Genomic DNA, 50,621 nt, shown 5'->3' on the forward strand with positions numbered 1-50,621 from the left:
CGATCGGCTGGTTGCTGGGCAGCTCCACCCGAACTCCGACCACGCTCAGCTCGCGCACCGCCGCCTCCGTGTCGTCGTCAACCTACGCACCGCGCCCTTCCCTGCACGGTACACGGACCGCAACACGGCCGTCCCATGCGCTACAGCACCACGCCCGCGCCAGAAAGGGGTTACCCCGGCAAGCCTACGGCACGCTTCGGAGAAGAGATCTTTCCGCTCCGCCGCCACCTGCCGGGCACCTCACCGACCCAACGTCGACCGCAAACCCACCCGCACCAACGCCGCGTGCAACTGCTCCGACAACGCCACCAACTCCCGCGCCGTCTCCGCCGCCCGCGCCCGCGCCGCCGGATCACTCTGCCGCGCCAACGGCGCCACCAACTGCGCGAACAACCCGACCTCACGATCGGCCGCCGTCCGATAACCCCGCAGATGCCGCGGCTCCAACCCGTACGCCGCCAGACCCGCCACCGCCGACGCGATGATCAACGCATCCGCGTCATACCACCCCGGCGGATCCGACACCAGCACACCGAGCCGCTCCAACTCCCCGAGCGTCGACTCGTCGATCCCACTCCGGGCCACCAACTCAGCCCGGCCGAGCCGCACCTGCGACGACTCGGCCGGCTCCGACTCCCGACCCGGCACCGCACCATCAGGCCCCACCGCCACCAACGCCGGCCGCGACCGCTCCGGCTGCTCACCGGACGAATCCCACTCGGCCAACTGCTCACGGATCACCCGCAACGGCAGGTACCTGTCCCGCTGCGCGGTCAACACGAACCGCAACCGCGCCACATCGTCCCAGCTGTACTTCCGGTAACCCGCCGCCGTCCGCTGCGGCTCGACCAGCCCCTCGGCCTCGAGGAACCGCAACTTCGAAATGGTGGTGTCCGGGAAATCCACCCGCAACTGACCCAGCACCTCACCGATGCTCATCAGCGGCTGGGACCGGGCCGCCCCGGGTGGCGTGGAGGCCGCAGGCTCGTTCACCCCCGGCCGGCCTCCTCCTCCGGGCGCGGACCGGCGATGAACACCACCCGGAACTTACCGATCTGAACCTCGTCACCATTGCTCAACGTGGCCGCCTCGACCCGCTCACGATTCACGTACGTGCCATTCAAGCTACCCACGTCCCGCACCGTGAACGTCCCACCATCACGGTGGAACTCCGCGTGCCGACGCGACACCGTCACGTCATCGAGGAAGATGTCACTGTCCGGATGCCGGCCACTGGTCGTCACATCATGGTCCAACAGGAACCGGGCGCCCGCATTCGGGCCGCGACGAACCACCAGCAGCGCCATACCCGGCGGCAACGAACCGGACATCCGGCTCGGCACCACATCGGTGTCCGGCCCCTCCAGCACTTCGTCGAGCGAGCCGAGATTGAGCGTCGAAGTGACGTCGAGCGGGGGGAACTCGTCGTCTGGCCGCGTCATGGGACCACCTCACGGATCTGTTCGGTCGGCGTCGGGTAATGGCGGGTCTGGCCGCCGGGCACTCCAACACCCGGCGGCTGGCTCCCCGTGCCCGGGAAGGCAATTCCGCAACGCACAACTAATGGGTTCTTCTCGGTCGACTGGGCGAGCCTAGCCAGCGCCGAAATGCAGGGCAACCGGACGCGCGCAGACATCCCGCGCGCCGGATCAAGCACACTCAGCCTTCGGTGATCTTCTGATACGCGCCCGCCGTGAGCAACCCGTCCGTCGCCGTCGGATCGGTCGGCGTGATCTCCACCAACCAACCCTCACCGTACGGATCCGTGTTGATCAGCTCAGGAGTGTCACCCAGCGCCTCATTCCGCGCCGACACCGTACCCGCGACCGGGGCGTAGATCTCCGACACGCTCTTGGTCGACTCGATCTCACCCAACGAGTCACCGGCCGCCACGACCGCACCCGCCTCCGGCAACTGCACGTACACGATGTCACCCAGCGCGTCCTGCGCGAAGTGCGTGATGCCGACCCGGACCGAACCGGTACCGTCACCCGCCACCCACTCATGCTCGGCGGTGTATCGCAGATCCTCGGGAATCACCAGACGCGTCCTCATCCATCGTGCCCCGGACCACCCGGGCCCGGCGCGGCCGCGCCGGTCAGGAGACCGGACGGGCGTGTTTCCTACTTGGTCGGCGCGTGCAGCGCCGAAACCTCGGCAACCTCACGCTCCCCAAACGTCACGTTACCGCCGTCACCCCGGACCGACGCCACCACCCCACCAGGAATGTTCAACGCCGTACGCATCGTCGCCGGATCACCGATCACCGTGATCGTGTACGGGCCCGTCAACCGCCGCCCCTCCACCACCAACGACCCGTTCTCCCCGTCCAGGAAGTACGTCGACGCGATCACCCGCACCGTCGCCCGGTCACCACCGGAGATCTGCATCGCCTCCGCGCCCGCGCCCCGCAACTCCTGCACCGCGTCCAACACCCGGTTCGCCGTGATCGGCTTCACCCCACTGGAGAACTGCACCGTCAACCCCGGACCCACCGCCGGCAACGTACCCGCCAGAATCCCCAGCTCGTCCGCCCGACGCGTCGCCTCGTCCAACGCCGCCTGCCGACCCTGCTCACCCGAGGCCAACTGCCGCTGACTGTCCTCCAACGCCCGGATGTCCTGCTGCAGCCGACTCTCCCGGGCATCCAGATCCGACAGGATCCGCACCAGGTCCTCCTGCCGCGTCGCCCCCAACGTCGGATCCGCTGACGTCGTCTTCAACTGCACAACCAGCGTGAAGCCCAACAACGCCAACAACACCGCGATCATCCCGCCCGCCGCGCTCCACCGCGACCGACCCGCCACGGGCGCGACCGGCGACACCTCGGGCTCATCCGCCGGCTCGGAAGACGCCGCCGGCTCCACCGCCCGCGACACCGCACGCAGATCCACCGTCGCCCCGTCATCGGACGGCGACACCTCGGGCTCCGCGTCGAGCGGCTCCGGCTCCCGTACCGGCTCGTGCGGCGCCAACGGACTCAACTCGTCCGGATCCGGCGCGTCCGGCCGCGGGTCCGGCTCACCCGCCGGCCCACCAGACCGCCCCGGCACCGCCGGCTGCGGCCAGCCCGTCCCCGTCTCCGCCTGCTCGTCGCTCATCGCTGTCAAACCTACGCCCGGAACAGGTGCCGACGGATCGCCGCCACATTTCCGAAGATCCGCACACCCAGCACGACCACCACACCGGTGGACAACTGCCCGCCCACACCCAACTGGTCACCCAGGTACACGATCAGCCCAGCCACCAGCACGTTCGAGATGAACGACACCACGAACTGCTTGTCGTCGAAGATGCGGTCCAACTTCGCCCGCACCCCACCGAACACCGCGTCCAACGCGGCCACCACCGCGATCGGCAGGTACGGCTGCAACGCCGCCGGCACCGTGGGATCAAGCCACACCCCGAGCACCACACCGGCGAGCAACGCCAGCACCGCGATCATCCGCCACCTCCGGAAGGACTAGCGGTCCCCGGCGAACCCGACGACCCAGGACTACCAGACCGGCCAACCGCACCCGAAGGGCTCGGACTGACCGACGGCCTGGCGTAGCGTAGCTGCGGCTCCGGAGCCGCCGGCAGGGTGAGGTCCTCCGCCTCCCGCACACCGAACGACAACCCGGTCTTCTGCGCGACCTCCCGCATCAGCGCCGCGTTCCGACTGTCCTCGAACTTGCGCCGCATCGACCCCGGACCCGTCGCCGACACCTCGTACGGCCCCGTCACCGGCCGGAAATCCACCAGGATCGCCTCACCCGCCGAACGGATCGTCGACGTCGAGGTCAACCGCTGCCCGTTGATCGCGATCGCCTCCGCACCGGCGCTCCACAACGCGTTCGCCACACCCTGCAGATCGCTGTAGAGCACCCGCGGCGGCCCCGCGCCCGCACCGGTCACCGCGTCCGCGTTCCCCGGAGCGTCCGCCAGACGCACCACCACACCGTCGCCCCGCACCCGACCCAGCCCGGTACTCGCCTCCAGGTCCCGCAGCCGCGCCGCGGCCGAACCGCTCAACGCCGCGTCCCGCTGCCGGCTGACCTCCTCGCGCAGCTGGTCCGCCCGCGCCGACAAACGGTCGGTCTGGCTCTCCCGCTCCTTGATCTGCGCCACCAGCCCCGAGCGCGCCTGGGCACGCCCCGGCTCGTCCGCCATCGTCTGGCGATACGCCACCGCGAACAGGAAACCCAGCACCACCACCACGACCAGGCCGACGGACCGCGCCGCCCAGCTCCGGTTCGCGTCCGCAGACGTCCCCCGCCGGCGCGCGGCAGCCGCGTCCGCGTACCCCGGGTCCAGCGGGTTGCGGAACAACTCGGTGAGGAAGTCCGGCGCGTACACCCGATCCGAGCGGGGCCGCGGCGGCGGCGACGCGCTCACGCGGCCGCTCCCCGGCCCCGGGCCGCGCGCACCAGCCGCGACGCCTGCACCACGTACATCGCACCGGCCACCCAGTAGAGCACCAGCCCCCACCAGGCCAACCCCCAGCCGATCGCGGCCGTCGCCGTGGCCGCCGCATCCCACTCGGTGGCCAGCAGCAGCACCGGGAACGCCGCGAGCAGCAGGAACGTGGCGGTCTTGCCCACGTAGTGCACCGGCGGCGGCCCGTACCCGAAGCGGCGCAGCACCGTCAGCGAGCCGAGCAGCAGCAGTTCCCGGGCCAGCAGCGCCGCCGTGAACTGCCACGGCACCACCTCGCGGGCGGTGAAGGCGAGCAGGGTGGCGAGGATGTAGAGCCGGTCGGCGAGGGGGTCGAGCAGCTCACCGAGCCGGCTCACCTGCCGCAGTCGGCGGGCGATCCAGCCGTCCACCCAGTCGGTGGTGCCGCCGATGGCCAGCACCACCACCGCCGCGACGTCCGCCCGGGCCACCAGGAAGAGATAGAGGAACAGGGGTACGCCGAGCAGCCGTCCGAAGCTGATCAGGTTGGGCAGGGTGAGCACCTGGTCGCCGGGCGCCTGGTCGCCGGTGTCCCGCGGGTGCTCTGCCTGAGCCGGCCGACGCGACACCGAACCTCCTTCACGGCACGCACCGACGCCAGGCCGAGATCGGGCGCGGCGGAGGTCGTACGCGCTGTCGGGCCGGTAAGCACCGGCTCCCCTGCGGCCCCGGGTCGGGACCTCTGCCCTGATACGGCCCGCGATCTCGGTGATCGCGGGCCGGCTGAGTGCGCTGCCACTATATCGGGCTCCCGGGCGGGCCTCGGGCGCCGCGCGCTCTCGGTGCGGTGGTGCCGCACTGTGGTGTGGATCACCACCGCTAAAGCGTCCTAGGAAACTAGTGGAAGACGTCAGGCCGTCTGGACGGCCGCCTGGTCGGTCTGCTGCTCCGGCACCGTCTGCGTCGCCGCCCGGCCGAACGCCAACAGCGACGCCAGCAGGTCGTGCTGCGCCCGGGGCGCCATCCGGTCCAACACGGCCTGCACCGCGCGCTGCCGCCGCTCCGCCAGCTCCCGCAGCAGCGTCAACGCCGCGGCGGTGGGCACCAGCCGCACCTCCCGCCGGTCGCGCGGGTCGGCCACCCGCCGCAACAGGCCGGTCGCCTCCAACCGGTCGCACAGCCGACTGGCCGACGAGGGCACCACGTCCAGCAGCTCCGCCAGCCCGTTGACGTTGGTCTCCGGCCGGCCACTGATCAGCATCAGCACCCGCAACTGCGTCGGCGGCACCTGATGCCGGGACGCCGCCGAGTCGAGCACGGCGATCAGGGTCTCTGCGGCCACGTTGATCGCCGCGGCGAGATCCGTCGGTCGCTCCACCCGATGTCCCCTGCCGTCGTCGCGCTGCTGCCCGCCCGGGACGGTGGCGGCGACTCTCATCCGCCATCCCGTCCACGCGGACCATGCCAGTCGAGGCAGACGACGACAGCGTCGTCGCGCAAATCGGAATCCGCGTGGTAGGCGTGTAGTTCGCGCATCACCGTACCAACCGCCTCGGTCGCCGGCTGCAACCGAGTGGCGCGCAACGAGCGGGCCATCATCCGCTGCCCGTACGGCTCCCGCCCCGCCGGCTCGGCCGCCCACACCCCGTCGCTGACCACGAAGACCCGGTCACCCGGCGCGAGCTGGAACTCCTGCACCTCGTAGCGGGTCTCGGCGAACATGCCCAGCGGCAACTGCTGATCCAGCGTCATCGGCTCGACGGTCGCGCCGCGCATCCGCAGCAGGTGCGGCGAACCGGCGTCGACCGCCCGCACCCGCCCGGTGACGATGTCCAGTTCGAGCAGCAGCGTGGCCACATGGCGGCGGCCCCGGTGCTGGTAGTAGACCGTGTCCGAGGCCAGCTCCGCCTGTTCCACGAGGCCGCCGTCCGAGCGCCGGGCGTTGCGCATGGCGTTCACCGTGACCGCCGTCAGCAGCGACGCGGCCAGTCCGTTGCCCTCCCCGTTGAGCACCGTCAACGTGAGCCGTTCACCGTCCAGTGACCAGTCGAAGTGGTCTCCCCCGACGGTGTACGCCGGTTCCAGTTGCCCGGCCAGGTGGAAGTAGCGGTGCGCCACGCTGCGCCCGGGCAGCAGGTCCCACTGCATCTCGGCGGCCATGCTGAGCCGCTCCCGGCGACGGGCCCGCCGGTACCGGTCGGTCTCCCGGTCCGCGGCCCGCATCGCCACCGCCAGGTCGCCGGCGATGTCGGCGGCACGGCCGGTGACCGCCGGGCCGGGCACCGTCGGCAACTCGATGAGCAGCACACCCAACCGCTCCCCCCACACCGTCAGGGGCAGGTAGAGCCGGCACGCGCCGTCCTCGAGACCGTCGCGCACCGGCTGCTGGCTGGAGAAGCAGCGCTGCGCCACGGTGTGCCGGGCCAGGGCCCCGGCCGCCGGCAGGTCCGGATCCAGCACGGGCCAGAGCCCGCTGATCCGGTAGTCGGCGACGAACACGTCGGTGCGCACCGCGCCCAACGCCGCCCGGATCGCCCGGTCCGCCGCCTCCGCCAACTGGTCGGGCGCGGCTTCGCGCAGCGCGCGCGACACCCCGTCCGGCGCGTCCACCATGCTTGGTCGTCCCTCCAGAAACTTGCTACAGGGCAAGCATCATACGGACGCGCCCGGGCAACCCGTCGTCGCGGGTCAGTCCGCGCCCCGTGTCGCCAGGACGCCGTGGAAGGCGTCCGGCACGTCGACCGGCACCCCGGGGGGCCGCCACCGGTGCACCGGGACGATCCCGTCCGCCGTCGGTGTCCACCGGCCCAGCAGCGGCGCGAACGCCGCCGGCGGCCGCATCCGGAACGCCGGCCCCATCATCGCCAGCGCCTGCGGGTGGGCAGCCAACTCCTCGGTGTCGAAGTCCACGGCCAACAGGCTGCCCGGCGCCGCCGCCGCGTACAGCTCGTCGAGGGTACGCGTCAGCGTGCCGTCGTCGAGGAACGCGGCCAGCCCGAGGAAGACCACCCCCACCGGTCGCCGCCCCCACCCCGGTACGAAGCGGTGCAGCTGGGCCGGGTCGACGGTGCCGATGTCGGTGGCGTCGCCGTAGCCGTAGCCCGCCCGGTCGCTGCCGGCGAGGATCCGCTGACCCAACCGGATGGTCACCGGGTCGACGTCGGTGTAGAGCACCGTGGCGTCCGGGGCGACCTCGTGCACGTTGCCCATCGTGGGCACCCCCGCTCCGAAGACCAGGAACCCGTCCACGCCCTGCGCGACGATCGCCCGGACCGCCCGGCCGAGGAACGCCCGCAGCTCCCGAAAGGCCGGCGCACACGGCCCGTACGCCTGCTCGAAGGCGGTCGCCGCGGCCACGTCCACGGCGAAGTGGTGCTCCCCACCGAGCCAAAAGTCGATCATGCGAGCGGTGCTCGGCTCGTCCGGTTCACCCATCGACGACGCTCCTCCCCTGGAGTCGTCGCCAGCGTACCGACCGGGGCCCGAGCGGCGGTATCGCTCCGCCGCGCCGCCACGCCCGCGATACTGGGCCCGGCGGGAGGTGCGGCGGTGAACTCGGCGGACAGCGCGGCGGTGGTGGTCGGCGTGGACGGCTCGCAAGCGTCCCTGCGCGCCGTGCGCCTGGCCGCCGCCGAGGCGGTCCGCCGGCACCGACCGCTGCGGGTGGTGCACGGATTCATCTGGCCGCTGCTGCGGGTGCCGGACTCCCCGGCCCCCGGCGCGCCGCCCGGCGCGGGCCTGCGCCAACGGGCACAGGAACTGGTCGCCGCCGCGGTGGCCGAGGCCGAGGCGACCACGCCCGGGCTGAGGGTCTCCGGCGAGATCATCGACGGTGAGGCCGCCGCGGTGCTGGTGGGCGAGTCCCCCACCGCAGCCCTCATCGTGCTCGGCGACCGGGGACTGGGCGGCTTCTCCGCGCTCGTCGTCGGCTCGGTGGCGGTGCAGGTCAGCGCGTACGCCGACTGTCCGGTGCTGGTCGCCCGCGGCGAGCAACGCCCCGACGGGCCGGTGGTGGTCGGCATGGACGGCTCGGCGGCGTCGCTGCTCGCCGCCGACGCCGCCGCCGAGGCCGCGGTGGCGCGCGGCGTGCCGCTGCGCGCGGTGCACGCCTACCGGCATCCGGGCAGCAGCGGCCCCGGCGACATGCAACCCCTGGTGTACGACGAGGCGCGGTTGCACGGCGAGCAGGAGCGGCTGCTCGACGGCTGGCTGGACGGGCTGGCCGCACGTCATCCGGGGTTGCGCCTGACCTGCCGGGCGACGCGCGGGCGGGCCGGCGCGGTGCTCGCCGAGACCTCCGCCGACGCCCAACTGCTGGTCGTCGGCGGGCAGGGGCGCGGCGAGGTGACCGGGTTGCTGCTGGGGTCGGTGAGCCAGTCGGTGCTGCACCACGCGCGCTGCCCCGTCATGGTGGTGCGCGGCCCCCGCTGACGCCCCGGGGTTGGTCCGCCGCCCAACGGGTAGACGGCCGCGGTACGCCAACGGCGACGAAGGAGGCAGCAGATGCCAGGACCACGGCCGGGCAGCAACGCGTACGACAAGCAGCGGGCGCGCCTGCGTAACGCGATCGACGACTCCGGACGTCGGGTACCCGACGGCAAGGCCAACCAGGTCGCCAACCGGATCCTGCAGGAGGATCGCGGCCAACGGGGCGTCGTGCGTGGTGAGCGCACCTACGGGCCCAAGAGCGAACGCGAACCGGGCGACCCGAAGTGAGGGGCGTCGACCTGGCCGACGGCGCGATCGCGGGCGCGGTCGGCAGCACCGCGCTGAACGTGGTGGGCTTCCTCGACATCGCGCTACGGGCGCGGCCGGCGAGCAGCACACCGGAGCAGACCGTCGACAAGCTGGCCCACCTCGCGCACGTGGACCTGGGACCGGAGCCCCGGGCGGCCACCCGCCGCTCGGGGCTCGGGCCCCTGATCGGTTACGGGCTGGGCATCGCCGCCGGCGTGGCGTTCGCGCTCTACGCCGGAGGTCGACGGCAGCCACTGCCGATGGCCACCGGTGTGCTCGGCGCCGGCGTCATGGCGATGACCGACGGTTCCATCACGGCGCTGGGCATCAGCGATCCCCGTACCTGGCGGCGCTCGGACTGGATCTCCGACATCATCCCGCACCTGGCGTACGGGTTGACGGCCGCCGCCACCTGGAACAGGTTGCGACGGCCGTCCGGGCGCGCGGGTTAGGCGCGGGGGTCGCTGTCGTCCTCGGCGACCGGCTCACCCGCCGGGCCGTACGGCGACACCTGCCCCTTGGGCACCGGCCGACCGGCGTCCCCGCGCGACGAGCCACGGTTGAGCGGGTGCCCGGTCGGTCCGGGGCCCTTGCTGTCCTGGCTTGTCGCTCCCTTGGCGTTACGCCGGAACTCCTCCTGCTGCGGGTTGACCACGAGCGTCTCCTCCCGGTACGGCAGGCGGCATCGACCGCCTCCACCGCCCGCATACCCGCCGGGCCGGGCCGCATTCTCCACGCGCCGGCCGTCCACAGGGCTAGCCGGGCGCCGGGCGGGTACCCCGGTGGGGTGGGTGACGATCGAGCTGTGGTGCGGGTCCTGCTGGACCGGCGGGGCGACACGTACGCCGAGGAGGCCGGCATCCGGCTCGCCGACCGTCCCGGTCCCCTGTACCAACTGCTGGTGCTGGCCACCCTGCTGAGCACCCGGATCCGGGCGTGCGTCGCGGTCGACGCCGCCCGGGAGTTGTTCGCGGCCGGCTACCGCACGCCGCAGGCGATGGAGGCGGCGAGCTGGCAGCAGCGGGTCGACGCGCTGGGCCGGGGTCACTACCGCCGCTACGACGAGCGCACCGCCACCATGCTGGGCACCGGCGCGCGGTTGTGTCTGGACCGGTGGCACGGCGACCTGCGGCGGCTGCACCGCGACGCCCAGGGCGACCCGGCCGGGCTGCGGCGGCGGCTCACCGAGTTCCCCGGCATCGGGCCCACCGGCGCGGACATCTACCTGCGCGAGGCGCAGACGGTCTGGTCCGACGTGCGCCCGTACGCCGACCGGCGGGCTCTCGCCGGCGCGAAACGGCTGGGCCTGCCGGGCTCACCGGACCGGCTGGCCGCCCTGGTCGACGAGCCGGACTTCGGCCGCCTCGCCTCGGCGCTGGTCCGGGTGGCGCTCGGTGAGGAGTCCGCCGGCGAGGTCAGCCGCGTCGCCGCCGGCTGAGCCGCTCACTTGACGGTCTTGTCCCCCGGTCGGGTCAGATGCCACACCAGCAGCGCGGCGAGCAGCGCCAGGACGATGACCCCGCCGGAGATGCCACGGCCCTCCTCGGGGCTGCGGCCGGTGCTGCCGAAGTAGATCACCGCGAGGCCGGCGAGGACGGTGACGAACGTACGCAACCCTCGGTCCTTCACGTACCGCACCGTAGGCGGGCCACCGTCGTACGGTGGCGTTTCAGGCGGGTTGTCCCTCTTTCGGGGGTCTGTTCACCGTTCGGCGACGAAGCCGCGCAGCCGTACCCGCCGTACCGCCCGGTCGGCGACCTCCACCACCTCGATGGTCAACCCGGGCAACCGCACCGTCTCCCCGGGAGACGCCGGCAGGTGCCGCAACCGGGACAGCACCAGCCCGGCCACCGTGGTGTACTCCCGGGACAGCGGGAAGCTCAGCCGCACGCCCACGTCGGGCAGGTCGTGCAGGGGGAAGTCACCGGGCACCAGCAGTGACCCGTCCGGCTCCCGGACCACCCCGTGCACGTCCCGGTCGGTCTCGTCGTACAGCTCGCCGACGACCTCGGCCAGCAGGTCCTCCAGCGTGACGATGCCGTCGATGCCGCCGTGCTCGTCCACCACCAGGGCCAGCTGCTGGTGTTCCTGGCGCAGTTGGCGCAGCGCGTCGGCGACCGGCAGGGTGACCGGCAGCAGCAGCGGCGGCCGGACCTGCTCCCCCACCGTGCCGACCTCGGCGCGGACCAGGTCGCGGATGTGCACCACGCCGATCACCTCGTCCAGGCCGCCCGGGCGGGTCACCGGCGCGCGGGAGCGGCCGGCGGCGCCGAGCAGCCGTACGCCCTCGGCGGCGGGCAGGTCGGCCGGCAGCGTGGTCACCTCCCGGCGGGCCACCAGGATCTCCCGCAGCGTCCGACCGGCGATGTCGAACGCGCCGGTCAGGATCTCCCGCTGCTGCGCCGACAGGCCCCGCTGACTGGCCAGCATCTCCCGCAGCTCCTCCTCGGTCGTCTCCTCGCGGCTGGCCCGTGGATTTCCGCCGGCCAGTCGGACCACCACGTCGGTCGCCAGGCTGAGCAGCCACACCGCCGGGCGGGACACCCGGGCGAGCAGGTCCAGCGGCCCGGCGCTGAGCAGCGCCCACCGCTCGGCGCGCTGCATGGCGAGGCGCTTCGGCGCCAACTCGCCCACCACCAACGTGACGAAGGTCAGGGCCACCGTCACCAGCAGCACCGCGGCCGGCCGGGCCGCCGCGCCGAGGAAACCCAGCGGGCCGACCAGCGGCTGCGCGAGGGACACCGCGGCGGCCGCCGAGGCGAGGAACCCGGCCAGGGTGATGCCGAGCTGGATGGTGGCCAGGTAGCGGTTCGGGTCCCGGGAGAGCCGTACCAGCCGCTCGCCGGCCCGGCTGCGCCGGCCCAACCGCCGCAACTGCCCCTCGCGCAGCGTCACCAGGGCCATCTCGCTGCCCGACAGCGCGGCGTTGATCAGTACGAGGACGGCCACCAGCGCCAACTGCCCGAGCTGACCGCCCACCGCGCACCTCCGTCCGGACTCCGCCCGCCGTTCAGTAACAGGCCCTAGTCGACCTCCAGGTCGTCCAGCGAGATGCTGTGCGTCATCAACCACCGGGCCAACGCCGTCATGCCGAACAGCCACAGCGGCACCGACTCGGTGGGGCCGTTCGTCGCGTAGATGGCGAACCGCAGGTCCGGGGCGCGGTACGCCTCGATCCGCCACTGGTGCTGCCGGTCCCGCCAGACCGCCGAAGGGTCCATGGCGTCACCGTAGGTGACCGGAGTGGTCCCGGGGGCCGGGTTGGCGTTCAGCTGACGACGACCCGCGCGTCGTCGGGCAGCCGGCGGGTGACGCCGCGCCGGTCCAGCAGCTCCAGCAGCGGCACCGCCACCCGCCGGGTGGTGTCCAGCGCCTGCCGGGCCGCTGACAGGGTGAACGGCTGGGGCAGCCCGGCCAGCACGGTGACCGCCGCGTCGAGCGCGTCGGGCAGCAGCACGACGGCGTCGGCCAGCCGCAGCAACGCGCCGGCGCGTACCGCCGCGCCGATCTCCCGGGGCCCGAGGCCCAGCTCGACGAGGCGGTCCGCCTCCGGGGCGCGGAACGGATGGTCGGCGTACTCGGCGCGGACCCGCCGCACAGCCTGGGCCACCGGGTCGGGCAGGGTGTCGACGGCGGTCGTGCCGACCCGACCGGCGTGCACCCGCAGCGGCGGGCGCACCAGGGCCTCGACCAGCGCCCGGTCGGGCAGGGCCAGGCGCTGCCGCAGCGCGTCGACGGGCATGCCCGGCTCGAGCGGGTGCTCCCGCGCGTAGCGGGTGACCTCCTCGGTCACCTGGTCGCCGAGCAGCCGCCAGTGTCCGGGGTCGGCGAGCCAGTCACCGGCGACCGGGGTGGCCTGTACCGGCACGCCCATCCGACGGAGCGCGCCGACCCGGACCAGGCGTCGGCGGCGCAGCTCACCGGCGAGGTCGGGGCGGCCGTCCAGCTCGGCGAGGACGGCCGCGCGGGCGGCCGCCGCGCCCCGGCGGGTCAGTGGCGGCGGCGCGACGTCGAGGACCCGTACGCCGCCGCAGACGTGGTGACTGCCGGGATCGCGCAGCAGCGCCCGGTCGCCGACGAGCAGCGGCAGCGGGCGGGCCAGCCGGAGCCGGACCGTGTCGACGCCGAGCGGCCGGACCCGCACCGGCACGGCCGCCGAACCGACGTGCAGGGTGAGGGTGGCCGGCAGGTCGGCGGCGGGGTCGCCGGAGAGCCGGACGTCGACGAGGTCGGTGCGGTGGAACCGGCCCGGCGTGAGCAGCGCGTCGCCACGACCGAGTCGGTCCCGGTGCGTACCCCGGAGGTTGACCGCGACCCGGGCGACGGCCGACACCTCCGGGCGGGCCTCGCCCAGGCGGTGCAGGCCGCGGACCCGGACCGGCTCGTCGGCGCCGGCCAGTTCCAGGGTGTCGCCGACGCGGAGCCGGCCGGCGCCCAGCGTTCCGGTGACGACGGTGCCGCTGCCCCGCACGGTGAAGCTGCGGTCCACCCAGAGGCGCACCGGGGCGTCCACCACGGGCTCGGGCAGTCGCGCGACGAGCCGGTCCAGCGCGGCCCGCAACTGCGGCAACCCGGCGCCGGTCAACCCACTGACCGCGACGGTCTCCACCGCTCCGAGGCTGCTCGCCGCGATCTCGGACCGGGCGCGTTCCGCCGCCGGATGAGGGTCGGCGAGGTCCGCGCGGGTCACCACCAGCAGGCCGTGCCCGACGCCGAGCGCGTCGAGCGCGGCCAGGTGCTCGGCGGACTGCGGCATCCACCCCTCGTCGGCGGCGACCACGATCAGCGCGGCCGGCACCGGACCGACGCCCGCGAGCATGTTCGGTACGAACCGCTCGTGCCCGGGTACGTCGACGAACGCGATCGTGCCGCCGGACGGCAGCGTCGTCCAGGCGAATCCCAGGTCGATGGTCATGCCCCGGCGGCGTTCCTCGGCCCACCGGTCGGGTTCCATACCGGTCAACGCCCGGACCAGTGTCGACTTGCCGTGGTCGACGTGCCCGGCGGTGGCGACGACGAACATGCTCAGTCGTCCCCGGATACGCGCAGCACGGCCGCCAGGACCGCGTCGTCGGCGTCGACGGGCACGCAGCGCAGGTCCAGCAGGAGCCGGCCGCGCACCACCCGGCCGAGCACCGGTTGCTCTCCGGTGCGCAGCGGCGCGGCGTACCGCTCGGGCAGGCTCAGCGCCCACGAGCCCAGTTCGACGCCGGGAGCGCCACCGCCGCCGACCACGGCGACCGCCGGGACGACCTCCGCCTTGCGTCCCTCCGCGCCCAGCCGGTCGCGCAGCAGCTCCACCCGGCGGCGCAGAGCGGCCGGGTCGGTGTGCAGCGCGCTCCGGGTCGGGGTGTCCGGACGGTGCAGGGTGGCGGCCAGCGCCGCCAGGGTCAGCTTGTCCACGCGCAGCGCCCGAGCGAGGGGGTGGCGGCGTAACCGTTCGACAAGCGTGGCGTCGCCGAGCAGCAGGCCGGCCTGGGGGCCGCCGAGCAGCTTGTCGCCGCTCGCGGTGACCAGGGCCGCGCCGGCGCGCAGGGTGCTGGCCGCGTCGGGCTCGTCGGGCAGCAGCGGGTCCGCCGCGAGGAGTCCGGAGCCGATGTCGGCGACCACCGGCACGTCGAGGGTGGCGAGGCGGCGTACCGGCACGGCCGAGGTGAAGCCGGTGACCTGGAAGTTCGACGGGTGCACCTTCAGCACGAACCCGGTGCGGTCACCGACTGCGGCGGCGTAGTCGTCGAGGGTGGTGCGGTTGGTGGTGCCCACCTCGCGCAGCCGCGCGCCGGTGCTCTCCAGCAGGTCGGGCAGGCGGAAACCGTCGCCGATCTCGACCAGCTCACCGCGGCTGACCACGATCTCGCGGCCGGCGGCCAACGCCGTGGCCGCCAGCACCAGCGCGGCGGCGCCGTTGTTGACCACGTGTACGGCGGCGGCGTCCGGCACGGCGGCGGCGAGCGCGTCGAGGGCGTCGCGGCCCCGGCGGGCGCGGCGTCCGGTGGTCAGGTCCAGTTCGACGTCGGTGTGCCCGGCGGCGGCGACGACCGCCGCGACGGCGGTCGGCGACAGCGCCGCCCGACCGAGGTTGGTGTGCAGCACGACGCCGGTAGCGTTGAGCACCGACCGGGGGCCGGGCGCGGGCAGCGCGGCGACGGATGCGTCCCGTACCTCGTCGGGGGTGATCTCACCGCGTCGGGCCCGCGTCTGCGCCTGCACGACGGCGGCCTTGACCCGGTCCCGGCCGAGGGTGGCGATGGCCGCCGCCAGCTGCGGATCGGCCAGGAGGGTGTCGGTGCGGGGCACCCGACGCCGCGGGTCCTCGCTGCCGTCACGCATCACGTCACTCCTGCCGCCGTTGGCGGAGACGGACGGGAATCGAACCCGCCTGGCCCGGGTCCCGGACCACACCGGTTTTGAAGACCGGGAGGGGCACCAGCCGCCTGAACGCCTCCGTCGCACATTCGATCACAACGGCGGTGCGAGCGCTCAGTCAGTCGCCGGATCCGCCTCGGTCCGCCGGGCGTTCACCCGCTCGCGTTGCGGCACGACCGTGTAGCGGGGGTCGCGGGCGGACGCGACACCGCCGTAGAAGATGCCGAACCGGGTGGCGACCGACGCGCTCAGCAGGGCGGCTCCGGACAACGCCCCGGCGGCGCGACTGCGCCGGCCCAGCAGCGCCCCGGCCACCCCGGCGGCGGTCAGCAGCCGGCCGGCGCGCAGCAGCCGACCTGGCCGGCCCGTCCGGTAGGGCTCGCTGAGCAGCCCGAGGCGGGTCTCCACCCGGTGCGCGCCGTACAGCTCCAGGGCCGCGCCGGCCACCGCCATCCGGCGGGCCGGCCCGGCCTGCGCCGGCGGCGCGGCGAGCAGACCGACGCCCGCGCCGCTGGCCAGCGCGCTGCCCGCGAAGATGACCGGCAGTTCGGGGTACGCCTCGTGCCACGACGGCACCGCCGTGTCGGCGAGCAGGACCCCGGTGTACGTCGCCAGGGCCGGTGCGGTGGCGGCGGCGACCAGCCCGGCGGCGTGCCCGGCCGGTGGCAGGGCCCGGGCGACCAGCCCGAGCGGCCCGGTTCGGGGCAGCCAGCGGGCGGTCTCGGCGATCGCCGCCACTCCGGCGGCCGGCCCGAACGCGCTGAGGATCCAGGTGCCGACCGACATGGGCGAGGTCAGCTTGGCGACCCGGAGCATGTGGTGGAACCGCTCCGGCCGGCCCAGGTCCCTGATGAGGAAGACGGCGCTGGCGCTGACGGCGCCGAGCGCGGTGACCCGGCCGGCGCGGCGTAGCGCCGGTCGCCGGGTGAGTTGACCGCCCGCGGCCAGCAGCGACGAGCCGGCGGCCAACCCGCCGGTGAACAGGTACGCGGCGATGTCCCACTTCCAGACCGGGGCCTTGAGGACGGGCCGGCCGTAGTAGGAGGTGAACTCGGCCTCGGGGACCCGCAGTTCCTCCGCGCCGCCGCGTCGACCGCGCCGGGAGCGCCGCGCGGCGTTCTCCTCGGGTTGCGGCGTCCGATCCTCGTGGGCCGTTGCCGGCACGGCCACGTCGGTGCCGTCCTGCGCCTGCCGTTGGGTCGGCAGGTCGGGGCTCGTGGCGACGAGGCGGTCGCGGAACCGGCGGAAGCGGTCGCCCACGGGAAGGCGCTCCGGACTCACGAGGATCTCCCCACGAACGCGGCGACGGTGGCCGCCGCCATGGCGAGGGCGGCGATGCCGGCGCGTTTCCACATCGCCGGTAGGTCCCGGGTGGTCACCACCGGGTCCGGTGGCAGCCCGTACACCTCGGGCTCGTCCAACAGCAGGAAGAACGCCCCGTCACCACCCACACCATCGTTCGGGTCGTGCCCGTACAACCGCGCCTCGGGCACACCCCGCTCGTGCAGTGTCGCCACCCGCGCCGCCGCGCGGTCGCGCAACTCCTCCAGGGGCCCGTACTGGATCGACTCGGTCGGACACGCCTGCGCACACGCCGGCGTCATCCCCGCACCCAGACGGTCATAACACAGCGTGCACTTCCACGCCCGACCATCACCCCGACGCTGATCGATCACCCCGTACGGACACGCCGAAATGCAGTACCCACACCCGTTGCAGATGTCCTCCTGCACCACCACCGTCCCGAACTCGGTGCGGAACAACGACCCCGTCGGACACACATCCAAACAAGCCGCATGCGTGCAGTGCTTACACACATCCGACATCATCAACCAACGAAAATCACTGCGACCCTCCACACCGGTACCCCGCCCCGGCGGCTGCGCCCCCGGCATACCCAGGAACTGCGGCCCCGCGCCGCCGTTGGTCGGGGCGCTGTCGGTCGGGGCGCTGTCGGCCATCCGCGCGGCGGCCGACGGTGACCCGGGTGGCAGGCCCGGTTCGGTGCCGGTCGACCCGGTCGTGCCGGCGGCGACCGCCGCCGACGTCGCGCTGACCGTGGTACCGGTGAGCGTGCCCGCGAACGCCGCACCGCCGTGCCCCGCCGGGCGCGGCTGTTCGACGAACGCGACGTGCCGCCACGAGTTCGCCGTCAACGCCCCGGTGTTGTCGTACGACATCCCCAACAGATCGAAGCCGCTCTCCGGAACCCCGTTCCACTCCTTGCACGCCACCTCACACGCCTTGCACCCGATACACACACTCGTGTCGGTGAAGAACCCCATCCGCTCCGGCGCGTCCACATAACCCGCGTCCGGCGCCGGATCGAGCGGCCCGTAGAGGCTGTTCGGGTCAGGAATCACCGCTGCCCTTCCCGTCCTGGTCGGTGGTGACGGCCGGCGCGTGTCCACCCGGGGTGATCCCGGCCCGCCGCTGGTAGTCGGCGACCAGGTCGAGCAGGGCAGGCCCGGTGGGCCGCCGGCCGGGCCGCACGTCGCAGGTACCGATCTTGCTCTCCTGGATGAGGACGTTCGGGTCCAGGGTGATGCCGAACAGGTCGTTGGCCGAGTCGCCGGTGACCAGACCCTCGAAACCGAAGTGGTACGGCAGCCACACCTGGTGGATGACCCGACCGTCCACCCGCAACGGGGTGAGCCGGTCGGTGACCAGCACCTTCGCCTCGATCACCGCCCGACCGCTGACCAGGTGCGCCCAGCCGAGGTGCGCCAACCCGGTCTCGGCGGCCAACTCCGGCGACACCTCGACGAACATCTCCGGCTGCAACTCGGCCAGGGGCCGTACGGTCCGGCTCATCCCACCGGCGGTGTGGTGCTCGGTGAGCCGGCTGACCGTGAAGACGTACGGGAAGACCTGACTGTGCTCCTGCGGCGGGCTCGGGTTGACCGAGTTCACCGGGTGCGCGTACGACTTGCGGGTCGGGTTGGCCTGCTGGCGGTAGAGCGGGTTACGCACCGGCGACTCGACCGGCTCGTAATGGGTCGGCAGCGGCCCGTCAAGGACGCCGCTGGGCGCGTACAGCCAACCCTTGCCGTCACCCTGCATGACGAACGGGTCGTCACCGGCGATCCCCTCCGGACCGGACGCCCCGGCCGGCGGCCGGTACGACGGCGGTTTGGTCTTCTCGAAGTCCGGCACGTCGTGACCGGTCCACTCGCCCTTGTCCGGGTCCCACCAGACGTAGCGTTTGCGCTCGCTCCACGGGTTGCCGTCCGGGTCGGCCGAGGCGCGGTTGTAGAGGATCCGCCGGTTCGCCGGCCACGCCCAACCCCACTCGGCGGCCACCCAGTCCTGCTCGTGTCGGGACTTGCGGCGGGCGGCCTGGTTGACGCCGTCGGCGTACACGCCCGTGTAGATCCAGCAGCCGACGGCGGTGGAGCCGTCGTCGCGGGCCTCGGCGAAACTGGACAGCGGTCGGCCGGTCGGCACGTCGTACCCGTTGATCTCGCGCAGGACCGCCTCGGCGCTCGGCTCCGCGTGCGGACCGTGCGTGGGGTAGTCCCAGGTGAGGTCGAGCAGCGCCCGGTCGCGCGGCAGTGCCGAGCCGGCCAGCTTCTCCCGCAGCCGGCGGCCGAGGTGGTAGAAGAACCACAGCTCGGAGCGGGCGTCGCCCGGCGGTTCGACGGCCTTCTCCCGCCACTGCAACAACCGCTGCGTCTGGGTGAACGTGCCCTCCTTCTCCACGTGGGAGGCTGCGGGCAGGAAGAAGACCTCGGTGCGGCACTCCTCGGGCACGATCTCGCCGGTGGCCACCTCGGGGCCGTTCTGCCAGAAGGTCGCGCTCTCGATCATGAACAGGTCGCGGACCACCAGCCAGTCGAGGTTGGCCATGCCGAGGCGCTGCGCGCGGCCGTGCGCGGACCCGACGGCCGGGTTCTGGCCGAGCAGGAAGTACCCCTTGGTCTTCCCGTCGATCATGTTGAGGACCTGCTGGTAGGTGCCGTGGTCGCCGGTCATCCGGGGCAGGTAGCCGTAGCAGAAGTCGTTCTCCGGCGTCGCGGCGTCTCCCCAGTACGCCTTGAGCAGGCTGGCGGCGAACGACCGGGCGTTGCCCCAGAAGCCCTTCTGCCCGGGGTGCCGGATGCTGTCCACCCACTCGTCGAAGCTGGGGTGGTCGGCGTGGTGCGGCATGGGCAGGTAGCCGGGCAGCAGGTTGAACAGGGTCGGGATGTCGGTGGAGCCCTGGATGCTGGCGTGCCCGCGCAGCGCCATCACCCCACCGCCGGGCCGGCCCATGTTGCCCAGCAGCAACTGGATGATCGCCCCGGCCCGGATGTACTGCACGCCGACGCTGTGCTGCGTCCAGCCCACCGAGTAGATGAGCATGCCGGTGCGTTCCCGACCGGAGTTCGCCGTCCACTCCCGCGCGAGTTCGAGGAACTTCTCCTGCGGAATCCCGCAGACCCGCTCGACCATCTCCGGGGTGTAGCGGGCGTAGTGCCGCTTGAGGATCTGGTAGACGCACCGTGGGTGCTGCAACGTCTCGTCCCGCTGGGTCTGCCCGCCGACCTCCGCGCCGTGCGACTCGTGCTCCAGTCCGGCCGCCGTGTCCCGCTCCTTGGCGGTGTGCCCACTGCCCGAGGAGTCCTCGTGCCCCTCGTACTGCCAGCTGTCCTGCACGTAGCTGCCGGTCTCCGGATCGAAGCCGGAGAAGAAGCCGTCGCCGTCCTCGGTGTCGCTGAACTGGTCACTGACGATCGTCGCCGCGTTGGTGTAGGCGAGGACGTACTCGCGGAAGTCCAACTCGTTGTCGAGGATGTAGCGGATCACCCCACCGAGCAGCGCGATGTCCGTCCCCGCCCGGATCGGCAGGTACGCGTCGGCCACCGCGCTCGTCCGCGTGAAGCGGGGGTCCACATGGAACACCTTCGCCCCGCGGCGCTTGGCCTCCATCACCCACTGGAAACCCACCGGATGGGCTTCCGCCATGTTGGAGCCCTGGATGACGATGACGTCAGCGTTGGCGATGTCCTGCTGGAAGTCCGTCGCACCGCCACGACCGAAGCTGGCCCCCAGACCGGGGACGGTGGCAGAGTGTCAAATACGCGCCTGGTTCTCGATCTGCAACGCCCCCATCGCCGTGAACAACTTCTTGATGAGGTAGTTCTCCTCGTTGTCCAGCGTGGCGCCACCGAGGCTGGAGATGCCCAACGTCCGGTTCAAGGGTCGGCCCTGCTCGTCGCGGTCCTCCCAGGTCTCCTCGCGGGCGGCGAGGATCCGATCGGCGATCATGTCGAGGGCCGTGTCGAGGTCCAGGTCCTCCCACTGCGTCGCGTACGGCCGGCGGTAGCGGACGGTGGTCTGGCGCAGCGGACTCGTCACCAGGCTCTTGCTGGCCGACCCCTTGGGACACAGGCGGCCCCGCGAGATCGGACTGTCCGGATCACCCTCGATCTGCGTGACCCGGCCGTCGCTGACGAACACCCGCTGACCACACCCCACCGCGCAGTACGGACACACCGACCGCGCGACACTGTCGGCCTCCTCGGTACGCGCCGTCAGCGCGGCGGAGCGCGCCGACTTGGCCGCGGCGCCCCGACCGAGTGGGTCGGTGCCGGCGAGCTGGCGGTACACCGGCCAACCCTCGATGAACGTCCGAAGACCCATCCCGACACCTCCCTCGCGTGCGAGCGACCCCCCGAACATAGGTCAGATGAGGAGTCTTCGCTAATCGAGGGAACGGCCCCATCGGTGCAGGCCCCACATCAACGCCGGGATCATCACCGCCGCGGCGACCAGGTGCAGGACCACGAGAGCCGCGACCGTGGCGGCAGCGGCCCCACAGAGGAACGGCGGGACCAGCGAGATCGCGGTCAGCGCGACGGTCGTCCACCGGAACCGCTCGGCGGGACGCGCGCTGAACCGACCGAGAACGACGGCGAGAACGACGCCGACGAGCGAGAAGGCACCCGTCACCACGGCGAACCCGGCCAGCGGAATCGTCTCGCCGCCCTCGGGGATCTCGAAGTCGACACCGGCGGCCCCGGCGAGCGCGGCCGCGACAGTGGTCGTGGTCATCGCCGCCACGGTGGCGACCAGACCGACGGCGGCAAGGCCGAGGAGTCGGCGCGGAGGATGGGTCGGGGCCACGACGCTCACTTCGCACCACCCGCCGGCAGGCGCTCCGGCAGCCCCAGCCGCGGAAACCGGTCGGCGTGGAAGATGACGATCTCGGTGATCGCGCCGCCGGTGACGCGCAGGACGTCGATGGTCAACGGCAGGTACGCGCCGTCGGACTCCCGCCAGTGGTAGAACGCGACGGCGGGCTGCCGGTTCACCGAGGTCGCGACGCCGCGCAGGCCCGTCATCCGGTCGAACCCGTCCGCGATCCAGTCGCTCACCACCGCGTCCCGGCCCACGTGCAGACCCGGGGTGGGCGGCATCGAACAGCGCACATCCTCGCGCAACATCGTGGTGAGCCGGCCGATGTCCGTGGCGACGCTCGCCTCGGTGAAGTGCCGCACCAGCTCGCGCGTACCGGCGTCCTGCTCGCCGCCCGTCCAGTCCTGCCGCTCGGCGGGCAGGTGCTCCCGCATGCCGGCCCGAGCCCGCTGCAACGCGCTGTTCACCGAGTTGACCGAGTCCCCGAGCAGGTCGGCGACGTCCTTCGCGGGCCACCCGAGCACGTCCCGCAGGATCAGCACGGCCCGGGGACGCGGCGCGAGGTGCTGGACCGCCACCACGTACGCCAGCTCGATCGTCTCCCGCGCCACCGCGACCGCCTCCGGCTCGTCCGCGTCGCCCGCCGGCACCTCGTCGAGCAGCCGGTCCGGATACGGCTGCAACCACCGCACCTCGCCGCCCCGGGCCGGCTCCGGACGGCACCGGGCCAAAAAGTCCAGGCAGACGTTGGTGGCGATCCGGTACAGCCAGGCCCGCACCGTCGACCGGCCCGCGAACGTCTCCCGCCGCCGCCAGGCCCGCAGGAACGTCTCCTGCACAGTGTCCTCGGCGTCCTCGAACGACCCGAGCATCCGGTAGCAGTGCACGTGCAACTCCCGCCGGTGCCGCTGCGCCAACCCCGCGAAGGCCGTCTCGTCGACCTCCGCCAGCGCGCCCGCGCTCCCACTCCGCGTGTCCGTACCCGTCACGTCATGCTCCCGTCTCGTCGTGTCCCGTCACACCTATGACGGGCGCGGGCCCGAGAACTCATCACCCGCGCCGGACGCTCCTCGGCGACACCCGCACCGACGGGCGTTACCCTGACACCATGCAGGCCGTCTCGCCCACCGCGACCGGCGTGGCCTTCCTGGCCCGCCCGGGTCGCCCGGCCGTCGTGGCGCGAACGCTCACCGAGCTGACCGGCCCCACCCGCGGCGTGGTCGAACTGCCGGTCCGGTTGATGTGGAACGCCGAGCGCACCTTCGACCTCGGCGACCTCGACCAACTGCTCTGGATGTACGAGAACGTGCTGCGCGAGACGGCCAGCGCCGACGACCTGCGCACCCTCATCAACGGACGCACCCTGCGGCGGGTGTGGCGGCTGCTCAACCTCCCCCGGGGCGTCCGCCTGGCCTGGGAGAGCCGGCACCGCGGCCTGCGCGCGGCGTGATCGCACCCCACCTGCACGACTTCTACCGGGAGGTCGCCCGGGTGGCGTTGACCGCCGCCGGGCCCTACCGGTTCGTGCTCGGCGGCGGGGTGGCCTGGGCCGCGCACGGACTGGTGGCCCGGCCCACCGAGGACGTGGACCTCTTCGCCGACGTGGAGGGCGCCGCCGCCGCGGCCACCGCCGGAGTACGCGCCGCGCTCGAACGCGCCGGGTTCACCGTCACCGACGCCGACCCGGACAGCGACCTCGCCGACCTGTTCGACGGGTACGGCCGGGACATGAAGGACTTCGTGGTGAGCCGCGACGGGCGACAGATCCGGCTCAGCCTGGCCCGACTCGACCGGCAGCAGAGCCCGGTGGTGATGGACCTCGGCCCGGTGATGGACGTCCGCGACCTGGTCGCCAACAAGATCGCGGCGCTGGTCAACCGGCGGGAGGTCCGCGACTTCATCGACGTCGCGGCGGCGCTCGAGCACTACGACGTGACGCAACTGCTGGTGCTGGCCCGGCAGGTCGACCCCGCGCTCGACCCGGACGACGTCCGTGCCGCCGGCCGCTACCTCGACCGGCTGAACGACACCCGGTTCGGCAGGTACGGCCTGAGCCCCGACGACGTCACCCGGGTGCGCCGGCGCTTCACCGACTGGCCGCGCTGAGACCGAGCGGTCGGCGCCTCATTTGGTCGGCCGGCCGCCGGTGACCCCCAGAATCTCGCCCGTGACGTAGCTGGACTCCTGGGAGGCGAAGAAGACGTACGCCGGCGCCAGCTCCGCCGGCTGTCCGGGCCGACCCTCCGGGGTGTCCGTGCCGAACTGCTCGACCTTCTCCTTCGGCATGGTGGCCGGGATCAGCGGCGTCCAGACCGGGCCGGGCGCCACCGCGTTGACCCGGATGCCCCGCTCCGCCAGGTCGGCCGCGAGCGCCTTGGTGAAGTTGGCGATCCCCGCCTTGGTGGTGGCGTAGTCCAGCAACTGCGGCGACGGGTCGAACGCCTGGATCGACGCCGTGTTGATGATGGCCGACCCCTCGGCCAGGTGCGGGACGGCGAACTTGCAGAGCCAGAACATCGCGTACAGGTTGGTCTTGAGCACCCGGTCGAACTGCTCGGTGCTGATGCCGAGGATGCCCTCGTCCTGCGACATCTGGTACGCCGCGTTGTTCACCAGGATGTCGATGCCGCCCAGGTCACGCACCGTCCGGTCGACCAGCTCCCGGCAGTGCGCCTCGTCCCGGACGTCGCCGCGTACCGCGACGCCCCGCCGACCGGCCTCCTCGACGAGCCGGACCGTCTCGCGGGCGTCGGCGTCCTCCTCCTCGCCCAGGTACGCAATGAGCACGTCGGCGCCCTCCCGAGCGAACGCGAGAGCCACCGCCCGGCCGATCCCCGAGTCACCGCCCGTGATCAACGCCCGCTTGCCGTCGAGCTTGCCGCTGCCCCGGTACGACTCCTCGCCGTGATCCGGCCGCGGCGTCATACCCGCCGTCGAGCCCGGCGGCGACTGCTGCTGGCCGGGCTGACCGGACTGCTGACCGTACTGGCTGGTCGGGTCCTGCGGGGTGTGCTGGTCCTGGCTCACCTAGTCTCCTCGCCTCTGGTTCCTCCGGTTACCGCCCTACCCGCCGTCGTCCTGCGGAAACCGGGGCTGACGTGGCAGGAGTGACAGGGGCTCGTTATGGTGCGCGAGGCGCTCACGAGGCGCGTCAACCCCCATGGAAGGGCACGTCATGACCTCTGGATCCGGTCCGTCGCGTCGCCAGGTGCTCGCGGTCGCCGCCGCCGCGGCCACCGCGCCGCTGATCGCCGCCTCCCCCGCCCAGGCGGCCGGCCCCGCCCGGCCGCGTACCTGGGACCTCACGCTGCTCGGCACGTCGGACACCCACGGCAACGTCTACAACTGGGACTACTACCGCGACGCCGAGTACGACGACAGCAAGCACAACGATGTCGGCGTCGCCAAGCTGGCCACCCTGATCAACCAGATCCGCCGCGAGCGGCGCGGCAAGGCGACCCTGGTGCTCGACGCCGGCGACACCATCCAGGGCACCCCCCTGGCGACGTACTACGCCAAGCAGGAGCCCATCACCGCCACCGGCGAGAAGCACCCGATGGCCCGGGCCATGAACGTCATCGACTACGACGCCGTGACGCTGGGCAACCACGAGTTCAACTACGGCCTGCCGCTGCTGGACCTGTGGATCCGCCAGCTCGGCTTCCCGGCCCTCGCCGCCAACGCGGTCAACGCCAAGACCGGCAAGCCGGCCTTCCTGCCGTACGTCATCAAGAAGGTCTCCCTCGGCTTCGCCGCGCCGACCCTGCGGGTCGGCATCCTCGGCCTGACCAACCCCGGCGTGGCCATCTGGGACCGGGGCAACGTCGAGGGCAAGCTGCGTTTCGACGACATGATCGCGACCGCCGCGAAGTGGGTGCCGATCATGCGGGCCCGCGGCGCCGACCTCGTGCTGATCTCCGCCCACGGCGGCGACAGCGGCACCTCCAGCTACGGCCCGGAGCTGCCCAACGAGAACCCGGTGGCGCTGATCGCCCAGCAGGTGCCGGGGATCGATGCGATCCTCTTCGGGCACGCCCACAACGAGGTGGTCGAGCGGTTCGTCACCAACGAGCAGACCGGAACCCAGGTGCTGCTCTCCGAGCCCTCGAAATGGGGTCAGCGGCTCACCCGGATGGACTTCACCCTCACCCGTGAGCGCGGCCGGTGGACGATCACCAAGAAGGCCGCCACCATGCTGAACACCAACACGGTCGTCGAGGACCCGAAGGTCCTCGCCGCCGTACGGGCCCAGCACGCGAAGACTGTGGCGTACGTCAACCAGGTGGTCGCCACCTCCACCGTGGAGTTGTCGGCGGCGGAGTCCCGCTACAAGGACACCCCGATCCTCGACTTCATCAACCACGTGCAGACCGAGGTGGTCGGCGCGGCGCTGGCCGGCACCGCGTACGCCGACCTTCCGGTGCTGTCGATCGCCGCGCCGTTCAGCCGTACCGCCGTCTTCCCCGCCGGGGACGTCAAGATCCGCGACGTGGCCGGCCTGTACGTGTACGACAACACCCTCGAAGCCGTCGTACTCAGCGGCGCGGAGGTACGCGCGTACCTGGAGTACTCGGCGAAGTACTTCCGCACCGTCGCCCCGGGCACGACCGTCGACCCGGAGCAGATCAGCGACCCGGCGGTGCCGGACTACAACTACGACGTGATCTCCGGTCTGGACTACGACATCGACATCTCCCGGCCGGTCGGTCAGCGCATCACCCGCCTGGTGCTGCCCGGCACCGACACCCCGGTCGCGGACGACGCGCAGTTCGTGGTGGCGGTGAACAACTACCGGCGCAGCGGCGGCGGCAACTTCCCCGGCAGCGTGAAGACCCAGGTCTACAACGCGCAGCAGGAGATCCGCCAGCTGCTCATCGACTGGGCCCAGGCCAAGGGGACCATCAACCCGGACGACTTCTTCCAGCCCAACTGGCGTCTCGTCCGCGAGGGCGTGCCGGTCTTCTGACCGTGGTGTAACGGCTTTTCTGACGGCGGGCCGTGGGTGGTCACACCCACGGCCCGTCCGCGTCTGCTCAGCCCTGCACGTTCCAGCGGACCGGGTCCTCGGCCTTCTCCGGCCGGTCCCGTCCGGGGTCGGTCTCGGTCAGCGCGACCTGATCCTCCGGGCGGACGGCGGGTGGCAGCTCGCCGAACCGAATGTGGCGCAGGAACGCGTACTCGTCGTCGGTGAACGGCTGCTCGGCCATGCGGCACCCCCTACTCCCCCCGTCATTGTCCAACGGTGAACGCCCGGCGCACCGGTCCGCTGTCCGACATACCCCCTAAACCGTCCTAGGATCCTGGGGTAGGGGTGGGCAGCTCTCGCCGATCTTGCACTATCGGTTGGTGAAGTGTTCAGATTCGTGTGGATTGTCGCCGCAGAAACTGCAAGATCGGCGCGCGGTTGGGGCGGGGCGGGGTTGGGCGGCGCGGGCTAGGGGCGGCGTGGGGTTGGTAGGTGGTTCAGCACTGCTAGGGCTGCTTGGATCGGTTTGCGGCGCAGCATGTCGGCGAAGCTTGCCCGGCCCTGACAGAAGCGCACGAACATCCGCCAGCCGGGCGGGGTCGCCAACAGCCCGTGGAACACCTCCGGGCGACGGGTGAACAGGTCGAGCAACCGGAACCCGGCCCGCATCTCCGGCGTCAGGCGCTCGGCGACCGCCCGCTCGTACCCGGCGAGGTCGTCGGCGGCGACCGCCGCCCCGGCCAGCTCCCCGGAGCGCAGGGCGAAGCTGATGCCCTCCCGGCTCCACGGCTCCAACAGCCCGGCCGCGTCCCCCACCACCAGCACCCGACCGTTGCGTAGCGGCGAGTCCTCCTCACGGCACCGGGTCAGGTGCCCCGAATCGTGCGCCGCCGGCAGTCCGGTCAGACCCAACCGGTCGACGAACTGCCGCAGGTAGGCACGCGTCCCCTCCCCCGCACCCCGGCCCGCGATCACACCGACCGTCAACCGGTCACCCTTGGGGAACACCCAGGCGTACGAGCCCGGCATCGCCCCCCAGTCCAGCAACAGCCGCCCGCGCCACCGCTCCTGCTCGGCGGGCGGCACCGGGATCTCCAGCTCCAGCCCCAGATCCACCTGGCGGTAGCGCACCCCCACATGCCGGGCGGTCACCCCCGAGGAGCCGTCCGCGCCGATCACCGTGCGGGCCGTCAGCGTCGTACCGTCGGCCAGTCGCAGGCGTACCCCCTCGGGGTCCTGCTCGATCGCGCGGACCGCGACCTGCTCGCGCAGCTGCGCCCCGGCGGCGACCGCCGCCGCGCGCAGGCGGTCGTCGAACTCCTCCCGGCGCACCATCGTCACCACCGGACTGCCGTTGCGGCGGGTGAACTCCCGCCGGCCGTCGCGGGTGAACGTCACCCGGTCGACCCGGTCGTGCGCCGGCACCTCGATCCGGTCCCGCACCGCGGCCAGGGACGTGCCGATGAGGCCGCCGCCGCAGGTCTTGTAACGCGGGTGCGTGGCCCGCTCGACAACGAGGGTACGAACACCCGCGCGGGCCGCGGCGTGTGCCGCGGAGAGCCCGGCGGGGCCCGCGCCGACGACGACCAGATCCCAGACGATCACTCTTGCAGCGTAGGGCGTGTTCGCCCGCCACCGCCCGAACGGGTGGGCATCTTCGGGCAGGCAGGGGGTAACCGACGCGGCGCAACCGTCCGCGTCCGGCGGGTGGGCGAAGGAGGAGATCATGCAGCGGATGGAGCTGTCGGAGGTCGAGCGGAAGGTGTACGAGGCGGTCACCGCCCTCGAAGCACGCGGCCAGGTGCCCTATCCGGACCTGATCGCCGAAGGGTCCGGGCTCACCGAGGAGCAGGTACACGCGCCGCTGCATCAGCTCACCGAGAAGGGTCTGCTGCACCGCGAGGACTCGCCGATGGCCGGCCTCGACTTCGGCCCCCGGTTCTGCGCGCGTCAGATGGCGTGACCCTGGACGGTTGGCCCCCGGTGGTCGGGGTAGCGGTCAGGAATGCATGATCGACCGTCAACGGGGGGCACGATGAACGCGGCGCGCGAGCCGCAGCCGGTCGACGCGGCCGAGAACCGCCGACGCTGGCAGGCGGTCGGCGTCGGGCTGGTCGCCGCGTTCATGACGCTGCTCGACGTCAGCATCGTCAACGTCGCGGTGCCGTCCATCGACCGGGCGCTGCACGCCTCACCGAGCGAGCTGCAGTGGGTCCTCTCCGGGTACGCGCTCACCTTCGGCCTGGTGCTCGTACCGGCCGGACGCTTCGGAGACTTCCGGGGCCGGCGCAACGCGTTCGTCTTCGGGATCGCGTTGTTCACCCTGACCAGCGCACTCGCCGGCCTGGCGACCTCACCCACCTGGCTGGTCGTCGCCCGGCTGCTCCAGGGCGCCGCCGCCGGCATCGTCAACCCGCAGGTGATCGGGCTGATCCAACAGCTGTTCCGGGGGCCGGAGCGGGCCCGGCCGTTCGGCTTGCTCGGCGCGACCATCGGCATCTCCACCGCCGTCGGGCCGCTGCTCGGCGGACTGCTCATCGCCCTCGGCGGTGAGGAGCACGGCTGGCGGTGGGTCTTCTTCGTGAACGTGCCGGTCGGCATCGTCGCGGTGATCCTGGGCTGGCGGCTGCTGCCCGGTCGGCCCGACGGGCAACCCGGACGCCGTCGACTCGACCCGGTCGGTGTGCTGCTGCTCGGCGTCGGCGTGGTGCTCATCCTGCTGCCGCTGGTGCAGGAGCAGCAGTGGCGTACGCCGTGGAAGTGGGCGCTCATCCCGGCCGGCCTGGCGGTGCTGGTCGCCTTCGGCCTATGGGAACGGTGGTACGCGCGGCACCGGGAACCGCTGTTCGACCTGCGCCTGTTCACCTTCCAGTCGTACACGCTCGGGTCGCTCATCGCGCTCGTCTACTTCGGTGGCTTCACCGCGATCTTCTTCATCTTCACCCTGTTCCTGCAGAACGGGCTCGGCTACAGCGCGCTCGTCGCCGGCCTCGCCATCACCCCGTTCGCGCTCGGCTCCGCTGCGGCGTCCGCGCTGGGCGGGCGCATCGTCAACCGGTTCGGCCGGCCCCTGGTCGCCATCGGTCTGCTCGGCGTGGTGATCGGGTTGGTGGCCACGGTGCTCGCCCTGCACCTCGCGCCGGACAGCCCGGCACCCTGGGTCACCGCCGGTCCGCTGCTCGTCGCCGGCATCGGCAGCGGCCTGGTCATCGCCCCCAACCAGACACTCACTCTCGCCCAGGTGCCGGTCCCCCAGGCGGGCAGCGGGGCCGGCATGCTCCAGACCGGCCAACGGATCGGCGCAGCCGCCGGCATCGCCGCCGTCGGCTCGATGTTCTTCTCCTCGCTAGCCGACAGTCACGGCGACTGGACGGCGGCGTTCGAGAAGTCGCTGCTGCTCGCCACGGGCATCATCGCGCTCGCGCTGGTGGCGGCGCTGGTCGACATCTTCCGCAATCACCACCGCTGAGGACGCCGCTGCGCAGACGGCGATGGCCGGCACCCGTTGTGGGGTGCCGGCCATCGGTGTTGGTGTCAGGTCTTAGCTGTTCCAGTGCTGGGCCACGAGGTCGGTGGCCTGCTGCTCCCACTGGGCGTACGCGTCGGGGTAGGCGGAGACCTGGACGGTCTGCGCGGCGTCGGTCAGGGGCATGTCCTGCCAGCCGTCAACCTGGCGCAGGCCCTTGAGGAACGCGGTGGTGGAGTACTCGGGGTTGGTGATCTGCTCCGGCGTACCCCAACCGCTGGACGGGCGCTGCTGGAACAGGCCGAGCGAGTCGTGGTCGTTGGCGTCGCCGAGGTGGCCGAGGTTCTCCAGCTTGGACTCCTGCAGGCTCGTCGCGATGGAGATGACCGCGGCGCGCTCCGGGAGGCCGGCCTTCTTGGTGGCGGCGATGATGGCCTTGGCGTTGGCGGTCTGTTCATCGTTGAGGGTGATGTGCGACTGGTCGCCCTGCGGCTTCGGGGCGGTCGTCTGCACGGCGGCGGCGACGGGCTTGGCGTCGGTGGTCGGGGTGGCGGCGTGGGCGGCGATGGGGCCGGCGAAGACGCCACCGGCGAACGCGAGACCAGCAACAGACAGCATGCTCTTGCGGAAGATCGTGTTCATGGGGGTTGCTCCTTCGGGGGTAGGAAACACCCACGCGTTTCAGGGGGATGCGGGGGTGTTCAGCACCTCGTCCGGGCGCTTGCAAAGTCTGGGGGCGGCGGCCGGCGAGCCGGGGGGCTCGGGCGCCACGGACCGGGTTCAACGACCCGACGGACGGGGTCATTCCCGGGGGGTCCTGCGGTCGTTCGAGGTGGTCACAACGACCGGGCCGGGCCGGTCATTCCCCGCCCGCTCATCGAGCCGGGCGGCTGGGCCGTGGTCCTGCGATCGTCGGGATGTGTAACGACCCCCGGCCCGCCACGATTCCGGCCCACGGGTGTGTCCGGTCACCGCACACCCCACGAGCGGACATACTGCCCGCTCCGGCTGGGTGATCGACTCGGGATCGGCGAAGTCGGGGTATCCGAGGCCGGTTGATACCCCCAGATCGGCGAAATCGAGTCGATCACGACCACTTCGGCAGGCTGACGAGCGGTCGGGCTGGACCCGACGCCCGGCCCGCCGAGGCATCACGCTCGTTGCGGGCGAGAACGGACACACCGCCCCGCCGACTCACCGGCACCAGCAGCGGGGCCCTCCTACGGGTCGGGCGACCGGGTGCACGAACCACCCGACCGCGCCGGGCCACTCGATCGACTCCAGATCGCCGACCAGGCGTACGACCACCCCGTCCTCGCCAGGCCGCTCGATCGACTCCAGATCGCCGAAGTCGCGGCATCCGCGACCCGTCGATGCCCCCACATCGGCGAACTCGTGTCGATCACGACACCTCGCGGCGTGGGTGACACCAAACGTGACGGCTGGCGCCCGTCGGGAGATCCGACGGGCGCCAGCCGGGGGTACGTCCGGGGCATTGCCCGGTTGGTGAGTCGCCGGTCAGTGGGCGGCTCCGCTGAAGCGCTGGCGGCGACGCCAGGCCAGGGTCAGCAGCAGCATGATCGCACCGGCGCCGACGAGGCCGCCGCCGAGCTTCATGGGCGTACCGATGCTGTCACCGGTGACGGGCAGCGGCTGCTTGCGGTGCAGCACCCGCAGCTCGGTGGACGCGGTCCGGCCGGACTCGCGACCGGTGGCCGTGAAGGTCAGCAGGCCCGTCACCGAGGGCTTGTAGCTCTTGGTGAAGCGCCCCTGGGCGTTCGTGTACGCCGTGAAGTTGAGCGGCGCGCTGGCCTGGTACGCCACCGGTGCCATGGCCACGGTGGTGCCGTCGCTGCGGCGGGCCGGCGCGTTGCCGGCGGCCGGGGCAGCGAGGGGGGTGACCGTCACGGAGATGTCGACGGTCTCGTTGGGGCCGAAGCCGGTGCCGGTGAGCACGACCGTCTCGCCCAGGAAGATCGTCGGCCGGTTGACGGTCAGGGCCGGCGGCTGCGGCGCGTACGGCGGCGGCTGGCTCGGGCCGGTGGTCGCGCTGGGCGACGGCTGAGCCGGCTGCGCCCCCGCTGCCGTCGGCACGGCCACCACGGCCAGACCGACCGTGAGCGCCATGATGATGCGGGATAGCCGCATGATTGGTTCCCTCCTACTGGTCACAGCTTGGTGCGGAATGAACTTGGGTGGTCCAGGGGCTGGCGGTGGGGGTCAGCCACAGCTCGGCCTGCCCGACGCCGGTCTTGGCCGTCAGGACGGTGACCTCCAGCGCCCGCTCGACGCCGGGGCCGACGTCGACGTTGGCCGTCGCCACCTGGCGGCGGCGTTCGGTGCCGCTGCCCAGTGCCGTCTCGGCCCCGTCCAGCCGGGCGTCGAGCACGGAGCCGCCAGCCGGGCTGTAGATCGACACCAGCGTCCGGACGGTGTACGGATCGCCAGCCAGACCGAGGCCAAGGATCGACTCGCTGAGCCCTGACTTCGGCGCCGTCGAGCGCAGGGTGACCCGCAGCCGGAGCTCGCGGCGGCCGTCGGGCCGGCATGCGCCGACCGTGAGGCTCGCCGTCGGCCGCAGGTAGTAGCCGAGCTTCGCGCCGCTGCCGTCGTTGAGGAACACGCCGACCGTCGGCACGGTGTCCTGTTCCGGGAGCGTCCCGGCCATCCGGCTGTCGCCGAACGTCCGCTGTTCCTCCGGGTGGGCACTCCAGAACAATATCCGGCGTTCTGTGATAGCACGGTCGAATGCGGACAACAACACCCTTGGGTTGACATTCTTCTTGAAAAAGGCGTCAAACACCGCGGCCGCCGAGGATGCGAAGTAAGCGTCCTGCTGCGCCACGTCCAGCCGTTGGTAGGACTCGTTGAGCAGGGTCTGCACGACCTTCTCGCTGGCCAGGGGCACCCCGCCGGGCACCAGCACCGGGCCGGTCGCCTTGAGCAGGTAGGACAGCACCACCGGGTCGACGGCGAGCACACCGTCGACGGCGGTCCCGGTCTTGCGCCGGTACATCTCCCGGTAGAGGGCGGCGGCGGTCGGGAAATGCGGGGTCAGGTTCACGTCGGCCGGATAGATCCCCGGCAGGTCGGTCCAGACCGCCCGGGTCTCGGCGGGCAGCTTCAACGCCGGGGTGAACCGACCGAGGGACGCGCTGCTGCCCTGCCGGCCCATCCGGACCCGCCCGTTCTCGGCCTCTATCGTCGCGTACGCGCCGAACATGCCGCCGGTGGCGCGCAGCTCGGCCAGGTTCTGCGAGACGAGCAGGTAACGCCGGGGGCCACTGGCGCCGAGCAGCGGCGGCAGCAGCCGGGCGCCCTGGTCGGCCGCGGCGGTGAGGCTGGCCAGCCGGTCGATCTCACCACGGAGGTCGGTGAGCGCCTGGCGGACCTGGCTGACCAACTTGTCGGCCGGCACGGTGGCCAGGTCCCGGCGGGTGCCCTGCACCGAGTCGTTGACCCGGGTCAGCTCCGCGGAGACCGAGGTGAGCCGGGCCAGGTCCAGCCGACCACCGGCTGGCACCAGGCTGGTCAGGTCCGTGCGCAGCAGGCTGGGAAACGCCTGTCGGGCGAGGTCGTCGATGGCGATGGCGATCAGTCGGACCGCGTCGAGGTCGTCACCGGCCACCGGGGTGTGCCGACCGAACCTCCAGCTCGGGTCGGACGTGGCGGCCCGCGCCGCTCCGGACTGCTCCTGCAGGGCGGAGAGAGTCCGCAGGGCACGGTCGGTGTCGCCGCCGACGACCTGGGCGCTCAACTCCCGGGCCAGGCCGGCGGCATTGAGGAGGTGGGCGCGCGCCTGCCAACCGCGAAAGCCGATCCAACCGCCCGCGGCGAGCACCAGCGATCCGACCACCAGGGCCCCGAGCAGGGCTCGTCGCAGTCGTGCGCGCCGGCGACGCCGGGACCGGCTTCGCCGTCGACGTGGCTGTTCGCTCTCCGTCACACCACACTCCCGTTTGCCGGAATCGGACGGTCTGTCGGATTCCCTGACGTTCTTAGCACGTTACGAGGACTCTCGTACCGTTATGGCATTTCGCGGCCCTTATGCGAATTTCGCTCGCGGCACCGTCGCCCGCTGCGGGACGCGGCCCGCGGCCTCGTGCAGCAGCCGTTCGATCCGGTCCACGCCACCTGGCAGCGACATCTCCCGCAGGTACGTCTGCCGTCCCCGGCGACCCATCTCGGTGCGTGCGGGCGGTGGGATGGTCGCCGCCAGCCAGAACCGGTCGGCCAACGCGGCCCAGTCCTCGGGCGGGCAGGACAATCCCGCTCGGGCGCGTTCGACCAGCTCGACGGTGTCCCCGCCGGCCGACGCGACCACCGGCGCGGCGCACGAGAGCGCGGCCTGGAGCTTGCCCGGCACCATGCCACGGAGCTCGGGCAGGTCGCGCAACATGATCAACTGGTAGTCGGCGGCGGCGTACAGCTCGGGCATGTCGACAGGTGACCGCCGTTCCAGGAAGCGGACGTTCTCCGCCTTGAGGTCGGCGGCGAGGCCCCGGACCCGCCGCTCGTCCGCCCCCGAGCCGACCAGGACCAGGTCCATCGTCCGGTCCAAGGCTGCCGCGGCCCGTACCGCCGTCTCCAGGCCCTGGCGGGGTCCGATGGTTCCGGCGTGCATGACCACGCACCGGCGATCCCGGCGGACCAGTTGCCGGGCCGCCGCGCCGGGCGTCGCCGGGTAGAAGATGCGCTCGTCGGTCCAGTTCAGGACCAGACTGACCCGGCCGGGGTCGGCGCCGGCCGCGACCACCAGGTCGCGCATCGAGGGCGCGGCCACGGCGACCCGCGCGGCCGACCGGTAGATGCGGGTCATCGCCGCGTCCATTCGGGCCAACCAGCGGCCGCCGGCGGCCGCCTCGACGCCGTCGCGGGCCCAGACGTCCTGTACGTGCAGCACGGCCGGCACCTTCGCGAGGAGCCGCAGGACGGCGGCGGTGGCGAACGTGGTGGCCGGCAACTGGAAGACGTAGAGCGCGTCCACGTCACCCAGGAACCGGCGTGCCGCCAGCGAGGCGCTCCCGGCGAACGACAGATAGCTGGCCATCCGCGCCGCGGTGGAGGTGGCCCCGCCGGAGACGCGCGGCACCCGCCGGACCGACAGCCGGTCGCTGTGCGTCTCGTGGTGCCACCGCTGCCGCCACCCGGGATAGACGTGGCCGCCCGGGTAGTCGGGGAATCCGGTGAGCACACGGACCTCGTGCCCCCGCGCGGCCAACTCCTCGGCGAGGCTGCCGGGGATGAACGCCGGCTCGGGCGGGAAGTGGTACGACAGGATGCCGATCTTCACCGCGGCACCGCCGGTGGGCGCGGACCGGGCCCAGCCGGCGCGGCACCGCGTCCGGCGGGTCGGCCCGCGTACGATGCTGGCAACCCCGCCCGGCGCGCCGAGCGGCGTCGACGCAGCACCCGCACGGTGTGGCGACCCGTGTCCGCATCCACGAGAGGGCTCCCGATGACCGACCGCGTGCTGTTCGTCTGCCACGCCAACCTGTGCCGCTCGCCGATGGCCGAGTACCTGGCCCGCCGACTGCTGGCCGACCGGGCGGTGCTGGTGTCCAGCGCCGGCACTGACGCGATGGACGGGTTGGCCATGCACCCGTACGCGGCGCAGGTCGTAGCCGAGGAGGGCGGCGACCCGGCGGCGTTCGCGAGCCGCACGCTGCGTGCGGAGCAGCTGGCCGACGCGACGCTGGTGCTGACCGCGACGCGGCGGCAGCGGTCGGTGTGCACCTCCCTCGCGCCCAGCGCGCTGCACCGGACGTTCACCCTGCGCCAGTTCGGCCGGCTGGCGGCGGCGGCCGAACCGCCGGTCGGCACCGCCGACGATCCGCTGGGGGCGGCCATCGCCGCCGCCGCCAGCGCCCGGGGGCGGCTGCAACCCGCCGCCCCGGACGCGGACGACCTGCGGGACCCGATCGGCGGTACGGTCGCCGACTTCCGCCGCTGCGCTGAGGAGATCGAACGCTCGCTACGACCCCTCGCCGCGCTCATCGGGGCAGCCGGGTGAGTTCCTGGGTACGGTCGCCGACGCCGTTGACCCCGGCGCCCTCGCTGTGTCGGGCGGTGGTGGCCCGGTCGGTCGGGACCGACGGCGTGGCGGTCGAGGCGACCACCCGGTAGGCCTCGTACTGGTACGCCTCGGCCTTGGCGACCTTCGCCATGTTGAGCACGCAGCCGAGCAGCCGCACCGAGACCGAGTGCAGCGAACGGGCCGCCGCGGCCACCTGGGTCCGCGACGTACGGCCCTGCTGGCTCACCAGCAGCGCGCCGTCGGCCTGGACCGCCACCACGACACCGTCGGTCACCGCGAGCAACGGCGCGGTGTCGATGATCACGATGTCCGCGGACTCCCGCAGCGCGAGCAGCAGGTCCGCCATCGCCTTGGAGCCGAGCAGCTCGCTCGGGTTGGGCGGCGCGGAACCGCTGGGCAGCACCAGCAGGGACTTGTCGCCCCAGCGCTGCACCACGTCACCGACCTGGACGTCGCCGACCAGCACGTCGGTGAGGCCGACCCCGGCGTCCAGACCCAGGTAATCGTCGACCTTCGGCCGGCGCAGGTCGGCGTCGACCAGCAGCACCCGCCAGCCCGCCTCGGCCAGCGCGATGGCCAGGTTGCACGACATCGTCGTCTTGCCCTCGCCCTGCAGGGCGCTGGTCACGGCGATGACCCGGGCCGGCTCGTGCACGTCCACGAAGCGCAGGTTGGTGCGCAACTTGCGGACCGCCTCCGCGCGGGCCGACGTCGCGGCGTCCCCGACGATCAGCGGGGACGTGCGGGCGGCGCCCTCGAACGGGATCTCGCCGAGCAGTGGGCTGCCGGTGGCGCGTTGCAGGCCGGCGGCGTCGCGCAGCCGGACATCGGCGACACCGCGCAGGATCGCCAGCCCGACACCGAGCGCGAGCCCGAGCAGACCGCCGAGCACGAGGTTACGCAGCGGCTTCGGTGAGACCGGGCTCGCGCTGACCCGTGGACCGCTGACCACCTCGATCTTGATGGGTGCCTTGCCCTCGGGGGGTGTCTCGACCTTCTGCACGAGGTCGACGAACTTCGCGGCGAGGGTCTCGCTCACCCGCAGCGCCCGGGCCTGGTCCGTGTCGGTGACCGAGGCGCGCAGCAGCACGGTGCCCGCCTCGGTGGAGGTGGTCACCCGGCGCTGCACCTCGTCCGCGGTGAGTCCGACCGGCGTCTCGGCCGCGACGCTCTGCGCCAGACGGTCGCTGCTGAGCAGGTCGGCGTACGACTTGACGCGCTGCTGAAGGAACAGCCCGCCCTGGTAGGCATCGGTGACGCCCTGGTTGGGGGTGGTGACGAAGAAGGTCACCGAGGCGACGTACCGGGGCTGGGCGCGTACGGTCAGGAACGCCGAGACGCCCAGGGCCACCATGATCGTGACCAGCACGACCCACCAGTGCCGACGCACGTGACGCAATTGGCGGAGCAGGTCCATCAGGCTTGCCTCCGGACGGGTCCGGTTACGCCAAGAAACTTCACGAAAACCCCCAAGGTCGTCTGTCAACTCGTGAAACCATTAAAGCCGCTCATAGGGCTTATGTCCGGAGTTATGTATTTTCGGCGTCCGCGTAGCGCGCCCCCGGCATGACCAACCCGACAAAGGGCCATTCGGCAGCGGCGGTACCCGGAAAAGTCGGCAACCGATTTGCCTACCGATCTCGATCGCCGGATGGCGCCGGCACGATCACCGCGTGCGGCCCACCGGATAGGGTCGACAGTGGTGTGCCGGGAAGTCTGGTCGGCGATTGGATCCCTGCCGTCCCGACACCCGAGGTGAACGCCTTCATGACCGGCCGCACCCCCCACCGCGACCGACTCTTCTCGCGGTCGTCCTGGCCCGAGGCCCGACACCTGGCCGACGTGCTGCGCACCGAAACGGTCGGTGGCGCCCTGCTGCTGCTCGGCGCCGTCGTCGCGTTGATCTGGGCGAACTCGCCGTGGAGTGAGGCGTACGTCCGGCTTGGCGGCTGGGTGCCCTGGCCCGGCGGCGAGCGCTGGCACCTCGATCTGAGCCTCGCCACCTGGGCCGCCGACGGCCTGCTCGCCATCTTCTTCTTCGTGGTGGGCCTGGAACTCAAGCGTGAGTTCGTCGCCGGTGACCTGCGTGACCCGCGACGCGCGGCGCTGCCGGTGGTGGCCGCCCTCGGTGGAATGGCCATGCCGGCGTTGATCTACGTGGCCGTGCTCCTCGGCACGGGCGGAGAGGGACTACGGGGCTGGGCCATCCCGACCGCCACCGACATCGCCTTCGCGCTGGCCGTCCTCGCGGTGGTCAGCTCACACCTGCCGCAGGGCCTGCGCGCCTTCCTGCTCACCCTGGCCGTGGTCGACGACCTGTTCGCGATCACCATCATCGCGGTCTTCTACACCGCCGACTTCCACCCGCTGCCGCTGCTGGCCGCGCTCGCCCCGATCGGGCTCTTCGCCTGGCTCGTACGTCGGGGCCGGACCTGGTGGTGGGCCCTCGTCCCGCTCGCGGTCGCCACCTGGGCGCTGGTGCACGCCTCCGGAGTGCACGCCACGGTCGCCGGCGTGCTGCTCGGCTTCACGGTGCCGGTGCTGGCCCGCGCTCGTGGCGGCACCGACCGGACGGATTCGGGCGGCGCGGACGCGGGTGGGCTCGCCGCCCACCTGGAACACCGGTGGCGACCCGTGTCGGCCGGCTTCGCCGTACCGGTCTTCGCCCTCTTCGCGGCCGGTGTGACACTCCGTGGCACCGATCTCGGGGCCCTGTTGACCGACCCGCTGGTGATCGCCGTGGTGGCCGGTCTGGTGCTCGGTAAGAGTATCGGGATCTTCGGCTCGACCTACCTGCTGGCCCGGTTCACCCGCGCCGAACTCGACGAGGACATCACCTGGTCCGACCTGTTCGGCATCGCCCTGCTGGCCGGGGTCGGGTTCACCGTCTCCCTGCTCATCGGCGACCTGGCGTTCGGCGCGGGCAGTACGGCCGACGAGCGGGTCAAGGCGGCCGTCCTCACCGGGTCGGTGATCTCCGCGGCGCTCGCCGCCGCCGTGCTCGCCCGCCGCAACGCCGCGTACCGGCGGGTGGCCGAGAAGGAACGCCTCGACGCCGACGGCGACGGCGTGCCCGACGTCTACCAGCGGCCCGGACGCAACTGACCGGGCCGCTGGGCGCCGTGGTCAGCGGCTGCGGTCGTGCGGCGCCCGCTCCTCGGTCTCGTCCGCGAGGGCGTCGGCGGTGGGCGCGGTCAGGTCGTCGGCGGGCACCGCCACCTCCTCCGCGAGGTCCTGCTCGTCGGGCTTGCCGCCGGGCTGCGGCTCGGGAGCGGTGGCGCCGCCGGCGTACCCGTACTCGTTCGGTTCGTCATGCCGGCTCATGTGGTTATCCTCCCGCTTTTCCCTGTTTCGCTGGTACCGCCCACGGTAAGCGGTGATCGTCGTCCCCGCAGCGCGGCCCGGATTGTCGCCGCGACCACGGCGGCGGGAGAGTCAGCGCCGCCGCGAGCAGTTGCCGCAGCGCGACGATCGCGGCGGTGGAGGCCAGGCCACCCCACGCCGGATCCCCGGCCAGGCGAAGCAGGCCGGCCGCCGTGAGCAGGTCCAACAGCACGCGTACGGCGACCCGCACGTCGCCCGTACACACCGCCGTGACGACCCCGACGACCAGGGCCAGCGCGGTCACCACCTCGACCAGTCCGGTGATCACGTCTGCTGCCGCCCCTCGGCGACCTGCCGTTGCTCCTGCCGGATCTCCCGACCCAGGAAGTAGTTCAGCGCCGTCCGGATCGTGGCGATCGCCGCCAGCTGGCCGATCTGGGTGAACGACGGTGACACCGCGGTCCGCAACACGTCGGCCGCGAGCTGGAACTCCAGACCGAGCGTCAGGAACCGGCCCAGCGACAGACGGATCGGGGTGAAGACGGCGGCGGTGCGGTGCCGCAGCCCGTCGACCACGAACCGCACCGCCGCCCAGAGCGCACCCACGACGATCACCAGAGCGCCGGCCACCTCCACCACGGCGACCAGCACCTCGTCACCGTGCCGCAGCAGCTCCGCCGGCTCCACCCGCAGGCGTTACCCGGCACCGGGGTGGTTAGGCCGCGCTCAGGTCAGCTCGTTGACGGCCTCCAGGATCAGCCAGAGGCCACTGATGGCGAAGAGCACCGCGGCGCCGTACCTGATGGTCTTCTCCGGCAGCCGGCGGCCGAGCATCCGGCCGACCAGGATGGCCAGCGCGTCCGCCGCCACCATGCCCACCGTGGAGCCGAGCCAGGTGCCGAACCAGCCGTACTTGGTGGCCAGGGTGATCGTCGCGAGCATCGTCTTGTCGCCCAGCTCGGCCAGGAAGAACGCCACCGAGACCGCCACGATCGCGGTCTTGCTGGTCTTCTCGGCCTTGCGCTTCTCCTCCTCGGTGAGCTTGTCACCGCGCAGGGTCCACGCGCCGAAGCCGAGGAACGCCACGCCGGCCACCAGCGAGATCCAGTCGGTGGGCAGCACAGCGCCGAGGCCCGAGCCGATGGCGACCGACGCCAGGTGCACCACCGCCGTGGCGACGGTGATGCCGATCAGCACCGGAATCGGCTTGAACCGCGTGGCGAACGTCAACGCCATCAACTGGGACTTGTCCCCCAGCTCGGCGACGAAGATGACACCGAAGCTGATGACCAGCGCGGCGAGGAATCCCTCCATGACAACCTTCCCGTTTCACGCCGGGAGGAGGTACGGGGGCGCCCTCGACCCGGCTGCGACAGCCTGAGTCGAAGGTCTCGCCCGCCCCGAAAGGACCGGGGCCGCGTGGCCGGATGCGGAACACACCAGTATGTCGACCACGACATTGGGGGCTACTCCCCTTCGCGCGCCCAGCCTAACCGATCAGCGAGCGGGCCGGACGGCGCGGGTGAACAGGCTCACCGCGCCCGCGCCAGCGTCACCCCGAAAAGCCCACGCGGATCGGTCCAGAAGTGCGCCGCCGCGAAACCCGCCGCGCCCAGCTCGGCGGCCACCCCCTGCGGGCGGAACTTCGCCGACACCTCCGTCCGCAGCTCCTCCCCCGCGTCGAACGACACCGAAAGGTCCAGCACGCGGACCCGCATCGGCCGCGTCGCCCGCAACCGCATCTCGATCCACTCCCGCTCCGGGTCCCACCGGGCGACGTGCGCGAACGCCTCCGGGTCGAAGTCGGCCCCCAACTCCCGGTTGATCACGTGCAGCACGTTGCGGTTGAACTCGGCCGTGACCCCCGCCGCGTCGTCGTACGCGGGCACGATCACCGACGGATCCTTCACCAGATCGGTGCCGAGCAGGAGCCAGTCACCGACCTCCAGCGCGGCCCGCATCGCGGTCAGGAACTCGGCCCGCTCGGCCGGCAGCAGGTTGCCGATCGTGCCGCCGAGGAACACCACCAACCGTCGCCCACCCGTCGGCAGCCGGTCGAGTTGGCGGGTGAAGTCACCCACGATCCCCCGGACCCGCAGCCCCGGATAGTCGGCGGCGATCTGCGCGGTGGACCCGAGCAGGGCGCTGACCGAGACGTCGAGCGGGACGAACGTGCCCAGCCCGCCCCGGCGGGTGAACGCGTCCAACAGCAACCGGGTCTTCTCCGACGAGCCCGAGCCCAACTCGATCAGGGTCTTCGCGCCGGTCAGCGCCGCCACGTCGTCGGCGTGCGCGGCGAGCACCGCCCGCTCGGCCCGGGTCGGGTAGTACTCGGGCAGCCGGGTGATCTCCTCGAACAGCTCGCTGCCCCGCGAGTCGTAGAACCACTTCGGCGGCAGCCACTTCGCCTCGGCGGTCAACCCCGCCCGGACGTCCGCCCGCAGACCACGCTCCAGGTCCTGCGGCTCCAGGTAGATCTCCAACGGTTCCGCGCTCATCTCCCCCGCCTCTTTCCTGGTCGTCAGACACGTCGCCCTGCCCGGCCGGCGACGCTCACCCGGCCGGCAGTCCCTGCACCCGCACCTCGCCCGCCGTGGCGGTAACCAGGCGCTGCTGCGGCACCGGCCGCCACCCGGCGTCGTCGTCATGCGGTTCGGACGCCAGCACCACCGATTCCGCGCTCGCGCGTACCGACAGGGCGTGACCGACCGCGGTGGCCACCGCCCACCGCCCGTCGGTGAGCAGCAGATTCAGCCGCGAACCCGGGGCGGCGGCGGCCACCTCGACCACCGTCCGGCCGATCGCCTCGGCCGGGTCGTCGCCCGCGCGCAGCCGATGCCGGACCAGCGCCCACAGCAACGCCGAGTCGGTGGCCGCGTCCAGGGTCAGCAGGTCACGCACCGGCAGGCCGGCGGCGAGCGGCACCATCGAATCGGGCCAGCCCCGGATCACCCCGTTGTGGCTGAACAACCACCGGCCCTCCGCGAACGGCGCGGCCGCGCCGTCGAGCACCGCCATCCCCACCGTCGCCGAACGGACCGCGGCCAACACCGCGCCGGTACGGGTCACCGCCGCCAGCTCGGCGATGGTCGGGTCACTCCAGATCGGCTGGGCACGCCGGTACCGCACCGGAGGGCCGTCGTCCGGATACCAGCCGACGCCGAACCCGTCGGCGTTGATCGTGCCGCCGCCGCGCATGTCCCGTGGCGCCCACGACTGGCGGACCAGCGCGTACGCCGGCTCGAACAACAACTCGGCCAACGTGACCGGCGGGCCGAGGTAGACCAGGTGACGGCACATCAGCGCACCTTTCCCGGCGCCGAACACCTCACCGCGGCGACTCGTCCGGGCCGGCGTCGCGGGCACAGCGGAAGCCACTGAAGATCTGCCGCCGGATCGGATAGTCCCAGTTGCGGAACGTCCCCCGGCACGCCGACCGGTCGGTGCCGAACGAGCCGCCGCGCAGCACCCGGTAGTCGTCGCCGAAGAACACCTCGGAGTACTCGCGGTACGGGAACGCGGTGAAGCCGGGATGACCGGTGAACGTCGTCGACGTCCACTCCCAGACGTCCCCGATGAGCTGGTGCACGCCCAGCGGCGAGGCGCCGGCCGGGTAGGCGCCCACCGGCGCCGGCCGCAGGTGACGTTGGTCGAGGTTGGCGTGCGCCTCGGTCGGGTCGTCGTCGCCCCACGGGTAACGGCGGGACCGCCCGGTCGCCGGATCCCACCGCGCGGCCTTCTCCCACTCCGCCTCGGTCGGCAGACGCTTGCCGGCCCACGTCGCGTACGCCTGCGCCTCGTGGAAACACACGTGCACCACCGGCTCGTCGGGGCGTACCGGGTCCCATCGGCCGAAACGCCGGTACGCCCAGCCGTCGCCGTCACGACGCCAGTGCAGCGGCGCGACGAGCTGCTCGCGCACCCGGTGCTCCCAGCCCTGCGCGCTCCACCAGCGCCGGTCGGAGTAGCCGCCGTCGGCGATGAACGCCTCGTACGCGCCGTTGGTGACCGGTGCGGCGTCGATGACGTACGCGGGCAGGTGCACCTGGTGCGCGGGTCGTTCGTTGTCCAGGGCCCAGGGATCGGTGTCGGTGCCCATGGTGAACTCCCCGGCCGGCACCAGCACCTCCCCGCCGACCCGGACGCTCGGCTCGGGTGGTGGCGGGGCGTGCAGGACCGCGTCGCCCGCCCGCAGCTGGTGGGTCGCGAGCATCGTCTCGTCGTGCTGCTGCTCGTGCTGCACGATCATGCCGAAGGCGAACCCGTCGGCGACCAGCGGCCGGTCGGTGAAGCGCACCGCGTCGAGCAGGTCGTACACCTTGTCGCGGACCGTGCCCACGTAGGCGCGGGCCTCCGCCGGCGGCAACAGGGGCAACCGGGGACGGTCCCGGCGGGGCTGCTTGAACGCGTCGTACAGGTCGTCGATGTCACAGCGGACCGGCTCACGGCCGCCGACGTCGCGCACCAGCCACAGCTCCTCCTGGTTGCCGACGTGCGCCAGATCCCACACCAACGGCGACATCAGCGGAGAGTGCTGCCGCATCAGGTCGGCGTCGTCGACCGCCTCGGTCAGCAGGGCCGTACGGGAGCGGGCGCGCGCCAGCTCCGCCGCGATCCGCCCTCGCAACAGCTCACCCTCGGCATGGTCCGTCGTACTCGCGCTCACCGTTACACCTCTCGTTCGCGACTGCGGGGCTCGCAAACCCGGCTCACTCCTCGCACTCACCGTTGCACCCTTTCGTTTCGAGGCTCGCTCTCGCCGCTCACCGGTCGGCCGTGCGGACGGCGGCCAGTCGCCGCCGTACCCCCTCGTGGATGTCGTCGTCGACGCCGGCCGGCAGCCCCAGGCGGGGCAGGGCGGCCAGGGCCAGGTCGAGCAGCGCGGCCGCCGCGGCGGCCAGCGCCGGGTCGGCGAGGCCGCGCCGCGCGGCGACCGACCAGCGGTGCGCCACCGGGGCGGCGATCGCGTACGCCGCACGTACGGTGCCCGGGTCGCTGAACAGCGCGCTCAGCACCGCCAGCGGCAACCGCCAGTCCCGGTCCGGCTGAGCGTCCAGATACCGCAGTTCGAGATAGCCGCGCGGACGCACCGGCGGGAAGAGGGTGCTGACGTGGTAGTCGAGGTCATCGGTGGTGGGCGGGCGGGGCAGCGCGCCGTCCAGCCAGTCGGCGAAGGTGACACCCGGTGGCGGGGACCAGTCCTCGCCGGAGCGGCGCACGCAGAGCAGCGGCGCGGCGAGCACGTAGCGCACCCAGGCCGCCGTCGGGTCGTCGTCGGGGTCGTCGGGCACCCACACCGGGCGGGTACGCGCCGGGTCGATGGCCAGCCAGGCGGCCATCCGGGCGGATGCCCAACCGGTGCGCCGCCCGGCGTGCCGGCCGGCCGAGGCGAACGCCGCGAGCAGCGGTGGGCCGACGGCGTGCGCCGCCGCCCAGCGCGGCGCGACCTGCTCGGGCTCGCCGACGTCGAGGCACACCTGGAGGCCGGCGGTGCTGTACATCATCGTCCGGCCGGCCGGGCCGCGCCGGTCGAACATTCGGCGCATGGCGCGGTAGCGGGGAGTGTCCAACATCGGGCGGGGCCGCCGGTACGGGTCGATGCCGCTGCGCCCGAGGGTCAGCCCGGCGGTGGCCAGCAAACCGGTGACCTGGGCGATGTCGGCCTCGGTGGCCTGGATCAACGCGCCGGTCGAGGTACGCGGCGGGGTGGAGATCTCCAGCTGGCCGCCCGGTTCGAGGGTCACCGTGCCGCCGTGTCGCAGCGGCTCGGCGGGGCTCGCCGGATCCAGCGTGACGGGGCTGTGCCGCCCCAGCGCCGCCCGTAGCCGCGCCGGGTCGACTCCTCGGGCGGGGTCGGCGGCGTCGTGCACGGTCCATTCCAGTTCGACGCCGGTGTACGTCGGAGGGCCGGTCTTGAAACAGATGCGCGCGAGGTGTCGGTGCGCGGCGGCGGACTCGCGCAGGATCTCGCTCTGGTCCAGCTCCGGCGACGTCACCATCGGTGCAGCCTCCCTCGTCGTGCGACGACCGCGTGCCCCGTGCCCCAACTCCGGAACACGGATGCCACCGTAGACCCGACCACCGACACTCCCCTTTCGGAGCGTCGACGGGACCGCCAACCCCTGTCTAACAGAAGCGTTTCCCGGTGCAGGGCAGAACGAACCGCGCCGGTCGTACGCTCAGTCGCCGGCCGGTCCGGCCGGGTGCGAGGGCTTGACCTTCGCCTGACCGGGTGGTGTCGCCGGTGGGGACGGGTCTGTCGGTCGCGCCGGAGCGGAGGACGCCGTCGACGGGGGCGGCGGGGTGGCCGTCTTCGTCTCGGGAACCAGTCGCTGGCAGTACTCCTCGACGCCGGCGACCGCACCGGCGGCCGTCACCAACCGTCCGAAGGCCGGCGTCCGCAGCGCCTTCTCCCGCTGCTCGGGTTTCTTGGCCCGCCACGCGCGGCACAAACCGTGCAGCTGACCGTTGGACGCCGCTGTGCTCGACGGCGAGACGGACACCGAGGGACGGCCGGGTGGAGTCGGGACGCTCGGCGCGGTCGAGGCGGTCGCCGCCGGGCCCGTGGTGTGCGCTGGCGCGACGCTGGGCGCGGGCGGCGGCTCGGGTGCCTGTTCCAGACCGGCCGCGGCGAACGCCACCCCCGCGGTGGCCGTGGCGGCCAGCGCGCCGATCCACGCCAGCGCTCCGGTGGTGAGCCGGTGCCGACGCGGCCGGCGAGCCACGGCGGTCGCCGGAGCGGCCCGGGCGGCCCGGAAGGCGGCCAGCGCGGCCTCCTCGCCCGCCAACTCCCCCGGCCGGGTGGGGCCGGCGGCAGCGGAGAGCAGCCGGGCCAGCGGGTCGGTCCCGGACACCTCTGGCACTGCGGGCGCGACCGGATCGGCGCTGGTCGCGTCCGGGGTGGCCGCGTCGTCGACGCGGGCGGCGTCGAGCAGCCTTTCGGTCTCGGCGCGGCCGGCATGCCGGTCCGGCCGGTACGGGTTCATCCGGAATCCCTTCACGTCAGCCGTCCGCCTGCTCGGCAGGTGAGGTCCGCCGGGAACGCCTGATCCGCCGACGCGGTGTCGGGACCACCTCGCCGCCGGCCGGCGGGCGCTGCGCGTCCAGCCCGGACAGCGTGTGGCGCAGGCCGGCCGTGTCCGCGTCGGCGTCGACCGACGACGTCGGTACGGCCGGCCGGTCCAGCAGGGTGGCGAGTCGCCGCAGACCGCGGTGGGCGGCGGTCCGGACGGCGCCGGCCCGGCGGCCGAGCACCCGGCCCGCGGACTCCGCGTCCAACCCGATCACCGCCCGCAACAACACGGCCTCGGCCTCGCGGGGCGGCAGCGTGGCGATCAGCGCCAGCGCCGCCTCGGTGCTGATCGTCTCGTCGGCCCGCTCGGCGGTGTCGCCGTCGCCGGCCAACTCGGTGAGCGCCTGCACCGGTACCGGCAGCGACGGTCGTCGCCGCAACCGGCGCAGGTGATCCATCGCCCGGTTACGGGCGATGGTGACCGTCCAGGCCCGGAACTCGCCGCCGGTGAAGGTGGGCAGGTCGCGGGAGATCTGCAACCAGGCCTCCGAGGCGACGTCCTCGGCGTCCGCGCCGACCAGGGCGGTCAGGTAGCGCAGCAGGCCCGGCTGGAGGCTGCGGTACAGGAACCGGAAGGCGTCCTCGTCCCCGGCCTGCGCGGCGACGACCGCTTCGGACAGTTCGCCCGTCATCGGCGGCCCAGGGGCCACCCGGAGCGGTCCGGGACGACACCCGCTGTCGTCGGGCGCGCGCCGCGAACTGTCGGCCCCGTCAGCTCCTGCACCCGCACCGTCCCCCGCCGATCCGATTCGTGCCCGCCTCCGGGCGCCGGCCAGGGTATCCACACCCGGCGATGGCTCGTGACGCGCTGCCGGCAGGGCGGCCCGAGCCGGGCTAACGGTAGGAGGGCACCCCGGATGCGACAAGTTGGGATCGCATTACGGAAGAGTGACAATTATCAAGCCGTCCGACCGGCGTGCCGCGGTAACGGACGACGCCCCTGGGACGCTCCCCGGCTCAGGTGACCATCCTCGGTGACGGTCCGCCAGGCGTACGTCGGGATGTGTCAGTTTTTGTGACGTGGTGTCATCGCGGCGTCACACACCGACCCGCCACCCGGAACTCGTCCCGGCGGACCGACCGGTACCGCCGTGCGGCGGGTCCACCGCGGCGAGCCGTTGGTCGCCACTCTGGGTACGGTATTGCTGTGTTGTCATCGGAGGTCGTGCTCAGCGGTCGGTACCGCCTGGACGAACGTGTCGCCACGGGCGGCATGGGCGACGTCTGGCGCGCCTCCGACCTGGTCCTCGGCCGACAGGTCGCGGTCAAGGTCCTGCTGCCGGCACTGGTCTCCGACCCCGACTTCATCGCCCGCTTCCGGGCCGAGGCGCGGATCATGGCGGCCCTGCGGCACCCCGGCATCGTGCAGGTGTACGACTGCGGCGAGGACGACCTGCCCGACGGCGGCCGCGCCGACTATCTGGTCATGGAGTTCGTCGAGGGCGAACCGCTGTCCAAGCGGATCGAGGCCGCCGGTCGCCTCGACGTGGCCGAGACCATGTCGATCGTGGCCCAGGCGGGGCACGCGCTGGGCGCGGCGCACCGGGGCGGCATCGTGCACCGTGACGTCAAGCCCAGCAACCTGCTGGTGCAGGAGGACGGCACGGTCGTCCTGGTCGACTTCGGCGTCGCCCGCTCCACCAACGTGACCAGCATCACCAGCACCAACGCGGTGCCCGGCACCGCCCTCTACATGGCGCCCGAGCAGGCCGCCGGTCGGCCGGTCAGCGGCGCCACCGACATCTACGCGCTGGGCGCGGTCGCGTACTGCTGCCTCACCGGCGGTCCGCCGTTCACCGGTGACAATCCGCTCCAGGTCGCCGTACGGCACCTCGACGACGAGCCCCCGGAGCTGCCGCACGACATCCCGGAGGCGGTCCGCGCCCTGGTGTCGCGGGCCCTGGCGAAGGATCCGGCGGATCGCTTCACGAGCGGCTCGGCGATGGCCGAGGCGGCCCGCACCGCGGTGACCGGCGGCGAGCCGCCGACGGCGCTGGCCTCGGCGGTGCCGCTGCGCGACGCCGGTCCGGGCACCCGCACCGACGTCCCGGTCGGCGCGGCGGTGGCCGGCGCAGCCGACCCGGGACGTCCGCGACGCCGTGGGCCGCTGGTCGGCGCGGCGGTGGCCATGCTGGTCGCCCTGGTCGGCCTGGGCGCGGCCCTGGGCGCGGCGCGCAACACCGGCACCGATCCGGCCGTCAAGCTGCCGACGACCGCGCCGACGCAGGGGCCGACCCAGCAGGAGGAGTTGCCGGCGGCGAACGAGCAGATCACCGACGACCCGGGCCGGCCGAACCGGCCGACCGTCCCGGACACCACGACGTCCGCGTCGGTCAGCGCCACGCCGAGCGTGCAGCCCAGCCAGTCGTCGTCCGTCCCGCCGCCGCCGACGCCGAGCGCGACCACCGCGCCGCCGCCCAGCGACCCACCGAAGACGCCGTCGTCGCCGAGCAACCCGCCGCCGAGCGACACGCCCCCGACCACCGGGGCGCCGACCGACCCGGACAACCCGGTGGTCAACTGACCAGGCGTACCACCAGCACCGATATCCCCAAAACGGACTTACGTCGCCGAAAACCGCTCTAGGCTCTCCGCAGGTCATTTCCACCGTCTGCCGCGGGAGCCCGGGTGAGTGCTGAGAAGCTGGTCGTGATCGGCCAGGGGTACGTCGGACTGCCGCTGGCCATGCGCGCCGTCGAGGCGGGCCTGGACGTCGTCGGCCTGGACGTCGACGCCGACCGGGTGAAGCGGCTCGCCTCGGGTGAGTCGTTCGTCGAGGACATCCCCACCGACCGGCTGGGCCGTGCCCTGGCCAGCGGCCGGTACCGCCCCAGCACCGAGTACACCGACGCCGCGGGTTTCGACGTCTGCGTCATCACCGTGCCCACCCCGCTGCGCGACGGCACCCCAGACCTGAGCTTCGTCGAGCAGGCCGGCATCGGTATCGGCCCGTACGTGCGGCCGGGCTGCACGGTCATCCTGGAGTCGACCACCTACCCCGGCACCACCGAGGAACTGCTCCGGCCGCTGTTGGAGTCGGCCAGCGGGCTGACCAGCCCCGGCGACTTCCACCTCGGCTACAGCCCGGAGCGGATCGACCCGGGCAACCCGACGTGGCGGCTGGAGAACACCCCGAAGGTGGTCTCCGGGATCGACGCGGCGTCGCTGGACCGGGTGCAGGGCTTCTATCAACGGCTCGTGGAGCGCACCGTCGCCGTCGACTCCACCCGGGTCGCCGAGCTGACCAAGCTGATCGAGAACACGTTCCGCCAGGTCAACATCGCGCTGATCAACGAGCTGACGATGCTCTCGCACCACCTCGACATCGACGTCTGGCAGGCGATCGACGCCGCCGAGACCAAGCCCTTCGGGTTCCTGCCGTTCCGGCCCGGCCCGGGCGTCGGCGGACACTGCCTGCCGATCGACCCGTGCTACCTGTCCTGGCAGGTAAAGCGACGCCTCGGCCGGCAGTTCCGGTTCATCGAACTGGCCAACGACATCAACCACGAGATGCCCGAGCACGTCGCGCAAAGGATCATGGCAGGGCTCAACCGCTCCGGCCGGGCGGTGAGCGGCGCCCGGCTACTGCTGCTCGGGCTCGCGTACAAGCGGAACACCGGCGACATGCGGGACTCCCCCGCCGTCGACGTGGCCCGCCGTCTGCAGGCGCTCGGCGCCGAGGTGCACGCGGTCGAGCCGTACGCGGAGGCCCACCAGATCCCCGCCGGGGTCGCCGTCGTCGACCTCACCGAGTGGGAGGTGCGGACCGCGGACGCGGTCGTGGTGGTCACCGACCACGACTGTTTCGACTACGACCTGGTGGCCCGACACGCCCGGTACGTCTTCGACACCCGCAACCGGTGCGTCGGCGAGATGGTCGAGCGCCTGTAGCGCGTACCCCGGACCCGGCACCGCTGGCCGGTCCCGCCGCCGGGGAAGACGGCGGGGCCGGCCGGCGGATGTCGCCGCCCGCTAGGCCGTGTCTTCAGGGGTTCACGACCACTGGAGTGGCGCGGCGATGGTGACGGTGGCCTGGAACGAGGCCGCGATCAGCGCGGTCGGGCCGCGGCGCTGAGCGGCGGCGGTAATGCTGATGAGTGTGATGCCTGTGAGTCATCTAGATGACTCACAGGCATCACACTCATCAGGGTGTTGT

General features: G+C 72.6%; 52 protein-coding genes, 1 tRNA gene and 1 pseudogene (1 of these 54 only partly in view). 13 read left to right on the plus strand and 41 right to left on the minus strand.

Annotated elements, in window-relative coordinates; genetic code table 11:
• From AC3EN4_RS23365 to AC3EN4_RS23415, 11 genes and pseudogenes are all read right to left on the minus strand, one after another.
• Positions 1-58, minus strand: the 5' end (the start) of a protein-coding gene (locus AC3EN4_RS23365) for a bifunctional nuclease family protein (protein WP_007460347.1). The gene continues 407 nt to the left of window position 1, outside the view; only the first 58 of its 465 coding nucleotides appear in the window; it begins with the start codon at positions 56-58; its stop codon lies beyond the left edge, outside the window.
• A gap of 182 nt (positions 59-240) precedes the next feature.
• Positions 241-939 carry a transcriptional regulator FtsR gene (gene ftsR, locus AC3EN4_RS23370; protein WP_435207868.1) on the minus strand — a complete coding sequence of 233 codons (699 nt, stop codon included), beginning with the start codon at positions 937-939 and terminating at the stop codon, positions 241-243.
• Positions 940-989: 50 nt separating this feature from the next.
• Positions 990-1,442 (minus strand): oxoglutarate dehydrogenase inhibitor Odhl, encoded by a 453-nt coding sequence (odhI, locus tag AC3EN4_RS23375; RefSeq protein WP_007071101.1) that lies wholly within the window; start codon positions 1,440-1,442, stop codon positions 990-992.
• 217 nt (positions 1,443-1,659) lie between these two features.
• Positions 1,660-2,040: a glycine cleavage system protein GcvH gene (gene gcvH / locus AC3EN4_RS23380; protein ID WP_435207869.1), complete on the minus strand. Its 381-nt coding sequence runs from the start codon at positions 2,038-2,040 to the stop codon at positions 1,660-1,662.
• 58 nt (positions 2,041-2,098) lie between these two features.
• Positions 2,099-3,101: pseudogene (locus AC3EN4_RS23385) on the minus strand (DUF881 domain-containing protein).
• A gap of 11 nt (positions 3,102-3,112) precedes the next feature.
• Positions 3,113-3,445, minus strand: coding sequence for a small basic family protein (locus AC3EN4_RS23390; protein ID WP_007460356.1), 333 nt, complete (start codon positions 3,443-3,445; stop codon positions 3,113-3,115).
• Entirely contained in the window at positions 3,442-4,377 is a 936-nt protein-coding gene (locus AC3EN4_RS23395; protein WP_435207834.1) for a DUF881 domain-containing protein, read from the minus strand. Before AC3EN4_RS23395 ends, AC3EN4_RS23390 begins: the two co-directional genes overlap by 4 nt.
• Positions 4,374-5,006: a cardiolipin synthase ClsA gene (clsA, locus tag AC3EN4_RS23400; RefSeq protein ID WP_435207835.1), complete on the minus strand. Its 633-nt coding sequence runs from the start codon at positions 5,004-5,006 to the stop codon at positions 4,374-4,376. The genes AC3EN4_RS23395 and clsA overlap by 4 nt, the downstream gene beginning before the upstream one ends.
• Before the next feature lie 281 nt (positions 5,007-5,287).
• Positions 5,288-5,755 carry a MarR family winged helix-turn-helix transcriptional regulator gene (locus AC3EN4_RS23405; protein ID WP_435207870.1) on the minus strand — a complete coding sequence of 156 codons (468 nt, stop codon included), beginning with the start codon at positions 5,753-5,755 and terminating at the stop codon, positions 5,288-5,290.
• A 56-nt stretch (positions 5,756-5,811) separates the two neighbouring features.
• The gene (locus AC3EN4_RS23410; protein ID WP_422740282.1) at positions 5,812-6,990 is read right to left on the minus strand and encodes a PP2C family protein-serine/threonine phosphatase; all 1,179 of its coding nucleotides are present in this window, start codon (positions 6,988-6,990) and stop codon (positions 5,812-5,814) included.
• Positions 6,991-7,065: 75 nt separating this feature from the next.
• Positions 7,066-7,812: an SAM-dependent methyltransferase gene (locus AC3EN4_RS23415; protein ID WP_435207836.1), complete on the minus strand. Its 747-nt coding sequence runs from the start codon at positions 7,810-7,812 to the stop codon at positions 7,066-7,068.
• Between the two features lie 114 nt (positions 7,813-7,926).
• Here AC3EN4_RS23415 and AC3EN4_RS23420 point away from each other — a divergent pair, with 114 nt between their 5' ends.
• The 3 genes from AC3EN4_RS23420 (at position 7,927) to AC3EN4_RS23430 (ending at position 9,566) form a co-directional block, all read left to right on the plus strand.
• On the plus strand, positions 7,927-8,808 hold the full coding sequence (locus tag AC3EN4_RS23420) for a universal stress protein (protein WP_435207837.1): 882 nt from the start codon (positions 7,927-7,929) through the stop codon (positions 8,806-8,808).
• Positions 8,809-8,880: 72 nt separating this feature from the next.
• Positions 8,881-9,093 carry a phosphatidylethanolamine-binding protein gene (locus AC3EN4_RS23425; RefSeq protein ID WP_088948250.1) on the plus strand — a complete coding sequence of 71 codons (213 nt, stop codon included), beginning with the start codon at positions 8,881-8,883 and terminating at the stop codon, positions 9,091-9,093.
• Complete coding sequence (locus tag AC3EN4_RS23430) at positions 9,090-9,566, plus strand: hypothetical protein (RefSeq protein ID WP_422740279.1); 477 nt, start codon at positions 9,090-9,092, stop codon at positions 9,564-9,566. Before AC3EN4_RS23425 ends, AC3EN4_RS23430 begins: the two co-directional genes overlap by 4 nt.
• On the opposite strand, the gene AC3EN4_RS23435 is transcribed toward AC3EN4_RS23430, so the two are convergent.
• A complete protein-coding gene (locus tag AC3EN4_RS23435) occupies positions 9,563-9,769 on the minus strand; it encodes a hypothetical protein (protein WP_435207838.1) in 207 nt (68 codons plus the stop codon). The two genes, AC3EN4_RS23430 and AC3EN4_RS23435, sit on opposite strands and share 4 nt — an antisense overlap.
• Before the next feature lie 132 nt (positions 9,770-9,901).
• Between AC3EN4_RS23435 and AC3EN4_RS23440 the strand changes: the two genes are divergently transcribed.
• Positions 9,902-10,552 (plus strand): HhH-GDP family DNA glycosylase, encoded by a 651-nt coding sequence (locus AC3EN4_RS23440; protein WP_422740277.1) that lies wholly within the window; start codon positions 9,902-9,904, stop codon positions 10,550-10,552.
• A 5-nt stretch (positions 10,553-10,557) separates the two neighbouring features.
• On the opposite strand, the gene AC3EN4_RS23445 is transcribed toward AC3EN4_RS23440, so the two are convergent.
• The 11 genes from AC3EN4_RS23445 to AC3EN4_RS23495 form a co-directional block, all read right to left on the minus strand.
• A complete protein-coding gene (locus tag AC3EN4_RS23445; protein ID WP_355244916.1) occupies positions 10,558-10,743 on the minus strand; it encodes a hypothetical protein in 186 nt (61 codons plus the stop codon).
• 72 nt (positions 10,744-10,815) lie between these two features.
• Positions 10,816-12,093 (minus strand): hemolysin family protein, encoded by a 1,278-nt coding sequence (locus AC3EN4_RS23450; RefSeq protein ID WP_435207839.1) that lies wholly within the window; start codon positions 12,091-12,093, stop codon positions 10,816-10,818.
• A 44-nt stretch (positions 12,094-12,137) separates the two neighbouring features.
• Positions 12,138-12,335 (minus strand): hypothetical protein, encoded by a 198-nt coding sequence (locus AC3EN4_RS23455; RefSeq protein ID WP_145781709.1) that lies wholly within the window; start codon positions 12,333-12,335, stop codon positions 12,138-12,140.
• Positions 12,336-12,382: 47 nt separating this feature from the next.
• Positions 12,383-14,137 (minus strand): selenocysteine-specific translation elongation factor, encoded by a 1,755-nt coding sequence (gene selB, locus AC3EN4_RS23460; RefSeq protein WP_435207840.1) that lies wholly within the window; start codon positions 14,135-14,137, stop codon positions 12,383-12,385.
• Positions 14,138-14,139: 2 nt separating this feature from the next.
• Positions 14,140-15,444, minus strand: a complete 1,305-nt coding sequence (gene selA / locus AC3EN4_RS23465; RefSeq protein ID WP_435207841.1) for an L-seryl-tRNA(Sec) selenium transferase — start codon at positions 15,442-15,444, stop codon at positions 14,140-14,142.
• Positions 15,445-15,464: 20 nt separating this feature from the next.
• Positions 15,465-15,560: transfer RNA gene (locus AC3EN4_RS23470), tRNA-Sec, on the minus strand.
• A gap of 34 nt (positions 15,561-15,594) precedes the next feature.
• Complete coding sequence (gene nrfD, locus AC3EN4_RS23475; protein ID WP_435207871.1) at positions 15,595-16,551, minus strand: NrfD/PsrC family molybdoenzyme membrane anchor subunit; 957 nt, start codon at positions 16,549-16,551, stop codon at positions 15,595-15,597.
• A 206-nt stretch (positions 16,552-16,757) separates the two neighbouring features.
• The gene (locus AC3EN4_RS23480) at positions 16,758-17,840 is read right to left on the minus strand and encodes a 4Fe-4S dicluster domain-containing protein (protein ID WP_435207872.1); all 1,083 of its coding nucleotides are present in this window, start codon (positions 17,838-17,840) and stop codon (positions 16,758-16,760) included.
• Positions 17,833-21,105, minus strand: a complete 3,273-nt coding sequence (fdh, locus tag AC3EN4_RS23485) for a formate dehydrogenase (protein ID WP_435207842.1) — start codon at positions 21,103-21,105, stop codon at positions 17,833-17,835. Before fdh ends, AC3EN4_RS23480 begins: the two co-directional genes overlap by 8 nt.
• Before the next feature lie 60 nt (positions 21,106-21,165).
• Positions 21,166-21,597, minus strand: a complete 432-nt coding sequence (locus AC3EN4_RS23490; RefSeq protein ID WP_435207843.1) for a DUF6069 family protein — start codon at positions 21,595-21,597, stop codon at positions 21,166-21,168.
• On the minus strand, positions 21,594-22,589 hold the full coding sequence (locus AC3EN4_RS23495) for an RNA polymerase subunit sigma-70 (protein ID WP_435207844.1): 996 nt from the start codon (positions 22,587-22,589) through the stop codon (positions 21,594-21,596). Before AC3EN4_RS23495 ends, AC3EN4_RS23490 begins: the two co-directional genes overlap by 4 nt.
• Before the next feature lie 119 nt (positions 22,590-22,708).
• Between AC3EN4_RS23495 and AC3EN4_RS23500 the strand changes: the two genes are divergently transcribed.
• Together AC3EN4_RS23500 and AC3EN4_RS23505 are read left to right on the plus strand one after the other, a co-directional pair.
• Positions 22,709-23,050: a hypothetical protein gene (locus AC3EN4_RS23500; protein WP_435207845.1), complete on the plus strand. Its 342-nt coding sequence runs from the start codon at positions 22,709-22,711 to the stop codon at positions 23,048-23,050.
• The gene (locus tag AC3EN4_RS23505) at positions 23,047-23,706 is read left to right on the plus strand and encodes a nucleotidyl transferase AbiEii/AbiGii toxin family protein (protein ID WP_435207846.1); all 660 of its coding nucleotides are present in this window, start codon (positions 23,047-23,049) and stop codon (positions 23,704-23,706) included. Before AC3EN4_RS23500 ends, AC3EN4_RS23505 begins: the two co-directional genes overlap by 4 nt.
• Before the next feature lie 18 nt (positions 23,707-23,724).
• Here the strand turns inward: AC3EN4_RS23505 and AC3EN4_RS23510 are convergent, their stop codons facing one another.
• Complete coding sequence (locus AC3EN4_RS23510) at positions 23,725-24,627, minus strand: SDR family oxidoreductase (RefSeq protein WP_435207847.1); 903 nt, start codon at positions 24,625-24,627, stop codon at positions 23,725-23,727.
• A 148-nt stretch (positions 24,628-24,775) separates the two neighbouring features.
• Here AC3EN4_RS23510 and AC3EN4_RS23515 point away from each other — a divergent pair, with 148 nt between their 5' ends.
• On the plus strand, positions 24,776-26,566 hold the full coding sequence (locus AC3EN4_RS23515) for a bifunctional metallophosphatase/5'-nucleotidase (RefSeq protein ID WP_435207848.1): 1,791 nt from the start codon (positions 24,776-24,778) through the stop codon (positions 26,564-26,566).
• 67 nt (positions 26,567-26,633) lie between these two features.
• Here AC3EN4_RS23515 and AC3EN4_RS23520 read toward each other — a convergent pair whose 3' ends face one another.
• Entirely contained in the window at positions 26,634-26,807 is a 174-nt protein-coding gene (locus AC3EN4_RS23520; protein ID WP_355053659.1) for a hypothetical protein, read from the minus strand.
• A 227-nt stretch (positions 26,808-27,034) separates the two neighbouring features.
• The gene (locus AC3EN4_RS23525) at positions 27,035-28,171 is read right to left on the minus strand and encodes a geranylgeranyl reductase family protein (protein ID WP_435207849.1); all 1,137 of its coding nucleotides are present in this window, start codon (positions 28,169-28,171) and stop codon (positions 27,035-27,037) included.
• 121 nt (positions 28,172-28,292) lie between these two features.
• Between AC3EN4_RS23525 and AC3EN4_RS23530 the strand changes: the two genes are divergently transcribed.
• Both AC3EN4_RS23530 and AC3EN4_RS23535 read left to right on the plus strand, forming a co-directional pair.
• Entirely contained in the window at positions 28,293-28,529 is a 237-nt protein-coding gene (locus AC3EN4_RS23530; RefSeq protein WP_422740263.1) for a hypothetical protein, read from the plus strand.
• 42 nt (positions 28,530-28,571) lie between these two features.
• Positions 28,572-30,035: an MFS transporter gene (locus tag AC3EN4_RS23535; RefSeq protein ID WP_435207850.1), complete on the plus strand. Its 1,464-nt coding sequence runs from the start codon at positions 28,572-28,574 to the stop codon at positions 30,033-30,035.
• A 72-nt stretch (positions 30,036-30,107) separates the two neighbouring features.
• Here the strand turns inward: AC3EN4_RS23535 and AC3EN4_RS23540 are convergent, their stop codons facing one another.
• The 4 genes from AC3EN4_RS23540 to AC3EN4_RS23555 form a co-directional block, all read right to left on the minus strand.
• On the minus strand, positions 30,108-30,674 hold the full coding sequence (locus AC3EN4_RS23540; RefSeq protein WP_435207851.1) for a hypothetical protein: 567 nt from the start codon (positions 30,672-30,674) through the stop codon (positions 30,108-30,110).
• Between the two features lie 876 nt (positions 30,675-31,550).
• Complete coding sequence (locus AC3EN4_RS23545) at positions 31,551-32,180, minus strand: hypothetical protein (RefSeq protein ID WP_435207852.1); 630 nt, start codon at positions 32,178-32,180, stop codon at positions 31,551-31,553.
• Positions 32,181-32,193: 13 nt separating this feature from the next.
• Positions 32,194-33,978 (minus strand): DUF4012 domain-containing protein, encoded by a 1,785-nt coding sequence (locus tag AC3EN4_RS23550; protein WP_435207853.1) that lies wholly within the window; start codon positions 33,976-33,978, stop codon positions 32,194-32,196.
• 99 nt (positions 33,979-34,077) lie between these two features.
• Positions 34,078-35,325, minus strand: coding sequence for a glycosyltransferase family 4 protein (locus tag AC3EN4_RS23555; protein WP_435207854.1), 1,248 nt, complete (start codon positions 35,323-35,325; stop codon positions 34,078-34,080).
• A 165-nt stretch (positions 35,326-35,490) separates the two neighbouring features.
• On the opposite strand from AC3EN4_RS23555, the gene AC3EN4_RS23560 reads away from it, so the two are divergent.
• Positions 35,491-36,045, plus strand: a complete 555-nt coding sequence (locus AC3EN4_RS23560; protein WP_435207855.1) for an arsenate reductase/protein-tyrosine-phosphatase family protein — start codon at positions 35,491-35,493, stop codon at positions 36,043-36,045.
• On the opposite strand, the gene AC3EN4_RS23565 is transcribed toward AC3EN4_RS23560, so the two are convergent.
• Positions 36,026-37,486, minus strand: a complete 1,461-nt coding sequence (locus AC3EN4_RS23565) for a tyrosine-protein kinase domain-containing protein (RefSeq protein WP_435207856.1) — start codon at positions 37,484-37,486, stop codon at positions 36,026-36,028. The genes AC3EN4_RS23560 and AC3EN4_RS23565 overlap by 20 nt on opposite strands.
• A 350-nt stretch (positions 37,487-37,836) precedes the next feature.
• Here AC3EN4_RS23565 and nhaA point away from each other — a divergent pair, with 350 nt between their 5' ends.
• Positions 37,837-39,174: a Na+/H+ antiporter NhaA gene (gene nhaA, locus AC3EN4_RS23570; RefSeq protein WP_435207857.1), complete on the plus strand. Its 1,338-nt coding sequence runs from the start codon at positions 37,837-37,839 to the stop codon at positions 39,172-39,174.
• Positions 39,175-39,195: 21 nt separating this feature from the next.
• Here nhaA and AC3EN4_RS23575 read toward each other — a convergent pair whose 3' ends face one another.
• The 10 genes from AC3EN4_RS23575 to AC3EN4_RS23620 all read right to left on the minus strand — a co-directional run bounded on the left by AC3EN4_RS23575 (position 39,196) and on the right by AC3EN4_RS23620 (position 47,097).
• Entirely contained in the window at positions 39,196-39,393 is a 198-nt protein-coding gene (locus AC3EN4_RS23575) for a hypothetical protein (RefSeq protein ID WP_422740253.1), read from the minus strand.
• Between the two features lie 4 nt (positions 39,394-39,397).
• Positions 39,398-39,721: a hypothetical protein gene (locus tag AC3EN4_RS23580; RefSeq protein WP_435207858.1), complete on the minus strand. Its 324-nt coding sequence runs from the start codon at positions 39,719-39,721 to the stop codon at positions 39,398-39,400.
• Complete coding sequence (locus AC3EN4_RS23585) at positions 39,718-40,080, minus strand: DUF1622 domain-containing protein (protein ID WP_422740251.1); 363 nt, start codon at positions 40,078-40,080, stop codon at positions 39,718-39,720. The genes AC3EN4_RS23580 and AC3EN4_RS23585 overlap by 4 nt, the downstream gene beginning before the upstream one ends.
• Before the next feature lie 39 nt (positions 40,081-40,119).
• Positions 40,120-40,707 (minus strand): TMEM165/GDT1 family protein, encoded by a 588-nt coding sequence (locus AC3EN4_RS23590; RefSeq protein WP_422740250.1) that lies wholly within the window; start codon positions 40,705-40,707, stop codon positions 40,120-40,122.
• Positions 40,708-40,925: 218 nt separating this feature from the next.
• Positions 40,926-41,891, minus strand: coding sequence for an L-histidine N(alpha)-methyltransferase (gene egtD, locus AC3EN4_RS23595; RefSeq protein WP_435207859.1), 966 nt, complete (start codon positions 41,889-41,891; stop codon positions 40,926-40,928).
• A 55-nt stretch (positions 41,892-41,946) separates the two neighbouring features.
• Positions 41,947-42,693, minus strand: coding sequence for an ergothioneine biosynthesis protein EgtC (gene egtC, locus AC3EN4_RS23600; protein WP_435207860.1), 747 nt, complete (start codon positions 42,691-42,693; stop codon positions 41,947-41,949).
• 28 nt (positions 42,694-42,721) lie between these two features.
• The gene (egtB, locus tag AC3EN4_RS23605; RefSeq protein WP_435207861.1) at positions 42,722-44,059 is read right to left on the minus strand and encodes an ergothioneine biosynthesis protein EgtB; all 1,338 of its coding nucleotides are present in this window, start codon (positions 44,057-44,059) and stop codon (positions 42,722-42,724) included.
• A gap of 97 nt (positions 44,060-44,156) precedes the next feature.
• Entirely contained in the window at positions 44,157-45,392 is a 1,236-nt protein-coding gene (gene egtA / locus AC3EN4_RS23610; protein ID WP_435207862.1) for an ergothioneine biosynthesis glutamate--cysteine ligase EgtA, read from the minus strand.
• Positions 45,393-45,572: 180 nt separating this feature from the next.
• A complete protein-coding gene (locus AC3EN4_RS23615) occupies positions 45,573-46,379 on the minus strand; it encodes a hypothetical protein (RefSeq protein WP_435207863.1) in 807 nt (268 codons plus the stop codon).
• A gap of 16 nt (positions 46,380-46,395) precedes the next feature.
• On the minus strand, positions 46,396-47,097 hold the full coding sequence (locus AC3EN4_RS23620) for an RNA polymerase sigma factor (RefSeq protein ID WP_435207864.1): 702 nt from the start codon (positions 47,095-47,097) through the stop codon (positions 46,396-46,398).
• 515 nt (positions 47,098-47,612) lie between these two features.
• Between AC3EN4_RS23620 and AC3EN4_RS23625 the strand changes: the two genes are divergently transcribed.
• A complete protein-coding gene (locus AC3EN4_RS23625; RefSeq protein WP_435207865.1) occupies positions 47,613-48,989 on the plus strand; it encodes a serine/threonine-protein kinase in 1,377 nt (458 codons plus the stop codon).
• A gap of 104 nt (positions 48,990-49,093) precedes the next feature.
• Positions 49,094-50,356, plus strand: a complete 1,263-nt coding sequence (locus AC3EN4_RS23630) for a nucleotide sugar dehydrogenase (protein WP_435207866.1) — start codon at positions 49,094-49,096, stop codon at positions 50,354-50,356.
• Positions 50,357-50,621: the final 265 nt, after the last annotated feature.

The sequence above is a fragment of the Micromonospora sp. bgisy143 genome, assembly GCF_057708145.1.

Excerpts from the sequence above, each read along its gene's own strand:
- AC3EN4_RS23515 (WP_435207848.1), top strand. The coding sequence starts at position 24,776 with ATGACCTCTGGATCCGGTCCGTCGCGTCGCCAGGTGCTCGCGGTCGCC.
- AC3EN4_RS23530 (WP_422740263.1), top strand. The coding sequence starts at position 28,293 with ATGCAGCGGATGGAGCTGTCGGAGGTCGAGCGGAAGGTGTACGAGGCG.
- AC3EN4_RS23520 (WP_355053659.1), bottom strand. The coding sequence starts at position 26,807 with ATGGCCGAGCAGCCGTTCACCGACGACGAGTACGCGTTCCTGCGCCAC.
- AC3EN4_RS23390 (WP_007460356.1), bottom strand. The coding sequence starts at position 3,445 with ATGATCGCGGTGCTGGCGTTGCTCGCCGGTGTGGTGCTCGGGGTGTGG.
- AC3EN4_RS23540 (WP_435207851.1), bottom strand. The coding sequence starts at position 30,674 with ATGAACACGATCTTCCGCAAGAGCATGCTGTCTGTTGCTGGTCTCGCG.
- AC3EN4_RS23590 (WP_422740250.1), bottom strand. The coding sequence starts at position 40,707 with ATGGAGGGATTCCTCGCCGCGCTGGTCATCAGCTTCGGTGTCATCTTC.
- AC3EN4_RS23565 (WP_435207856.1), bottom strand. The coding sequence starts at position 37,486 with ATGGACCTGCTCCGCCAATTGCGTCACGTGCGTCGGCACTGGTGGGTC.
- egtD (WP_435207859.1), bottom strand. The coding sequence starts at position 41,891 with ATGAGCGCGGAACCGTTGGAGATCTACCTGGAGCCGCAGGACCTGGAG.
- AC3EN4_RS23620 (WP_435207864.1), bottom strand. The coding sequence starts at position 47,097 with ATGACGGGCGAACTGTCCGAAGCGGTCGTCGCCGCGCAGGCCGGGGAC.
- AC3EN4_RS23615 (WP_435207863.1), bottom strand. The coding sequence starts at position 46,379 with ATGAACCCGTACCGGCCGGACCGGCATGCCGGCCGCGCCGAGACCGAA.
- AC3EN4_RS23415 (WP_435207836.1), bottom strand. The coding sequence starts at position 7,812 with ATGGGTGAACCGGACGAGCCGAGCACCGCTCGCATGATCGACTTTTGG.
- selA (WP_435207841.1), bottom strand. The coding sequence starts at position 15,444 with ATGCGTGACGGCAGCGAGGACCCGCGGCGTCGGGTGCCCCGCACCGAC.
- odhI (WP_007071101.1), bottom strand. The coding sequence starts at position 1,442 with ATGACGCGGCCAGACGACGAGTTCCCCCCGCTCGACGTCACTTCGACG.
- AC3EN4_RS23545 (WP_435207852.1), bottom strand. The coding sequence starts at position 32,180 with ATGCGGCTATCCCGCATCATCATGGCGCTCACGGTCGGTCTGGCCGTG.
- AC3EN4_RS23535 (WP_435207850.1), top strand. The coding sequence starts at position 28,572 with ATGCATGATCGACCGTCAACGGGGGGCACGATGAACGCGGCGCGCGAG.
- ftsR (WP_435207868.1), bottom strand. The coding sequence starts at position 939 with ATGAGCATCGGTGAGGTGCTGGGTCAGTTGCGGGTGGATTTCCCGGAC.
- AC3EN4_RS23455 (WP_145781709.1), bottom strand. The coding sequence starts at position 12,335 with ATGGACCCTTCGGCGGTCTGGCGGGACCGGCAGCACCAGTGGCGGATC.
- AC3EN4_RS23410 (WP_422740282.1), bottom strand. The coding sequence starts at position 6,990 with ATGGTGGACGCGCCGGACGGGGTGTCGCGCGCGCTGCGCGAAGCCGCG.
- selB (WP_435207840.1), bottom strand. The coding sequence starts at position 14,137 with ATGTTCGTCGTCGCCACCGCCGGGCACGTCGACCACGGCAAGTCGACA.
- AC3EN4_RS23560 (WP_435207855.1), top strand. The coding sequence starts at position 35,491 with ATGACCGACCGCGTGCTGTTCGTCTGCCACGCCAACCTGTGCCGCTCG.
- nhaA (WP_435207857.1), top strand. The coding sequence starts at position 37,837 with ATGACCGGCCGCACCCCCCACCGCGACCGACTCTTCTCGCGGTCGTCC.
- AC3EN4_RS23575 (WP_422740253.1), bottom strand. The coding sequence starts at position 39,393 with ATGAGCCGGCATGACGAACCGAACGAGTACGGGTACGCCGGCGGCGCC.
- egtA (WP_435207862.1), bottom strand. The coding sequence starts at position 45,392 with ATGGTGACGTCGCCGGAGCTGGACCAGAGCGAGATCCTGCGCGAGTCC.
- egtC (WP_435207860.1), bottom strand. The coding sequence starts at position 42,693 with ATGTGCCGTCACCTGGTCTACCTCGGCCCGCCGGTCACGTTGGCCGAG.
- AC3EN4_RS23500 (WP_435207845.1), top strand. The coding sequence starts at position 22,709 with ATGCAGGCCGTCTCGCCCACCGCGACCGGCGTGGCCTTCCTGGCCCGC.
- AC3EN4_RS23425 (WP_088948250.1), top strand. The coding sequence starts at position 8,881 with ATGCCAGGACCACGGCCGGGCAGCAACGCGTACGACAAGCAGCGGGCG.